A 44,749-nucleotide genomic window follows, 5' to 3' on the forward strand; every position below is an offset into this window, starting at 1 on the left:
CCTCAGGATGCATTGGCAGAAATCATTGCACGGACGGTGGGACGCGGCGGCACGGTGGTGGTTCCGGCTTTCGCGGTGGGCCGCGCTCAATCTCTTCTCTTCTACCTCGAGCAGCTCAAATCCGCCGGCCGGCTGGGCAATGTCCCGGTCTTCCTGGACAGCCCGATGGCAATCAATGCAAGCGACCTCCTCTGCCGCCACATCGGGGATCAAAGACTCTCGTCCGAACAGTGCAAGAAGGCATGCAGTATCGCTCACTACATCCGAGACGTAGAGGATTCCAAGGCACTTACCGTCAATCCAATGCCGAAGGTCATTATTTCGGCAAGCGGGATGGCCACTGGTGGTCGCGTGCTTCACCACTTGAAGCGATACGCTCCGGATCCCAGCAGCACGATCCTGTTCGCCGGTTACCAAGCCGCAGGAACGCGCGGCGCCGCGATGGTCAGTGGGGCGGAGAGCGTCAAGATTCATGGTGAGTACATTCCGGTGCGGGCACCGGTCGAAAATCTTTCCATGCTTTCAGCCCATGCCGATTCGGATGAGATCCTCAAATGGCTCGGCGGGTTTGAGCGCGCGCCGCGCATGACTTTCATCGTCCATGGCGAGCCCACGGCATCCGACGCCCTGCGGAAACGCATCGAGGAGGAACTCAAATGGCCATGCACCGTCCCGGAGCACGGCCAGAAGGTCAGCCTCACATGACCCGCTCGCTGGCCGCAACTCCGACGACCACCGCAACAGACCACTCGTTGCAAGCCCGTCGCCTGGGCGTTCACACCCAGGATCAGGCGATCGTATTCATGCGAACAGATTGCCACGTTTGCCGCTCGGAGGGCCTATCCGCCCGGTCGCAGGTCTCGGTGCGGTCAGACGATCAAGAGATCGTGGCGACGCTCTATCAGATCTCCACGGATGTCGTTCAGCTCAACGAAGTGGGCCTGTCCGAAGCCGCCTGGCACCGGCTCCAAGTCACCGATGGCGACCGCTTGACCGTACGACATGCGGATCCGGTTGAATCGCTCGCGGAGATGCGGCGGCGCATCTATGGTCACCGGCTGGACGATGGATCGCTCAGATCAATCGTCTCCGATATCGTAGCTGGTCGATACTCCGACGTGCATCTTTCCGCTTTTGTGACGGCTTGCGCCGCGCTTCCGCTCGATCACAACGAGACGATCGCACTGACACGAGTCATGTTCGAGGTTGGAGAGCGCTTGTCCTGGCCGGGCTCGCTCATTGTCGACAAGCATTCAGTCGGCGGACTTCCGGGAAACCGGACCACGCCGATTGTCGTCGCTATCGTCGCGGCGCACGGTCTGACGATGCCGAAGACGTCCTCTCGGGCTATCACATCACCGGCAGGAACCGCTGATGCAATGGAGACGCTTGCACCCGTCGACCTAGATCTCGCCGCGATTCGTCGTGTGGTCGAACGCGAATCCGGCTGTATCGTCTGGGGCGGCTCGGTCCGGCTCAGCCCCGCAGACGATGTCCTCATCCGGGTTGAGCGGGCCCTTGATCTCGATAGCGAAGGCCAACTGATCGCATCCGTGCTGTCGAAGAAAATCGCAGCCGGATCAACCCATGTGGTCCTCGATCTTCCAGTAGGACCGACGGCAAAGATCCGCAGCGCGGACACAGCCGCCACTCTGTCACAACGCTTGGTGGACGTCGCCGGCGCATTCGGATTGCAGGTCAGGGTAGTGCAGAGCGACGGATCGCAGCCTGTGGGGCAAGGCATTGGTCCGGCCCTTGAGGCCCGGGACGTGCTTGCCGTCCTCCAAGATTGCCCGGGCGCACCGGCCGATCTTCGGGATCGCGCCTGCACCCTCGCGGGTGCCCTTTTGGAGCTTGGCGGCGATGTTTTGTCAGGGACAGGCAGGTCGCTTGCAGGGCAGATCCTTGCCGATGGTCGCGCTTGGAGGAAATTTCAGAACATCTGCGAGGCACAGGGCGGAATGCGTATCCCTGCCGAGGCGGCGCATCAACATCCACTCCTGGTCGCTCGGTCCGGTCGGATCGTGCGGATCGACAATCGCAAGCTTGCCAAGCTGGCAAAACTCGCCGGTGCGCCAGATTCGAAGGCGGCTGGCGTGCATATGGAGTGCAAGCTCGGACACCAGGTGCAGGCCGGCCAGCCATTCTGCGTGGTGCATGCGGAGACCCGGGGAGAGCTGGAATATGCTCTCGACTATGCGGCGGCGCATCTCGATATCTTCGAGGTGAGCGCGGATGAGTAACCTCCTTCTGATGCCGATGCCTGGCAACGAGGAAATGACATCCAGGCTTGGCGCAGTGCTGGGCGCCGACGTTGGTATCCTCGAAACGCGTCGCTTCCCGGATGGCGAGGCCTATCTGCGGCTGAGGACGGACGTTTCCGGCCGGTCGCTGGCGATTGTCTGCACGCTTGACCGGCCTGATGAAAAGTTCCTCCCGCTCAGCTTTGCGGCTTCGACCGCCCGCGACTTGGGAGCGGCCCGGATCGGGCTGATCGCGCCGTATCTTGCTTATATGCGGCAGGACAAGAGGTTCAACGAAGGCGAAGCAATCACGTCGAAGTATTTCGCCGCGCTGGTCTCGCCGGAGTTCGACTGGCTCGTGACCGTCGATCCCCATCTCCATCGTTATTCCTCGCTTGGCGAAATCTATGCGATCCCAAGTCGGACTGTGCATGCCGGTCCGGCGCTGTCTGATTGGATCCAGCGCAATGTCACCCGGCCACTCGTGATCGGACCGGATATCGAAAGCGAACAATGGGTGCAAGCGGTCGCGCGCGCCGTCGGGTGCCCATATGCTGTCCTGCGCAAGGAAAGACTTGGTGATCGTGACGTCGTGATATCGCTTCCCGACCTCTCCGCGTGGAAAACTCGCATGCCGGTTCTAGTCGATGACATTGCGTCGTCAGCCCGCACGATGATCGAAGCCTGCAGGAAGTTGGTTTCTGCCGGCCTTCCGGCCCCGATCTGCATTGCCATCCATGCTCTCCTCGCCGACGACGCTTACAAGGAATTGGGAGACGTTGCGGCTCGAGTCGTCACGACGAATACGGTGGTACATGAGAGTAACGACATTGATTTGTGCGGTCTCATTGCGCCTGAGGCAAGAACATTGTCCGGATTGTAGCGAGACCTCCTCTGGCTGAGAACGTCATAAGGGACTTTCCTGAAGGAAATGCCTTTGGACGTCTTGCTCAGCCATATGTGGCCGATGGCGCTGATTGCAACTGGTACCCTCTCGCTGGGAGCATGGCTGTTCCGCAATCAGCTATCCTGATATCTGTGCGCTGCAAGGGATAAGGAACCAATACACGGTGCGGACCTGGCTGGCGAAGCATTGCCTCCAGGGGACTTACAGCCCGAACCGCCGGAGCTCGTTCCCCCCGGCAAAGCCGTATCCCTTTAACGCCATTTTACAGGGCCGGGCTTCTCTGGCAGGCTGTGACCGTTCGTCGCCTGTTCGCGCGGCCGGACGAATTTGGGGGCTACCTTGTCGGATGCAATGCAACTGCTGCTCGACCGCTGGCGAGCCGATCCGAACGGGACCTATCGGTCCTGGTTCCTTTGGGAAGAGCGCATCAAGAATTTTCGCTCGATCCGGCGCGGGCTTCAGGAAGTCGTGACTGAAATCGAGAACGGCACCTTCGGCAATGCATATCGAGGTTCCACGCTCGAGACGGTCGTTCACTCGATCGCTGAGCAGCGTCAGATCTTCAGAGGTGCCGACCATGCATTCCTCTGGAAGCCGAAGCTGCGTATACCCGACATTTACGAGCACGCCGACAACCAGCGTGCATTCGGTCGACTCCTTGACGTCTGCCTCTGCTGCGATGCCGATGAGCAAATCCTGGCAGCGATCCACGACATCGATGCAAAGAAGATCAAGGGCCTGGGACCCGCGGTCGCGAACCTCCTGTATTTCCTCCACCCGACGCTGGTTCCGCCTTTCAACACTGCTATCGTCAATGGCTATAACATCCTGACGGGTGCAAAAGTTAAGCTTGGCCGCTGGGACGAATTCCTGGCCATGCGCAAAGGGATCCTGGAACTCAACGCTCAGTATCGCAGTGTTCTCTCCAACGATCTCGGCGCCGTTGGCGGCCTGTTGTTCGACATCGGCAGCGGGCGCTATCCCGCGCCTCCACGGGAAGACGACAAAGCAGCCGTGCTGGCCTGGCAACAGGATTTGGCGCGCGTCCGGGAAGAGGCGTTCAAGGCGAACAAAATCATCACCGAAGCTCGCGCGAGCGATCATACGCACACCGAGATCCAAAGCTGGCTGCGGGACCTGGGAATTGCCCTCGGCTACGACGTGTGGGTGGCCGCGAACGACCGCGGCCGGCAACTGAACGGTGGCAAGCTGGGCGATGGTTGCCTGGACACCCTTCCCGCAATGGCGACGGGCGAAAGCAACGATGCTGTTCGCCTGATCGACGTCCTATGGCTGGACAAGGCCGCTGGTGGCATCGTCGCCGCATACGAGGTCGAGCATACAACGTCGATCTACTCCGGCATCGTGCGCATGTTAGACCTCGCCCTTGGAGACAAAGCGCATGCATTGGAAGGCCTCTTTCTCGTCGCCCCGGACGATCGCGAGGGAGAGGTGCGCGCGCAAGTCGCCCGGCCGGCTTTCCGCCGGATCACTGACCTCAAAGTGCTCTATCTGCCCTACGGTGAGTTGCGCACGCACCGAGAGGCGATCGCCCGGTTCGGCCATGGCATGAAACCAGTGCAGTCCATTGCACGCGTCCTGGCCTGAGGCCCGTCCCAAATGATTCGGTCTGCACGGCGGGTTTCAAGAGGCTTCAACCCGGTGGGGAATCAGCGGAAGTCCTGGTCGTATGTGAATTCGATTTCGGTCGGCGTCGTATCGCCCTTCTTGGTGACCGCGAGCAGTATGCGATAGGTTGCACCCGTTGGGAGTTCAAAGAAGTTGCCATAGGTGACGGTATCGGCAATCGCCATCGGTTCCAGAGCCTTTGACTGCGGTTCGCGGCCGGATCTGGTCACGGTCGCCGCCACTGTCGCATCGCTGATCCGGTCGCCAGTGGCGGCATCGAAGATCGCGACAAGCAAGTGATAGCTGGGCTGTCCCGACGCTCCCGCACCGTGCAAGTCGGCTTCGCCGTGGCTCCGGGCGACGCCGCGGGCGATCGCGGCGGGAACGACGCCGAAGTAGGCTGTGAGCCCCTGTGTCGTGACGGTTTGGCCGCTGTCTTGGGCGTGGGCCGACCCGATGCCCAAGAAGGCTCCGGCCAGAACAACCGCTACAAGCGAGACAACCTTCAACATTTCTTCATCCTCATACCCTTGCCGGACCCATCTGCCGAGACAGCCGCCGACCTCCTCACGCTTGAGCTGCAATCGCCGGTCTCTTTGTCCTCGCCTCAACCGGCACGAGCTGCCCCGCTACGCTCCTCAAATCGTCAGCAGACATCGTCTCTTTAATCAGCAATTCCGCGGCCGCGTTTTCGAGCAGCTTGCGGTTCGATTCCAGAACAGTGACGGCCTTCTCGAATGCAGTTTCGATGAGCCCTCGTACGGCGCTATCGATGGCAGTCGCAGTCTCCTCCCCGTAGTGCCGCGGGTGCCAGTCTCCACCGCCAGGCACTCCAAGTAGGGGCGCCGGCTCAGATTCATAAGAGACCTGCCCGAGTTTTGGATCCATGCCGAAGCGAACCACCATGCTGCGAGCAATCTCGCTTGCCTTGGCGAGATCGTCCGCCGCTCCGGTGGACACTTCCTCAAAGGCCAGGTTCTCCGCTGCACGTCCACCGAGCAGCACGGCCATGCGGTTCATCAACTCGGCACGGTCCACCAGAAAACGGTCCTCAATCGGCCGCTGAATGGTGTAGCCGAGGGCGGCAATCCCGCGCGGGATGATGGAGACCTTCTGGACCGGATCGACGCCGGGCAACGCCATCGCGACCAGCGCATGGCCCATCTCGTGATGCGCGACGACCGCGCGCTCATGAGGATTAAGGAGGCGATTGCGCTTCTCAAGTCCGGCGACGATCCTCTCGATGGCCTGGGTGAAGTCGTCCAAAGTCACACTGTCGGCACCACGGCGCGTGGCGAGGAGTGCCGCCTCGTTGACGAGATTTGCAAGATCGGCTCCCGAGAAACCCGGCGTCAGCGCCGCGATGTCATCGACCGGAATGCCGGAGGCGAGCTTGATCTTCTTAAGGTGCACACGAAGTATCTCGGATCGCCCCTTCTTGTCCGGACGGTCGACCAGAACCTGTCGGTCAAAACGCCCGGCGCGCAGCAGTGCCGGGTCGAGGATCTCCGGCCGGTTGGTGGCGGCAAGCAGCACGACACCGATCGATGTGTCGAAGCCGTCCAGCTCGCTTAGAAGCTGATTGAGCGTTTGCTCCTTTTCGTCATGGCCACCGCCACCGGGGATGAAGCTGCCGCGCGCCCGACCGAGTGCGTCCAGCTCGTCGATGAAAACGATTGCAGGCGCTTGTTTGCGCGCTTGCTCGAAGAGGTCGCGCACGCGTGCAGCTCCGACGCCCACGAACATCTCGACGAACTCCGAACCGGAGATGGAGAAGAAGGCGACGCCCGCTTCGCCGGCGACTGCACGCGCCAAGAGGGTCTTACCGGTACCGGGAGGACCGACCAGCAGTACGCCCTTCGGAACATGCGCGCCAAGCCGACCGTAACGCTGTGGGTCCTTGAGGAAGGAGACGACTTCCTTGAGTTCATCCTTCGCTTCATCGACCCCCGCCACATCGGCGAAGGTGGTCTTGATGTCGGTCTCAACGAAGACTTTTGCCTTGCTTTTGCCGATTGCCATCATGCCGCCCATGCCATGGCCGGACGCCATGGGGCGGACGAGGAACATCCACAGCAACAAAAACCCGAGTGTCGGCATCAGCCAGCCCAGGACCGATTGCCAAAGGCCAGGTCCGGCCTGCCCGGAAAAGCTCAAATTATCCTTCTGGAGCCTCTCCGCGAGCGCGGGTTCGACCCGATTGGTCAAGAAATGTTGCGGCTCATTCTCCTGGGCGTCCTTAATGGTGCCGCTAATGGTTGTCTGTCCGATGAGCAGGTCGGAGATCTTCCCCTCATCCGCCAGCTTTTGGAATTCGCTGTACGGAATCTCCTTGGTATGAGACGGCTGGTTGAGCCAACTCTGAATGAGCATGACCGCCAAGAACGCGGCGATGACGTACAAGAAGTTGATTTGATGCTCGCGCTTGATTTCCATGGTCCTTGTCCTAACAGAGAGGCGCCGTGATCTTCCTCGAAGGCCGATCTTACCGCGGCTCTAGCGCTGCCCCATCTGCCCGTCCTTCGCGCCGCCGGTAAGACGTCCCAGCCTGGGAATGAACGCCGGCACATCGCGCATGTAGGACTTGTAGGCCTCGCCGAATTCGGCAATCGACTCCCGCTCTTCAATGCGCGCGAGGCGCGAATACATGAAGACCAAGACCGGAAACATTGCCAGAGTCAGCAATGTCGGCCATTGCAGCAAGAAGCCGAACATCACCAGCACGAATCCGTCATACTGTGGGTGACGCACATAGGCGTAGGCTCCAGTGGTTGCCAGCATGTGGCGGTGCTGCGCGTTGTAGAGCACCTTCCACCCGGCCGAAATGAGCCAGAAGCCGCCGCCGATGAAGATGAAGCTCAGCAGATGGAAGGGTCCGAAATGCGGGTTGGCGCGCCAGCCGAACATCTCCTCGAGGAGGTGCCCAGCGTCATGGGAGAACCAATCGATGCCCGGATAGCGGCTTTGCAGCCAACCCGAGAGCAGATAGATCGTCAGCGGGAAGCCGTACATTTCGGTGAAGAGCGCCACGAGGAACGCGCTGAAGGCACTGAAGGAGCGCCAGTCGCGCTTTGTCTGCGGCCTGAAGAAGGTGAAAGCAAAGAAGATGAAGATGGCCGAGTTTACGACAACCAGCAGCCACAAGCCGTAAGCGGGAGCATTGTCATCCATGGAGATTCTCCAAATCGAGTTTGAGCCTCAATGCTGATGCGGCGGGCTGTTCTGGCGCTTGTCGGACCGCACTTCATCAGCGTCCCCGCCTCCGCCATGCCCCCCGTGACCGCCGTGCATGAAGATATGCAATAGCGGACATGCGAGGATCAGCAGGAGGGGCAAGTATCCAAGAAATGGAATGAGATGTGCCCGATGCTCCGCCACGAGATAGAACCCGCCGATCGCGAGGAACGCGATCAGCACGATGTTCGTGCGCGATGCAAAGAAGCCGTCTTTGTTACGATCGTGCTCAGTATGATCCATATCGACACTCCTTCAGCTTTCTGCTCGGGAAACACCGGCGAACTTAGGCTACCAGTATGGCAACGCGACGACTTTGACTCAGCGCAACCCGGCATCGTCGGCAATGCCTGCTCACCCCAGCTGATGCGATGGCACAAGAAGGCGCGGCAACCCGATGCTGGCCAACAGGCCTACCAAGACCACGACAGAGGTAAGTGTAAACGATGCATTGACGAAGACTTTGGCGTCGAAGAACAGGCCTCCGGCGGCCGATCCAATCGCCTGGCCAAGGCTCGCGACAGCCGTCTGCCACCCAAGCCGGGTACCTTGCATTTCGCCGGCGCCAAGCGAGATCCAGTAAGTGGCGATGGGCGAGAGGACCCCTGCACTGGCTGCCACCACGGCCACAGAGATGGCCATTGCGACGCCGGTTTCTGCGAGAGGCACCACCGCCAAGCTACTCGCCAGAATGGCAAGCGCTGGTGCAAAGAACCAACGCGTGAATTCTATCTTGATGAACGGTGAGAACACTAACGTCTGAACGACGAGCATCACCAAACTGCACTCCATGAACATGAGGCCGAGCTGCGAGATGTTCATGCCAAGGGTTTGCGTACCCAGCAGCGACAAGCCGACTTCAAAGGCTCCCACCGCCAGGGCTGTCACGAACGATACGGCGAGCAATCGCCAAAGGACGGTGCCATTGGAGGGAGGATTGAGCGCCGCCTGCCTATCGATCGCGCGCGGGACTCTTTCCGGCACTAGCTTCCAGATCGCAAGCGCAATCACGAGCGCAAGGGCTGCCGTGATATAAGAGGGCGCCTGCAACGGTATTCCCGTGCTTGGCCCCGGCGTGACTTCTCGGGCAATAAGCGAAGTTAAGCCGCCGAGCATGGGGCCGATCAAGAAGCCGGAAGCACCGGCAATGTTGACCATTGCGAACCGATGTGCGCGCCACTCTTTCGACGGTGCGTGATCGCCGATCAGGGCGTAGACGGCCGGCGTGATCGCTGACGCAAACAGCCCGTTGAGAAGACGCGAAAGATAGAGCAGTGCAAGCGTATCCGCGATGGAGAACAGTGCCAGGGTAGATGCGAACCCCAACAGACCAGCCAAGATCACGGACCGGCGACCATGCCGGTCCGCTGCGCGGCCCCACAGCGGCGCAAATAGAAAGAGCGCGAGCGTATAGGTTCCGGTGAGCATCCCGGTATGTCGCGATAAGCTCTCGCGATCCGATGTTCCAACAATCTGCGCAATCATGGGCGGCAGAACGGGCAGCAGGTAGCCATATCCGACCGTAATCACGAACATAGCCAACAGCAACGAAATCAGGCTCGACCATCGCAGTGGATGAACGATGCGTTCTTCAATAACGCCGTCACCGGGAACATATGCACCGGCTTGCGCTGGATTGTTGTTTCCGCTGACCCAGTTCGCATTGTGCTTTTGCACAAATCGAGAATCCGCGATCTTGACCGCTGCCATATGCGCACTCCGCAGTGAGACGCCGCTCAAGGCCAGTGTCCATGTGAACAGTCGCGCCACGACCGGCTAGATGTAGCGCGGTGTTAATATTTCGGAAGGCGGATACCGGAGAAATCCTGGCGCATCGCCCTCTCAGCTCAGTGGAGAATCACTCTTTCCGCCAGGCATCGCCAAGAACCACTGTCTTTCGATAAATCGAGGACAAGTGTAGGACGGGAACCTGGTTGAGCTAGACGTCACCGAGCGCAATGTCACCCGGTCAGGTGAGGCGAGGCGGCCGCTCGTCGGGAGATTTTTGTAGCCCGCCAGATTCTGAGAGATCTCTTGCACTGGTGTCGCTCAGCGAGAACATCGAAATCGGCGGCAAGTCGTCGGAGGAAATGAGGCTGACAGAGGGGCATGGACAGTTTGCGCCGCAACATGGAAAAGGCGCCTTGGACTGGCCGCAAGGTTGCGGCGCGGGAGCCTCGGTCGATGCCTCGTACATGACGCTTCGCGCGATTCCTTCGGCCGCTACGCTAACCCCGGGCTCGTTCGGAGCGGTGGCTTGAAATTCCACGCGGAGTTCGAGAGCTGAAGAGGCGGCGGACGGCTCGGCAAGCACGAGCCCGGCGATCAAGAACATCACCGCAGCAATCCGCGACGCAAAGTCTGCTCGTTCCATCCACATGGATCAGCACCACGAGTTTCGTCCAATAGCCATGAGGCCACGTGACGGAGCCTCTAACATTGATCCAAGTCAATGCTTGCCGGAATAGCCCATTGCTGACAGGGAAGCGCCCGTTCCTCAGGCTGCTATTCGATCAATCCGCGGGGCGAGCTATGGCTTCAGGCATGCCCGCTACAGTCGCGCAATATAGCTTGCTTCTCCTGCCAGGCCCGCACCCAGGTCGCATGCTACCGATGCGCCAGATATCGCAGTTCTCACCCCTTCCGGCTCAAATCGTATCGCGCTCTGGTGCGATCCGTCCAATGATGCCGGGGCTGGCCACCGCTCCAATCATCGCGACGATCAGCATTGTGCCGGTTTGCTCGACAAGCATATCCATCGCCATTGAGTCCGGATGGGGAACGAGGATCCTGAGGCCAATCCACACGGCGGCAGCCACGGCAATCCCGCCAAAGGCTCCAGCAATCGCCGGGCGAGCTGACGCGCTACGAGAGATTTGAAAGCCGAAGAGCACCAACAGTGGGACCGAAAGAACTATAGCGGACAGAACGCAATCGATGCTGGGTTCCAGCAGAAGACCTGAAAAGCCACTGGCTGCCCATTGCCGCACCGCCTCAGGCACGAGGACCACAGACCACGCCGCTGAAACGGGCAGCGTGAGCAACACGGCTCGTGATGATCGACCGGGCGCGCTTGTGACAAAGGCCGCGTACGCAGCCAAGAGCGATGTGAATGCCGCTGCGAGCAGGCTCGCAACCACAGCCGGACCGGAGGTGAACGCAACGGTGTTTCCGTGCCTGCCGAGAAGATCGGTCATCGCAAGCCCCAGCGTCACAACGACGCAGAAGCGCAACACTTTGCGCTCCGGAGACTCGATAGGTTCGACCGGCTGAGCTCTCTCCGTGAGCCGTGAAATCAGATCAGAGGTTTCCATCGCTCTCTCCGGATCGATATACTTTTGCCATTCGTCGGCTACGGGAGATTCGTTACTTGCGGCCTCTCGGAACGCCGCATGTGCATTGCCGCCGATCGGGTCGGGCGCTATGTTAACATTTGTATACTCTGGCAGCGGGACAAGTGGCGCTTCCCATCGTTCATCACGGGTCATGACCGGCAACCCCACCCAAGGACCGGCGCAGCACTAGAATGGGCGATACGGCCGCCTACTCACTCCTCTTCAGCTCATCCTTTCTCGCGGCGACGTTGGTGCCCGGCTCCTCCGAAGCAACCTTGGCCGCGCTGGTAGTATCGCGGCCGGCGGAAACATGGGCGCTCATGACCGTCGCCACCATTGGCAACACTCTCGGTTCCGCAGTCAATTGGATGTTGGGACGCTGGTTTGCAGAGCTTGCCACCCGCAAGTGGTTTCCGGCCTCCAGTATGGCGCTTCAAGCGGCCGTGGACAGATTTGGCCGATTCGGCAACTGGCTGCTTCTGTTCGCTTGGCTGCCGGTCATTGGAGATCCGATCACCGTGGCGGCTGGCGTCCTTCGCGTAGACTTCCGGCTGTTCATCGTCCTGGTCGCGGTCGGGAAAGCGGCCCGGTACCTCGTTGTGCTCTGGGGCGCCAGGGCGCTCATGCCATTCTTTTAGCGCAGGCCCGAAAATGGATATTTACCTTGTATCGGCGCGGATATCGGGGCAATGATTGATCATGGCCCGCCAGTCGTTCGCCACCGTGTTTGCGTTTGTTTTCAGCATCCTGGCTGTTCTCGGGACGGCGACCACGGCGCCTGTCGGCTCGGGTTACGCCAAGCACTCCGTTGAAGTCGCTGCCGCCCAATCCCAGGTTTCTGACTGCTCCGACAGCGAGCGCGGAGACCGTGGCCCCCCACGCTGCAGCTTGTGCGTCGCACTCTGTGGGGCGGCTTTCACCGCCATCCTGCCGGACGCGGCTTCGGTCGCCTCTCCCATCCGCAGCACAGCCAATCCGCTCGAGATCGAGCGCTTTTCAGATTGGCGCATCGCTCCAGACGATTCCCCTCCCCGCGCCTAGATCACGCGCCTTGCTACCCTGGAAGTCTTAGTCCCTTGACGGGCTGAGGCTGGCAAAGCCGCAAGCTCGGCTAACGGGTCCGCTATGCGGACGATGTAGCAAGCCCGCCGCAACACGATCGTCTGGCTCCGCAGAAGGAGGAAGTCGTAACCATTGTTCGAGTGCGAGGAAGAGAGTTTCCGTTGAAGAATCCAACGCTCGTCGCAGCAGGCGTCGTTGCTGCCGTTCTGGTCGCAATCGGCGGCTGGCAATTGGCCGAACGGGTTTCGCCGGCCGATCCAATCAATGCGGAGACGGTTGTGCGCGGCCAGAAGGTCTATGTCGCCAACTGCGCCTCCTGTCATGGAGATCGGCTGCAGGGACAGCCGAATTGGAAAGAACAAACGGCGGAGGGAGTCCTGCCGGCACCGCCGCACGATGCGACTGGGCATACATGGCATCACCCTGATCAGCAGCTGTTCAAGATCACGAAGCTCGGCGTCGCAGCCCTGGCAGCGAATTACAAGACGAACATGGTCGGTTTTGGCGATCGCCTGCCGGACCAGGAGATCTGGGACGTGATCGCATACATCAAGAGTACATGGCCGCCGGATATTCAGGAGCGCCAGCGCGCAACGACGAAGAGCGCCGCCGAACAGGGCCTCGGTCCGTCGGGCGCACAGTAGCTGAAGATGGCTGCTTCAACGCAAGGAGAGAGCGAGTGACCAGGAGACGACGGCCGATCTTCAGGAAGCAGGTTTCTGGACGACAGAAGGTCGTGCGGACGCTCATTGCCGTGATCCTGCTCACGCTGCTGCTGGGCGCGGGTGTCGGATTGGTGGCTTCTTGATCGGCTGCAAGCAACGGCAAACGGAGAAAGTACAATGGATGTACCCATGAACCCACACTCGGTGATCGGCCGATTGAGTCTCGGCGGCAGCCATCTCGTTCATCTCACCATGCGGATGTATGCAGTCGCTGCCGCGGTGGCGATCTTCACCTTTGCCGCGCTCGGGACGATCACCGCCCTCTGGCCGAACCCCTTTTTCATTCGGATGACCCCGGTCAGCGGAGCGGAAATCCCTGTTCTCGGCTTGCAGTCGCTGCTTTTCGGTCTCTACATCGCCTTGCCGAAGTCGTCCTGCGGCATCAAGTCAGTCGGTGCCGGCAGTCTCTTCACATTTCTGGGCGTGGCCTGCCCGATCTGCAACAAGCTCCTGGTCGCCCTCTTCGGAACTGGTCTGCTGCTGACCTACCTGGAACCGGCCCGCCTCTATCTCGGTCTCGCCGGGCTCGTCGTGACCGGTGCCGCGCTCCTGCTGAAGTCAGCCAATGTCGCGGTGGATGCAGGATTGGAGAAACCGGCGGGGGACTTGTCATGATTGCGGCCCTTCGGAGGCCAGCGCTCAAGGCCGGGGCACCGTTCGTCTTCATGTTGATATCACTGTCGCTCGCGGTGCCCGCCCAGGCGCGCTCGTATCCCAATATCTTTAACTCGAAGGAGATCGCCTCGGTCAACTGGACGGTCAAGATCGGTTCCGTCGTTCAATGGAATGCCATGCTGAAGCGCTGGCAGGGCGGTGCACCCTGCGAGAACAGCACCTGTACCGGTAAAGGCTGGGATCAGCTCGTAGCCAAGGTTCGAGCGGTGGGCAACCCGATGGCAATGATCAAGGAAGCCAATCGGCTAATGAATGATCCCGTCCAGCATCCCTATATCCTCGACATCGATAATTGGGGCAAGGACGAATATTGGGCGACGACCTTTCAGTTCCTCCGCAAGAGCGGCGACTGCGAAGACTATGCAATTGCCAAGTACATGCTGCTGAAGGCAGTCGGCTATCCAGTCGAGAACATGCGGATCGTGACAGTGCGGATTCGCAGCCTAGGCGGGCTCGGACATGCCGTGCTGGTCGTTTATGAGGGAAGCGGGGCCCTCGTACTCGACAACCGTGTGGCCTCGGTGATGGACGAAAAGCTCGTTCGATTGGAGTTTCAGCCCGCGCTTTCGATCAATGAGTTGTCCTGGTGGGTTCACCTGCCGGGGAAGTGAGACGATGGAGGTCTTTAGCCATGCGTAACAGCATTCCTGTCCGTTTCCTGGCGCTTGCGGCCCTTCTGGCCGTCCTCTCATCGCGCGCGGAGGCCGAGAGCGGCACGGCCGTCATATCCGACATTGGCTCTGTCAATTTGGACGAGTTCGTTCAAGAAGCTCAGTCGCCGGTGCCCGACTGGCTCGGCCCACTCGACTTCCCGCAGGTCCCGGTGCCGAGGGAGCAGGACGTCTTCCGCGACCCAGCCACACCCGTTCTCGGAAACCCGGATGGGGACGTCAACGTAGTCGAGTTCTTCGACTACCATTGCAGCTATTGCAAAAAGGTAGCGGCAGACCTCCGGGAGCTCATCCGCACGGATCCAGGGATTCGCCTGGTGATGAAAGAGTATCCCATCCTCGGCGAGGACTCCGTCACCGGCGCCAAGGCCGCGCTTGCCGCGGCGAAACAGGGCCGCTACCGCGAGATGCATGAGACGCTCATGGCGTATCGCGGGCAGTTCACACCGGCAGCGCTGGAGTCGCTAGCTGCTGACGCTCAGGTCGATCCCCAGCGCATGTTCAATGACATGCAGGGGCCGGATATCCAGGAACAGATTTCAAAAACCCTGCTTCAAGGACGAGGTTTGGGCTTCAGCGGTACGCCCGGATTCATCTTCGGCCGGATTCCGGTTCCTGGTGCGATCTCGCTCGACGACATGCGAAAGCTGGTTGCCGAGGCGCGACGCAAAGCTTGCGCATCGGCGCCGTGCTTGGGTTCCGCGTCGCAATTGGCAGGGGACGTCCTGCCAGTGGTCTCGCCTGACGATCATAAGCAATGAGACTCAGAGCATGCTTCGCGACGCCCTCCTCCGCCGGTCCCCTATGACCGCCGCCGCCGCAGCCCTTGTACAGCCCGCCGCAGCCCCTTCGCGCACTGCCTGGATCGACATGGCCCGTGGCATGGCGGAAGTGTCGGTGGTCACCTTCCACATCCTGCAAGCGATGAACAATGCCGGGCTGACGCCCAAGGGTTTGTTCGATTTCTGGACGCCGGTCGGCGACATGATACGCATGCCGCTGATGATGTTCGTCGCGGGTCTCTTCGTCGAATACTCGCTCCGGAAGGGGCCGAAGGCCTATTTCACCGGCAAGCTGCAGCGCGTGGTCTGGCCCTTTCTCGTTTGGGCGCATGTCTATTCGATCTATTGGTACATCAAGCCGTCGCCCTTCGATCAACGGACTTTAGGTGAGGTCCTGATGACCGTGATCACGCCGGGCTCGCATCTCTGGTTCCTGCAATCTCTGTTCATCTACTACGTCGCAGTATTCTTCCTGCTGAAGCGCGGGATCTGGGTCACCCTGGTAGTCTCCGCGCTGGTGCTTGCGGTCATCCCATTCTTCGAAGCGGAGGAGATCCGGCGCTTGTCCTATCTCTTCCTGTTCTTTGTTTTCGGCATCGGCTTCAATCGTATTCTGCGCACCAGGGGATTCCCGTTCGGGCCGATCGTCGGCGCCTCGCTGGTCGCGCTTGCCATTGTGCTGCCGGTGATGATCACCCGCGAGTTCGGCTTTTCGAAGTACTATCTGGTTGCGATTCCGGCGTCGATCGTCGGCGTTGGCGCCTGCTTGGCGATCTCAAGGTTGGCTGTGCATATCCCTGGCGTGAACTGGCTGCTGACTCTGTTCGGCACTTTCTCGCTGGAGATTTATAGCGCCCACGTGATCTTCTCGTCGTTCACACGACAGGTTCTGATGAAGCTGTTTCACTGGGAGTCGTTCTGGCCGATCTTTCTGCTCTGCACCGCGGCTGGTCTGTTCATGCCAATCGTGATGGCTCTGGCCCTGCGCCGGTTCGGTCTCGACGTGGTGTTCGAATGGCCGAAGCATCTGTTCCGCCGCGAACCGGCGGTCGAGCCGCAGAGCTTCTAAGGACTACGCGCGACGCGCCGGTTCAAAGTCCGGCGCGTCGCGCGGGGTTCATACGGCCGATCTTCGGCAGCTTTCCGCACGGAGGCGCGAGGCCTTCATCGGAACCGAGAATCGATGCATCCGAACCTCCCTACATCCCGTGTTCTTTCTGCCACTTCTCCATCTCGGCGATCTCCTCCTTCTGCGATTTGATTATCTGCTCCGCCATCTTCCGCAGCATGGGATCCTTGCCGTATTTGAGCTCGACTTCGGCCATGTCAACTGCACCTTGGTGATGTGGCATCATCATCATAACGAAATCCTTGTCCGGATCGCCCGTCGGCTTCATGGTCTTCATCTTGCTCATCATCTTGTGCTGGGCATCCATGAACGCCGCCGACGAATCCTGGGCTGCGGCCGGATTGATGCCGTTGATCGTCGATCCGCTGAATGCGACGAACAGTACGGCGGCGGCAATGCGTGAACGGAACTGCATGAAATTCTCCTGTGATTGCTCGGTTGGCGGGCGGCGCCAGAAAACCGCCGAACGCGGGCTCCTGGACCACACAGATTTCGCGTCAACGAACGAGCCAGGGAGGACGAGGACGACAATCAGGATTGCTGCACTCCATGAGCAGAGCCGAGTCGATACTCGGTCTATGCCGATCCATTTCGGCAAAGGCGCGGGGCACGGAGAAAATGGATAGGGTGCATGCCTCACAGCACCGCACCTGCGCGCTTGCGCAGCCGCCATAATTTTGCGAAGCGAATGTTACGTCGCCCGCAATTGCCTCACCCGGATGACGGTCCGCCCAACCGAGGGCGTGCGCGGAAGCCGGCGTCGGGACGGCGAATAGGACTAAAAATATCAGCAGCCGCAAAGACTTACGCATGGCCTCCTCAGGATCGGCATGATCTAAACCCGAGGCCGTGTCGACCGTTCCGCACCTGGTAATGATTACACCCGCGGATATCGGGCAGCAGGAGTCGCGACAACAGATGAACAGCCCCCAAGTGATGTCCTCGGGGGCTGCATCGCGTCAGTTCGTTCAGTCGATCAACTTCGTCTTGCTGACCATGCCGGCCTGATAGTGGCCTGGCATTTGGCACGCAAACTCGAGACTTCCCTTAATCGGTTTTGTGAAAGCCCAGATCAGTTCCTTGGTCTCGCCGGGTTGCAACGTGACGGCAGTCTTGTCGTTTTCGTGCTCCATATCCGGCATCTTTTCCATCATCAGAGCATGGGCGCGCTGGCTAGGTGAATCGCCGACGGAGAACTCGTGCGGCATCGCGCCCTTGTTCGTGACGACGAACTTCACCACATCGCCCTTCTTGATATTAAGCGGTTGGTGAAGGAATTTCATTTCGCCGTCGGCCTCGACTGCCTCAACCTTGATCGTCTGTGTCACCTTTTCAGCTTTGCCGGGCTCACCAAAATTGTAATGCCCACCTTCATGGGTACCCGTCGCGCCCGCCAATGTCGGGGCGACGACCACGGTGGTTGCAAGCATCAAAGCGGAAAGAGTCGTTTTCATGTTAGTTCCTTGTTCTGGTATTCAGCGAATTCGATTCAAAGCGACTTCTTCAGTTCATATGCGACCGTTCCTTCCGGATGTTCGTACCAACCGGGATCGGCATAGTCGCCCGGCGCAATGTCCTTTCTCACTTTCAACACCGTGAACATGCCTCCCATCTCGATAGGCCCGAATGGGCCTTCTCCGGTCATCATGGGGAGGGTGTTCGCCGGCAGTTCCATGCCCATGGCAGCCATGTCCTGCATTTCGGCCATGCCGTTTTCGCCCATCGGCATGTACATGTATTCCGGAAGCAGCTTGGCAACCTTCTTGCTCGCGTTCTTCTGGTCGACGCCGATCATGTTCGGCACCTCGTGACCCATCGGCCCCATCGTGTGGTGCGATTTGTGGCAATGGAACGCCCAGTCCCCCTCCACATCAGCGACGAATTCGATCGCCCGCATTGCGCCGACCGGCACATCGGTTGTCACCTCCGGCCATTGCGCGGATGCCGGCACCCATCCCCCATCCGTGCCAGTCACTTTGAACGAGTAGCCGTGCAGGTGGATCGGATGGTTGGTCATCGTGAGATTGCCGATCCGGATGCGGACCCGATCGCCCTTTCGGACGACTAAAGGATCAATGCCGGGAAACGCCCGGCTGTTGAAGGTCCACATGTTGAAGTCGGTCATCTCTGCGGTGTTGGGCACGAAGGTGCCGGGATCGATATCCCAGCTCGCCAGCAGGAAGCAGAAGTCGCGATCGACCCGATGCGCGCCGCTGCGCGGGTGGACGATGAACATGCCCATCATCCCCATCGCCATCTGCACCATCTCGTCGGAATGCGGGTGGTACATGAAGGTACCGCTCTGCCTGAGAGTGAACTCGTAGACATAGGTCTTGCCCTTGGGGATATGGGGCTGGGTCAGGCCGCCGACGCCGTCCATGCCGCTCGGCAGCAGGATGCCGTGCCAGTGGATTGTCGTATGCTCTGGCAGCTTGTTGGTGACGAAGATCCGAACCCGGTCTCCTTCCACCGCTTCGATGGTCGGCCCCGGTGAGGCGCCGTTATAGCCCCAGCAGTTCACCACCATCCCCGGTGCGAACTCGCGCCGCACCGGCTCGGCGACCAGGTGGAACTCCTTGACCCCATCATTCATCCGCCAGGGCAGCGAGCCACCATTCAAGGTGACGACCGGCGTGTAACGCCCCTCCGTGGGCGTGGGCGCGCGGGTAGAAGGGTCGGGAAAGCGCTCGGGCTCCGCCGGGGCCGCACTCACTTTGCCGGCAAAGCCGGCAAAGCCAGCACCGGCCGCAAGGGTCACGCCCGAGGCTGCGAAGAACTCTCTTCGGTTCATAATTCTCTCCTTAATTCTTCGGCAACGCTCCGCCGAGCGTCTGGGTAAGTTCTGCTTCGGCGATCCAATAGTCGCGCAGCGCTTCTACATAGTCGCGGCCGGCCTCGATCTCGCCTTGCGTGTCCGCGATCAGGTCGTAGACCCCGAGCAGCATGCCGTTGTATTCGAGCTGGGTTTCGCCAAGGATTGCCTGGGAGAGCGGCAGAACCGTCTCCTTCTGGTACTTGGCGAGGTCATAACGGGTCTGAAGTACCGCATAGTTCTCGCGTACTTCTGAGCGGACATCGACGGCGGTGTGCCAAAGCGCCCACCCATTCCGCTCCTGCAGCGCGTCGAAGCGCCGCTCGAGGGCATGCTCCTCGAGCCCGGAAAATTCCGGGCGCGTCGCGGGCAGATCGGGCAGTTTCAGGGGCGCGGCCCAATTCGCTTCGTCGCCCCAGAGTACAAGGAGACGGTTCAGGGCTTCCCGCGCCGCTATGGATTCGAGTTTTGCTTCGGCAAGACTCTTGACCACCTCGGCATGCGACATCTGCTGCAATGCCTGGGACCGGCGGTTAGTGGTGCCCGCCGCATATTGGGCGTTCGCCAGTTCTGCGGCGGCCTGAGTCGCGGTCGCCGCCTGCTCCAGCATCGCCTGGAGCTGGTGCGCGGCAACCGCCTCGAAATAGGCCTTGCGCACCACTTCGCCGGTTTCGAGGAAATCCTCTGTGACATCCAGGTAGGTGTCGGGAAATTCGCGCGGGCGAATCGTGTTCACCGATTTCATGAGCGCCAGCCTCGCCGCAGCCCAGTCAATTGCGGTGCGGTCCGGCTCTTTCTCCTGCTGCGCCTGTTCGGTCATTTCCGCGACCAGATCCTCGTCCCAGATCTGAGCAGCCTGATAATGTTGCTGCAGTTTCGGCGTGTTCAGCATCGCGATCTCGACCGCGGCACCGACGGTGAGCGGCTTTGCGACCAGGGCTTTCACGCGGCGCTGTGCGGCCTCCTGATAATCACTGAGGCCGCCGATTGGCTTGCGAGCGAGATAGTCGCTGCGCTCAAGCACCCTCCCGGTATCGGGAAAGTTCTCCAGCGTCGTGGCAGCACAACCCGCCGTGAGCAAAGCGGCGCCGGCGACCAGCGCCAGTCTCTTCTGTGTCTTCATCTTGGCTGTCTTTCTCAATGGGTCATGTTGCCGTGGTCCATGCCTCCATGGTCCATGTCTGGCATGGCCTCGGCTTCCGCCTTTTCCGCGGCAGGCGCTCCCGACGGGGCTGGTGCGTAGGAAGGTGACGCCACGTCGCGGGTCAACATCGGCACCGCGAGGGCGAAGGGATCGTCTGATTGAGCCGCGCGGTACACTGGATCTGTATCGCCGGGATGTGTGAGGGCGGCGCTGTCGTCGCTTTCCGCCCGGACAGGCTGTGTCCAGGCGAGCGTGATGGCGGCGCAGATAAGCGCCAACCTGAGGCTGTTCATGGAAGTTTCCTATTCCGGTCGCGCTGGAGATATGCCGCGCGAAAGCACGCGGCCTGATCTTCAGCACGATGAATGCAAATCGGCCCTGCCGAGAAATGCGTTCTCAGCGGGACGCGCGAATAGCTTGCAGGCTAGGAGGCTTTCGGAGGACGTAGATTGCTTGCTGTGTCGGCTGATTCGCCGACAGCCGCGGCGAGGCGGAACGCTGCCGTGCTCACGCTGGGCTCGTACAAGGCTTGTTCGGGGGCTGAAATGCATCCTGCGCACCCGCCGAAGCCGCCGTGGCAGAGGGAAGCTTCGCCCTTGGCGGAGCGATCCACTTCGCCTAGATCGATGGCGATTTCGCTCTCGGAATCCTGACCTGGATTCTCATGGCTATGCCCGGCTTCGTGCTCGCTTTGTGTGTCCGGATGGCAACCGCTATGCACGTCCGCCACCGCCGCGAACGACGCTGTCGCCAGAAAGGCAATAGCCAGAAGGAATCGGGACAGCCGAACCATCATCTTGCGGCAGAGCAGCTAGTCGTGTGTTCGGGCCGATCTATAGAGAGCGTCATGGTCGCCGCCTGCACATTCGACAGAGTCATGCCGAGAGCGAAGGCGACGCCAGGCAGAATAGTCAGGATCCGGCGCGTGGTCGGTTGCGTCATCACCTGATTTTGGCCGAGAAAGCGATCCGACTCAAGCGCGATCACGGATCTTTGAGGCCGCTTGGAACAGCCGGCATGTCGCTCACCCGACTGGGGTCGTGGTGACGCGAAGGACCGCCTCGGCAGCGGGATTAGCGAAGCCGTCCTGCGCCACGGTGACGACGCCGTGTCGGACCCCACCCTGGTTTGCGGCTTTCTGCCGCGGCACCTGGTCGGCACAGATGCCATGCCGCGGGTTAACTTCCATACTCGCATCATAGGGCCGGATGGCTGCTGTCAGATCACCGGAGACCGCTTTGCCCGCGGCACCGAACAGCGCCAAAACTGCCGCCCTCCAGTCCGTAGGACTTTGTCGTTCGAGATCGTCGTCGCAAAACGCCAGCCGGTCGCTTACGCAGTGACCAGTCTCATGACTCTGGGTCCTGCGACATTCCTGCGGTTGACGCTTCACGGTAAATGGCATAGGGGTCTACCCTATGCACACCAAGTCGAACAAAAACCAACTCTTGGCTCGCATCCGTCGCATTGCCGGCCAAGTTTCGGCGATCGAGAAGGCGATCGACACCGAAGCAGGATGTTCCGTGATCCTTCATCAGGTTGCGGGCGTCCGTGGCGCGGTTCTCGGGCTGATGGATGAGCTAATCGAGGACCACGTCCGTGAACATGTCGCAAAGTCCGGTTTATCCAGCGACCAGCGCGCCCGGGGTGCGGAAGAACTGATCGACGCCGTTCGACGGTACACGAAGTAGGTCCCAAGATGATCGTCCAACCCGGTTCTGAATCCCTGCATCACGAGCATCTCTTCCTGGGTCACGCTCACGATGCCAATGCCCGCCGCACCCTTTGGGTCGTCAGCCTGACCGCGGCAATGATGGTCGGCGAGATTTTCGCTGGCGTGATCTTTAATTCGATGGCACTGCTCGCCGATGGCGTCCACATGGCCACCCACGCAGGCGCTCTGGCCGTTGCCGCGATCGCCTATGCCTACGCTAGGCGACATGCGCGGAACCGGCTTTACAGCTTCGGTACCGGGAAGGTGGGCGATCTCGCCGGCTTCGCCTCGGCTGTCGCGCTGGGTCTGGTTGCGATTGGCATTGCGGTCGAATCTGTAGGGCGCCTCATGGATCCCCGTCCAGTTGCCTTTCTCGAGGCAACTGCGATCGCCGTCCTGGGACTCCTGGTGAACATCGCCAGCGCCTTGGTACTCGGACATGGCCACGAGCACCACCTTGATCACCCTCATCACAACGGCCGTGCTCATGAGCATCAGGACAACAACCTGCGCTCGGCCTATGTGCATGTCCTCGCGGACGCACTGACATCGGTTCTGGCGATTGCTGCCTTGCTGGGTGGCCGCTACTTGGGCTGGATCTGGCTCGATCCTGTAATTGGCCTGCTGGGCGCCATCGTCATCGCAGTCTGGTCTTGGGCCCTGATCCGGGATACCTCAGCCGTTCTTCTGGATGCTTCTGACTTTGAACTCGAGGCGGATATCCGCCAGCAAGTTGAGGGGCCCGGAGATGCCACAATCACCGACCTGCACCTCTGGCGGATCGGGCCCGCCGTCCATGCCGCAATCGTCAGCGTCACCGGCGCCGACCATGAGACGGTCCGAGAGCGCCTGGCCCCGGTCCATGAGATCGGTCACCTGACCGTTGAGGTACGGTAGCTTATAACGGAGATGTCTGCTCGCCGGCAGACCCCGCCGCCGTCCCTTGGGAATGCTCGTTCGAGCCAGCAGGATCGCAAGAACTGCCTGTCACCGATGACCGTCTGCTGCCGGATGAATACGAAGACGACAATGCCGAGGACGACGCTTGCGCCGTCGATCGTCCAGTTCCAGACCCTCTTCTTGTACATCATGCCCATCAGGAAAATTTCGAACACCATCATCGGCGCCATCATAAGTGCCGCCATGTAGACCTGGTTCAGACTCATGTACACGTTATCAATGGTGTCCACCATCGCATACGTTAGTATGTACATCGCGATGAACGAGAACACGGCCATGGCGCCGAGACGCCAGTAGTGTTGCGTTTCCATATCGCGTTCCTCTCAATCGGAGTGCAGCAGTCGATCAGGTTGGGGTTCATGCAAGAGAGCGGCGAATACCGGCTCTTGTCCGACATTCCTCACTTGGCGCTCTACAATGACGAACAGTTTTCAGCCGAATTTGTTGCGTTCTCTGCCCGCTGCGCGGCAAGGAACGGGATTTCTTGGCGGCTGGATGCGGCGCATAAGAAGCTGATTGCGTGGGGTTTGTCGCGTTGGAAGGAAGGACCCGAAAGACCGCGCTGGTGCAGATCGATGTAACCAGCTGTCTCCCTCATCCGGATTCATGTTCGGAGACTAGGCGATCATCTTCGACTATGCGGACGCATTTGGGTGGCCGCGCCATCCATCGACCTCACACGGCTAGGATATCATCCTTCGCCAGTTTCTGGAATGCGACACTGGCCGATCTCCAGAGCAGGGCAAAAATCGAAACCGAGATGCCGAACAGTCCAGCGTAAAAGCAGGGACGGCCCAATTGAGCGATAAGGAAACCCTCGCCGAACGCCACATCGAAGACACTGCCACAAATGGGACAGATGAGGGCGAAGACCGTGAACAGAATGCCGGCTCCAGCGAATCTAGCGCCTATGAATTTTTCCCGGAGCGCAAAGAAAAGCCCAAGCACCGCTGATTCCGCCCCGAGCAACCAGAGATCGGAACTGTCCATCTCGGCAGCACGAAGAGCCAGCGGAGTGGACCAAGCGCCTAGGATTGTGCCAAAGCCGACGAAGATCGCCGCAGCCAGTGCAATCCCGAGGAGATAATCACGTGGCTTGAGACTGAGAAGGTTGGCCAGCCCAAGCAAAGCATAGGTAATGAAATTCAGCGGACCGTCCACAACAAGCCTTTCCGCCAGATGCTCCAAGAATACAACCCGGCATCGTGCACCGCGACCGGCGCGTCGCAACAAGAGGGTATTATGCCACGACCTTCATGCATTCTCCACTGATGGACGCCATGAACCGTACAGGATCGTGTAACTGCGCCCATCTCATCAGCTGGTCCGCGAGCGCCGAATGCCAGGTCCCGTCGAATGCCCCTTCTTCATCTTTCCGATGTGGCCAACCGTGGCCCGCCTCTTTGCCGCAACCGTTCTAGCAGTTGGATCGGCCTCGGCCAGATCCTCGATGATTGGGCAGTCCGGCCGATCGTTGCCCTGGCAGTGAGCCACGAGATGCTCGAGAGTCTGCGACATGGCCTGGAGGTCGGCGATCCTGCCCTTGAGTTCCGCAATGTGCTGAAGCGCGACGGACTTTACATCCGCGCTTGCGCGGCTGCGGTCACGCCACAGCGCCAGCAGTTGCGTGATCTGTTCAACCGGGAAACCCAGGTCCCGGGCACGGCGGATGAAGCGCAGAGCATGCACGTCTGGCGCGCTGTAACTGCGGTACCCGGCCTCAGAGCGGACGGCCTTAGGAATGAGACCAGTCTGCTCGTAATACCGGATCATTTTGGCCGAAACCCCTGACGCCTTTGCCGCCTCTCCAATGTTCATGGCTGGCCCCGAGTAAACTTCAACTTGCTGGGTTGTCACTGTGCCGCAGCGTATGTCGCCTGCTGAGTATCATGCTCGGCCACGGACGCCGCTATGGCAAGCGGCGGCCGGAAACGCCTGAGCCGCAGGGCATTTCCCACCACGAAGACGCTCGACAAGGCCATCGCGCCGGCGGCGTAGACCGGCGACAGCAGCAGACCATAGACCGCGTAGAGCGCCCCCGCGGCAATCGGAATCAAGCTGGCATTGTAGGCGAAGGCCCAAAAGAGATTCTGCTTGATGTTGCGGATCGTCGCCTGACTGAGCGCGATCGCATTCGACACGCCGCGCAGGTCACCCGCCATCAGGATCACGCTGGCGGACTCGATCGCCACGTCCGTGCCCGTCCCGATCGCGATCCCGACATCGGCTTCGGCCAAGGCCGGCGCATCGTTGATTCCATCGCCGACGAAAGCCACTTTTCCGAATTTTTCCCGTAGGGCCTTGAGCGCCTCAACCTTGCCTTCCGGCAGAACCTCGGACTCAACTTCATCGATATGGAGAGTGCGGGCGATGGCGCGTGCCGTCTCGGCGTTGTCGCCGGTGATCATTGCGACCTTCAAGCCGAGCCGATGGAACGACTGGATCGCCTCCGGCGTGGTGGGCTTGATCGGGTCCGCCACCGCCATTACCGCCGCGAGCTTGCCATCGACGGCCGCATAGAGCGGGCTCTTGCCGTCCATCGCCAGTCGGGTGGTGGTGGGGCCGAGGTCCGCGACGTCGTAGCCCAGCTTTCTCATGTAGCGGTCGGCACCCACTTCGATCTTGCATCCTTCGACGCCCGCAGCGACGCCGAATCCCGGCACAACCTGAAACGCTTCCGCAGTGCCGATCTTCAGCTTGCGCTTCAAGGCTGCCTCCACGATCGCCTGCGCGATCGGATGCTCCGAGCGGCTCTCGACCGCGGCGACCAGGCGAAGAACCTTTTCCGCCGTGAAGCCGGCAAGCGGCACCAGGTTGGTGAGCTCAGGATGGCCCTTCGTCAATGTGCCGGTCTTATCCAAGGCAATGACCCGCGCTGCACGCAAAGCCTGGAGTGCGTCACCCTTGCGGAACAACACGCCCATTTCCGCCGCGCGGCCGGTGCCGACCATGATGGAAGTCGGCGTCGCCAGGCCCATCGCACAAGGGCACGCAATGATGAGAACCGCTACGGCGTTCACCAACGCAAAGCTGAGTGCCGGTTCCGGGCCGAACACCAGCCAGCTGACGAAGGTCACGGCCGCCATACCCATGACGACGGGCACGAAGACGTAAGTCACTTTGTCGACCAGCGCCTGGATCGGAAGCTTCGCGCCTTGGGCCTGTTCGACCATCCGGATGATCTGGGCAAGAACCGTATCGGCGCCAACCCTCGTCGCCCGTAAGGTAAACGAACCGGCCTTGTTGATCGTGCCGCCAACCACCGTCGCCCCCATGCCCTTCTGTACTGGAACGGGTTCTCCGGTGATCATTGATTGATCGACGTAGGACGTTCCCTCGATAACTTCGCCATCTACCGGAATCCGCTCGCCGGGACGAACCTGGACGAGGTCGCCGCTTCTAACTTCCGCGAGCGGAACCTCCACGCCCGCTCCGTCCCGCAGGACGCGGGCGGTCTTCGCCTGCAAGCCGACCAGATGTCGGATCGCCTCGGACGTCCGCCCCTTGGCGCGGGCTTCAAGCAGGCGACCCAGCAGGATCAGCGTGACGATGACAGCGGCGGCTTCATAGTAGACGTTGCGCGTGCCCATGGGCAGAACGCCGGGCGCGAACGTAGCGATGACGGAATAGCCCCACGCCGCGCCAGCACCCAGCGCGACCAGCGAATTCATATCCGGGGCGCCACGCAGCAATGCCGGCAGGCCTTTTTGAAAGAAGCGAAGCCCCGGCCCGAACAGGACGATTGTGGCGAGAAAGAACTGGAGGTACCAGCTCTCCGCGTGACCGATCACCCGCATGACCCAGGCCTCGACCTGCGGCAGCACGTGCGAACCCATCTCCAGCAAGAAGACCGGCAATGTTAAAATGAGAGCGATGAGGAAGGCGCGACGAAGCGACCTCAACTCGCGATCGCGTCGCTCGACGTCAAGGTCGGCGGTGGTGCCGGCGGGCATCAGCGCAGTCGCTTCGTAGCCTGTAGCACTCACCGCTGCCACGAGGTCGGCCGTCGAGACGGCGCCGGAAACAACCCAAACCTGGGCGCGCTCGGTTGCCAGATTGACGTCTGCCTTCAGCACGCCTCTAAAGCGGGAAAGGGCCTTCTCGACCCGTCCGACGCAAGACGCGCAGGTCATGCCCTCGACCCGGAGCTCAATCATTTCCTGTCCGACGGAATAGCCGACATCCTCGACGGCACGGATGATCGAGCTCAGATCGGGACGGCCCGCGAAGACGACATCCGCCCGCTCGGTGGCCAGGTTGACGGAGGCAGTGCTTATTCCGGGGAGAACCTTGAGCGCCTTTTCCACGCGGCCGACGCATGAGGCGCAGGTCATCCCCTCGACTCGCACCGAGAAAGCGTGGTCGGACATCGGGGCACTCGTTGGTTGCTGCGAGACAGCCGGCGGGTTCATTGCGTCAATTTTCCCTGGTTTCGCTTGGCCCATAGATAGGGGTTCCAATGATGGGAAGGTCAAGGGGTCGGACCGACAAATTCCGGGGTTGACCTTCCCACGATGGGAAGCCCCATCTAGCTTGGCAGCGAACCAGAGGAGGAATACATGCTTCGCTTCAATATCCCGAATATGACCTGCGGCGGCTGCGCCAGATCCGTAACCAAGGCCGTGCATAACGTGGACGCCAAGGCCAGGATTGAGGCCGATCCAGCGGCGCGCGAGGTCCGAATCGAGAGCTCGGCTGATCAGCACACCTTGCTTTCTGCCCTGGCTGCTGCCGGCTTCCCGGCGGAACGCAAGCCGGACACTGCTGCCTGAATAGGCTCTGTTTCTAAACCCAACGGACGCTCAGGCCCGGCGTCAGATCTCCGAACAGGAGACGCCGGGCCTCACCGGGTATTCTTGATCATGATCGACCCCGCATCCCGCCGGATCCGGCGCTTCCGCTCAAGCGCGGCGAGGGCTCGGTAGAACGCTTCCCGAGTCAGTCCGAGCTCGGCTGCGAAATCCTGCAGTGCGCCCTCGACCATCACCCTGCCCTGTCGATCCGCCTCAAGCTCCAGAAAGTGCAAAATCCGCTCCGCGGCGGAGCGGATGTTCCTGAGCTCGATCCGCTGGCGCGCGCGATGAAGCTGCCGCGCCATGACAGCGACCAAAGCTCGACCGGATCCGGCCACAGGCCGTGGCGGCAGGCGCCTTCAGCCCCGACGTGGTCGAGCGGTTCGGGCGCGTCATGCGCGAGAACATCACGGCCAGCGAAACGCCCTTCCGGAAGGCGTACATCCGCTCCGTGGTCGATCGGATCGAAGTGGGCGACGGCCTGATTCGCATTGTCGGAGATGTCGCCACCATCGGCCGAGCCGTGGCCGACAAGCAAACCGGCTTCCCCGGTGTTCGTGGTTTTGAACGGAATTGGCGTCCCCAACGGGATTCGAACCCGTGTCTACACCGTGAAAGGGTGTTGTCCTAGGCCTCTAGACGATGGGGACGCAAGAGTGCCGCGGGGGTGTTAAGTTCCCGGGGTGACGCGCCTTTTATAGGCTGCAGGCCTCGAAATCAACCTTCCGATTTCCGCGCCAGTCGGCGCTTTCGCGCCGGCCCGGCATCGGCCATAATCCTCGCCCTCAAGCGGCTGAATTCTCAGCCGATTTCTCCGCATAACCTTCTGAAAACACGAGGTCTTTCCATGTCGATCAAGCGCATTGGCGATCACGGCAATCTGTGCGACGCGGTGGTCCATAACGGGCTCGCCTATCTCGCCGGCCATGTGGCCGACGATCCGGTCTCGGCTTCGGTCTATGAGCAGACCAAGAACATCCTGAAGCAGATCGACGAGACCCTGGCCCAGTGCGGCTCCGACAAGTCGAAGATCCTGAAGGCCAATATCTGGCTCTCCGACATCTCGACCTTCGCCGAGATGAACAAGGCCTGGGCGGAATGGGTCTCCAAGGGCAACGCCCCGGCGCGCGCCACCGTGGAATCCAAGCTCGCCGACCCGAAATACAAGGTCGAGATCATGCTGACCGCGGCGATCTGATCGCCGATCTCTCGCGGCCTCTCCGCCGCCGCTGCGGCGGAGAGGATTACCCTTAGGCCTATTTCCCTTAGGTCCAATCAACGCGGATCCCAGCTCTCCCTATAATTTCCCTGCCGTCCGTCGCATGGCAGGGAGGTCTGATGTGACTTGGCGTCGCACCGCGCTGTTCGCGGCCTTCACCTTCGCTGTCCTGATCGCGAGCGCGGTCTTGCGCCCGGCGCAAGCGCAATTCGCCGACATGCAGGAACCGGCCACCGTTGCCACCGCCGATGCCGCCGGCGGCGACGCGGCGGCGATCATGCTCTCGCCCGAGGAGCTCCACGCGCTGGTGGCGCCGGTCGCCTTCTATCCCGACGACCTGCTGGCGATCGTGCTGCCGGCCGCGACCCAGCCCCTGCAGGTGGTCGAAGCGGCGCGCTTCCTCGAGAAGCAGAAGGCCAGCAAGGAGCTGCAGCCGAACGAGAACTGGGATCCCGCGGTCCTGGCCCTGCTAAACTATCCCGAGGTCATCAAGCTGATGAACGACGACCTCGACTGGACCCAGCGGCTCGGCAACGCGGTCATGGACCAGCAGGAGGGTGTGCTGGAGGCGATCCAGGCGGCGCGCGCCGAGGCGACCGCCGCCGGCGCCCTCAAGTCGGACGACAAGCAGACGGTGGTGACCGAGAGCGAGACCATCATCATCCAGCCGGCGGATCCCGAGATCATCTATGTGCCGACCTATGATCCGGCGCCGGTGGTCGAGCATCACTATACGAACTACCCGCCGCCGGTCTATTCGACGCCCTATCCCTATTACTACGCACCGGGCGCGGCCTTCGTGACCGGCATGTTCGTCGGCGCCGCCTTCTCCTACGCCTTCGACTGGAACAACAACAACATTGACATCGATTGCTGCGACGGCGGCGGCAACACCAACAACATCAATATCGGCAACGGCAACACCAACATCGACCGCGACAAGCTGCAGAACAAGTTCAACGGCGACCGCAACCCGAAGGCCAAGGGCGGCAACGGCATGAAATGGTCGCCGCAGAAGGCGCGCACCAAGTCCACCGCGACCCGGCCGGCCAACGCCAAGCCGCGGCCCAATTCCGCCGGCATCGCCAATCAGCTGGGCGGTGGCGGGGCCGGGCCGAAGAAGATGACGCCGCCCAAGGCCAAGCCCTCGGCCCAGACCCGGCAGCAGAGCAACCGCGGCAACCAGAGCCTCGGCGCCAACAAGCAGCAGCGGCAGCAGCAGTTCAAGCAGCCGTCGAAGCCGAAGCCGTCGCAGATGCAGCAGCGGCGCCAGCAGCAGAAATACAACAGCATGCAGACCAAGCCGAGGAAGGGCTCGTTCTCGACCATGCCCTCACAGCAGCGGGCACGGCAGCAGAGCAATCGCGGCACCAGCAGCATCGGCGGAGTCAAAGGACCGAGCCGGAGCCGGAGCGGCGGCGGCCGGCGCTGAAGGCGCGGGCCTGGCAGCAAGGAGAGGATCGATGGATCGAATCATGCGACGCGGCGGCAAGCTTGCAGCAGGGATCTTGAGCGGAATGCTATTCGGCCTCGCCTGCCCCGGCCTGGCCGCGGCCAAGGACGCGAAGGTCTTCGCGACGCCGGAAGCGGCGGCGGCGGGCATGATCGCCGCGCTGGAAGCGGGCTCCCGCGACGCGATCACCGACCTGCTCGGCGATGCGCAGCAGGAGCAGCTGTTCACCGACGACGAGGCCGCGGAGCGCGAGAACCGCAAGCAGGCGCTGGCGGCGGCGAAGGAGAAGATGAGTCTCCGCAACGACGGCGAGAAGACCCGCACCATGCTGATCGGCAATCAGGAATGGCCGGTGCCCTTCCCGATCGTGCAAGGCGACAAGGGCTGGAGCTTCGATGCCGAGGAAGGCATCTACGAGCTACTGGCGCGGCGGATCGGCGCCGACGAACTCGCCGCGATCGGCGCGCTGCATGCTTTGGTCGCGGCGCAGCAGGATTACCAGTCGGTCGACCAGGACGGCGACGAGGTGCTGGAATATTCGCAGAAGCTGGTGAGCACGCCCGGCAAGCATGACGGGCTCTACTGGGAGACCGACGCCAACTCCAACGCACCGGCCAGCCCGCTGACGGCCTTCGTGACCGCGCAGGGCGGCTATCTGGAAGGCCGCGACCAAGGCGATCCGGTGCGCGGCTATCATTTCCGCGTTCTGACACGTCAAGGCGAAGGCGCACCCGGCGGGCGCTACGACTATGTGATCAACGGCAACATGATCGCCGGCTTCGGCGCGATCGCCGCGCCGTCGGAATACGGCGTCACCGGCATCATGACCTTCATTGTCAATCAGCAGGGCAAGATCTATCAGAAGGATCTCGGCGAGGACACCGACCTCGCCGCGGCGGCGCTGCAGAGCTACGACCTCGACGCCACCTGGACCCTGACCAAGGACAAGGGCGAGACCGAGCAATGATGCGGCCGCCGGCGTAACCGGCGGCCGCGCGCTTCTCTGTTACTGGGTCACCTTCGAGACCGTGACCTTGTCGCCGATGCGCTCGATGCGCAGCACCGACTGCGTCTCGCCCATCGCGAGCGGCACCGAGATCTCCTGAGCCTGGCCGGGCTGCAAGACGCTCTGCAGGCGGACCACCGCATGCTGCTCGGCATCGGTGTCGGCTGCGGCGACGGTGTCCACGGTGGTCACGACCCGGGCGCCTTCCGGATGATCGGTCCAGTAGATGACCGCCTTGGCGTTGCCACCGAGCTCGGTGGTGATCGCCTGGCCGGCGCCGACGGTCTTGGCCGAACCGGCCCAGAGCGGCTGCGCCAGGGCGACCGCACCCGCCACCAGGATGGTGCCGAGGGCTGAAATCCGGATCATCGAAGTCATGTTTCTCTCCACTTCCCACTTTGGGCCTGCCACCTGTGGCATGCCGCAATGCAGCAAAGATTGTTGCGTATGCGAAGGAAGTAAAGAGAGATTAACAAATGACGTGATAAGGCGCACAGTTGCAGCGCGCTGCGCTGACGCATTTCACGATTGATATCAACCAGTTGTCGGAGGTTGTGGCGGGCTGCCGCAGGCGTCGGCCGGGGCCCGTCCGAGCCCGACTATTCGACTCGGGCGACGTCCTCGATGGTCATCTGGACCCGTTCCTGGCCCTGCCAGCTGTCCAGCCGCAGGTGGCCGGCGACATGCAGCGGCCCGGCATTCCGGCCCTGCAGCAGCAGGCGGCCGAGGTCGTTTTCCACCGTGCGGAAGGCGATCGCCTTGAGCCGCGCGCCGTCGCTGCCCTCGAGCACGCAGCGCACGTGCTTCTCGCCGGCGAGGTCGGCGAACACCACCCGCACATTGGCGAGCGCGAAGCGCGGCTCGGCGTTGCCGGAGCCATAGGGGGCGAGCCGGTCCAGCATCTGCGCGAAAGCGGGCGCGGCGCCGCGCGCCTGCAGGCTGCCGTCGAGGTCGAGCACCGCGCGCGGCGGCACGCCGGCCAGGTGATCGCCGATCCGCGCGTCGATGAAGTCCTTGAGCTGATCGAGCTTGTCGGCCGCGACCTCGAAGCCGGCCGCCATGGCATGGCCGCCGCCCTTCGCGATGATGCCGCTCTCGCGCGCGGCGATGACCGCATTGCCGAGATGGAAACCGTTGGCCGAGCGGCCCGAGCCCTTGCCGACGCCGTTCTCCAAGGCGACCACGCAGACCGGCCGCTCATAGCGCTCGCGCAGCCGCCCGGCGACGATGCCGATGACGCCGCCATGCCAGCCCTCGGCGGCGACGAAAATGAGATGCGGGCGCTTGGCCGCTTCCGCATCGGCGAGGCGGCAGGCTTCTTCGAGAACCTTGGCCTCGATGTCGCGGCGCTCGGCGTTGTGGGCTTCCAGCTCCTGCGCCAGCGCCATCGCTTCGCTGAAATCGTCGGTCGAGAGCAGCCGCGCGCCGAGATCGGAGCGCCCGACCCGGCCGCCAGCGTTGATCCGCGGCCCGAGCAGAAAACCGAGATGATACGCGCTTGGCCGTTCCTTGATGCCGGCGGTTTCGCTAAGCGCGCGCAGGCCCGGATTGCGGCGCTGCGCCAATACCTTGAGCCCCTGCGCCACCAGCGCGCGGTTGACGCCGGTCAGCGGCACCACGTCGCAGACCGTGCCGAGCGCCACCAGGTCCAGCCATTGCATCATGTCCGGCTCGGGACGGGTCGCGTTGTACCAGCCCCTGGCGCGCAAAGTGCGGTTGACCGCGACCGCGACCAGGAAGGCGACGCCGATCGCCGCCATCTGGCCGTGGCCCGCGGTCTCGTCGAGCCGGTTCGGGTTGACGATCGCCGAAGCCATCGGCAGATGCGGCTCGGCAACATGGTGATCGACCACGACCACGTCGAGCCCGGCCTCCTTCGCCGCCTGCAGCGGCGCGAAGGCGGTGACGCCGCAATCGACGGTGATGACCAGGCGCGCGCCCTCGCTCTTCAGCTTCAGCAGCGCCGGCGCATTGGGGCCGTAGCCTTCGGCGCCGCGATCGGGCACATAGAGCCGCACCGGCGGCGCGCCGACCGCACGCAGGAAGCGCGAGAGCAGCGCGGCCGAGGTCGCGCCGTCGACGTCGTAGTCGCCGAAGATCGCGATCTTCTCGCCGTTCTCGATCGCGGCGCCGATGCGCTGGGCGGCGGCATCCATGTCGCGGAAGCGCGATGGATCGGGCAGCAGGTCGCGCAGGCGCGGGGTGAGGAAGCTCTCCGCCGTGTCCAAGGTCTGGCCGCGCGCGGCGAGCAGACGCCCGACCGGCTCCGGCACCTGCAGTCTCTGGGAAATCGCCAGCGCCATCCGCTCATCGGTGGCGCGCTGACGCCAGAACTTGCCGGTGACCGAGCGCGCGACACCCCAAAACGGCGTCGGGTCTTCGGTTTCGGCAGGGCGAGTCGCGGCGAGGTTCATCGGGGGATTATAGCATGTGCGCTGGATCGGCCAGCGCGTAGCTCCAGGGGCATCACGGCTGCACGTGCCCCCCTCCTAACCTCCCCCCTAAAGGGGGGAGGAACGCGATCGTGCCGTCGCGCCGTTCTTCTCCTTCTCCCTTAAGGGGGAAGCCCGGGATGCGGGTGCGTGCTCTAATACGCCCCGCGCTGCTCGTAGGGCATCTTCAGGTCCCAGTTATGGGTGGCTTCGATCACCCGGACGGTGCCGGTCTTCGAGCGCATCACGATCGAATGGGTGCTGGCGCGGGTGGTGCCGCGGCGGACACCTTTCAGCATCGCGCCGTCAGTCACACCCGTCGCGGCGAACATCACGTCGCCCTTGGCGAGGTCGAGCATCGAGTATTTGCGATTGAGATCGGTGACGCCCCATTTCTTGGCGCGCGCCTTCTCGTCGTCGTTGCGGAACAGCAGCCGGCCCTGCATCTGGCCGCCGATGCAGCGCAAGGCCGCCGCCGCCAAGACACCTTCCGGCGCACCGCCGCTGCCCACATACATATCGACGCCGCTGTCCTTCTGCGCGGTCGCGATCACGCCGGAGACGTCGCCGTCGGAGATCAGCATGATGCGCGAGCCGGCGCTGCGCACCGCGGCGATCAGCTCGGTGTGGCGCGGCCGATCGAGGATGCAGACCACCAGATCGCGGATGTCCATCTGCTTCGCCTTGGCGAGGTTCTTCAGGTTGACCTCGGGCTTGTTGTCGATATCGACCACGCCCTCGGGAAGATCCGGGCCGACCGCGATCTTGTCCATGTAGACGTCGGGCGCATTCAGGAAGCCGCCCTCCTCCGCCATCGCCACGACGGCCAGCGCGTTATGCCCGCCCTTGGCGGTTATGGTGGTGCCTTCGAGCGGGTCCAGCGCGATATCGACCTTCGGCCCGCCGGCGCCGACCTTCTCGCCGATATAGAGCATCGGCGCCTCGTCGCGCTCGCCCTCGCCGATCACCACGGTGCCGTCGATGTTGAGCGAGTTCAGCGCCGTTCGCATCGCATCGACCGCGGCCTGGTCGGCCGCCTTCTCGTCGCCACGGCCCATCAGCCGCGAGGCGGCGAGCGCCGCCGCTTCGGTGACGCGCACCACTTCCAGCGCCAGGTTGCGATCCATGATCTTGGGCCTTCCGATAGCTGATTTAAGAGAGTTGTTCGATCGACATCACATGCGGCGGCTCGACCACCGCCGAAACCTTGCCGAGCTTCTCGACCACGCGCGTGACCTGCGCCTGGCTGGTTTCATGGGTGGTGAAGACGACCGGCACGCGGTCGCCGGGCGAGCGCGAACGCTGGATCATGCTCTCCAGCGAGACGTTCTCGTCGCGCATGATCGCCGCGACCTCGGCGATGACGCCCGGCCGGTCGACCACCATCATGCGGAGATAGAAGGGCCCGACATGGCTGCCTTCCGGCGCCGCCGGGATCTTCTTCAGGGTCTCGGCCGGCGCCGAGAAGGCCGGCAGGATGCGGCCCCGCGCGATATCCATGAGGTCGCTGACCACCGCCGAAGCGGTCGGGCCCTGGCCGGCGCCGCGGCCGATCGCGACATTCTGGCCGACGAAATTGCCCTGGGTGACGACGGCGTTGTAGACGCCGTCCACCTTGGCGATGAGTGCGTTTTGCGGAACCATGCAGGCATGAACGCGCTGCTCGATGCCGCGTTCCGTCAAGCGCGACAGGCCGAGCAACTTAATCCGATAACCGAGCTCGGTCGCATACTCGATGTCCATGGCCGAGACATTGCGGATGCCAGAAATCCGGATCCCGGCGAAATCCACCTCGCAACCGAAGGCGACCGCGGTCAGGATCGAGAGCTTGTGCGCGGCATCGATGCCATCGACGTCGAAGCTGGGATCCGCCTCGGCATAGCCCAGCTGCTGCGCCTCGCCGAGCACGTCGGCGAACTCGCGGCCGGTCTCGCGCATCTGGGTCAGGATGTAGTTACAGGTGCCGTTGAGGATGCCGTAGACATGCTCGATGCGGTTGGCGGCGAGACCTTCGCGCATCGACTTGATGATCGGGATGCCGCCGGCGACCGCGGCCTCGTAAGCGAGAGCGAGGCCGGCCTGCTCGGCGCTCCGCGCCAGCGCGGTGCCGTGTGCGGAGAGCAGCGCCTTGTTGGCGGTGACCACGTGCTTCTTGTTGGCGATCGCCTTTTCGATCAGCGCCTTCGCGGGACCGCTCGCGCCGCCGATCACCTCGACGACGACGTCGACCTTCGGATGGTCGGCGAGCGCGACCGGATCGTCGCACCAGTCATACTTGGAGAGATCGACGTCGCGGTTCTTGCGCCGGTCGCGCGCCGAGACCGCCGTGACCTCGATCGGCCAGGGGCAGTGCTGCAACAGGATGTCGCGGTTCTCTTCGAGCAGGCGGACGACACCGACACCGACAGTGCCGAGGCCGGCGATACCAACGCGCAAAGCGCGTCCCGACGCGTTTTCAACAGCCATAGGTCAAGCGTTACGAAAGGTGGTTACAGGAATGAATCAATTTTGGGACAGATAGACTTCTGCCCGGCGGTTGCCGGCTTCGCCGGCCGGCGTGCTTTCCGCATAGAGAGTCTGGTCGTCGCCGGCGGCGGCCACCTGCACCAGGATCGGCTGCACCCCGTATTCGACCAGCGCCCGCGCGACCGCGGTCGCGCGCTGCATCGACATCTCGTGGTTCACCTGCTGCTGCTCCAGCGCTTCCATATTGCCGGTGCGGGCGCTGGCATGACCGATGATCCGCAGCACGCCGCCCTGGATCTGCTGCAGCTGGGCGACCTGCTGCAGCACCTGGCGGTCGGCGGCGGAAAGACGCGAGGAGCCGTTGCCGAAATAGACATAGCCGACCGCCTGGCCGACGCCCGCGATGCTGCCCGAAGGCGCATAGCCGCGGACCGGCGCGACACCGCCCATCATCGGCTGCTGATACGTGGTCGGCGCGCTCGCCTGCAGGCCGTTCAGCACCGAGTAATCGACCGAGACGCCATCGCCGCTCGGGGCCGGCGTCATCGGCGCGTCGCTGCTGCCCGCCAGCGGCATCGCCGCAATGCCGGACGGCGCGGTGGTAGTCGGACCGGTCGGGGCCGAGGCGGTGCCGCCATCACGCGACAGCGAACCCGGCTCGAGATGCAGCGGACCGCTCGGCTCGAACGGCTGCGAGCCGGCTTGCGGGGTGCCGACCTGCGCGACCTGGGTGGTCGGCGCCGGTGCGGGTGTCGGCGGCGGCGTCGGAGCATCGACGACCGGGGATGGCGTCGCCGGCTCCGGGGTTGTCACCGTGGTGGTATCCGACTGCTCGGGCGCTTGCGGCTGGAGATCGGCCTGTGCGGTCGCCGGGCCTTCCGCGACCGGCGGCTCCGGACGGGCGGCGCTCTGGGTCGGCATGGTCAGGGTTTCGTCGGTGTGCTGGGAGTTGCCGCTGTCCGAGCCCAGCCCTTCCTGGGCCTGGTCGAGATTGACGATGCTCGGCGTCGGCGCCTCGTTGGGCACGCTGTTGATGTCGGGGACCGTCGGCTGCTCGCCGTTCATGGTCTCGCCCTCGCCGGGCGCCGGGGTCGCGGTCGAGCTGGGAGCCTGGGCCTGTTCAGAGGGCGATGGCGGGGTCGGCTCCTCATCGAACCAGGAGCAGCCTGCTATCACCAGCAGCGCCGTCGCCGGCAGCCAGCGGCCGAACGGCGCGAGGTTGATGCCCTCGGCCTTCGCTTTCAGCTGCAGCGCCTTGGATTTGCACATGTCCAACATCAGACCTGATCTCCCCACTTCCCCCGCCGAGAACCCGGTGCCGCGACATGGCCGCGCACACAGAATCTGTAACCGAAGGGCTTTTATCTCTTTAACTCATTAGACTATAAGAAACAATTGGCGTTGTCTCCGCCACGAGTGTGGTTCCCCACGGAGCGGACCCCGCCTGGGTGTATCCCATTGTTAATAATCAGGAACCGGGTGGAAATCTATGTCTGACAGCAGCCCTGGCGCCACGACCGGCAAAGGTCCCAATCAAGAGCCGGGCAACGGCAACGGTTCCGATCCGATGGAGCTGGCGCGGGCGATGGCCGGTATCGCCGAGCAGTCGCAGCGCCTGGTCGCCGACTTCGTGGCCCGGAACCAGGAGCGGCTGAACGATCCCGACCCGCTCAATGTCGGCCGTGCCTTCTACGAGATGACCACCCGGCTGATGGCCGACCCCTCGAAGCTGATCCAGGCGCAGATGTCGCTCTGGCAGGATTACATGAATCTCTGGCAGACCACCGCCCGGCGGATGATGGGCCAGGAAGCCGAGCCGGTGATCGCCCCGGCCAAGGACGACCGCCGCTTCAAGGACTCGGCCTGGCAGGACAACCAGCTGTTCGACTACATCAAGCAGTCCTACCTGCTAACCGCGCGCTGGATGCGCAACACGGTCGAGCAGGTCGAGGGCCTGGACGACAAGACCGCGCAGAAGGTCGATTTCTACACCCGGCAATTCGTCGATGCGATGGCGCCCTCGAATTTCGTGATGACCAACCCGGAAGTCCTGCGCGCCACCATCGAGAGCCGCGGCGAGAACCTGGTGAAGGGCCTGGAGAATCTCCTCGGCGATCTCGAGCGCGGCAAGGGCAAGCTCGCGATCAGCATGACCAACTACGAGGCCTTCGAGGTCGGCAAGAACATCGCCGTGACCCCGGGCAAGGTCGTGTTCCAGAACGACCTGCTGCAGCTGATCCAATACTCGCCGACCACCGCGAAGGTGGCGAAGCGGCCGCTGCTGGTGATCCCGCCCTGGATCAACAAGTATTACATCCTGGACCTGAAGCCGCAGAACTCCTTCGTCAAATGGGCGGTGGAGCAAGGTCTCACCGTCTTCATCGTCTCCTGGGTCAACCCGGATGAGAAGCTGGCGCAGAAGAGCTTCAGCGACTACATGCTCGAAGGCATCGTCGCGTCCCTGGACGCGATCGAGAAGGCGACCGGCGAGAAGAGTACCAATGTGATCGGCTATTGCCTGGGCGGCACGCTGCTCGCCTCCACCCTCGCCTATCTCGCGGCGAAGAAGCAGTCGAGCCGAATCGCCAGCGCCACCTTCTTCACCGCCATGGTGGATTTCAGCGAAGCCGGCGAGCTCAGCGTCTTCATCGACGAGGAGCAGCTCGACGCGCTCGAGGCCAAGATGAACGAGCGCGGCTATCTCGAAGGCTCGGAGATGGCGACCACCTTCAACATGCTGCGCGCAAACGACCTGATCTGGTCCTTCGTCATCAACAATTATCTGCTCGGCAAGGAGCCCTTCCCGTTCGACCTCCTGTACTGGAACTCGGATTCCACGCGGATGCCGGCGGCGATGCACAGCTTCTATCTCCGCAACATGTACCAGCGGAACCTGCTCTCGCAGCCGGGCGGCATCGAGCTCGACGGCGTGCCGATCGATTTGACCACGGTGAAGACCCCGGCCTTCATCCTCTCGACCCGCGAGGACCATATTGCGCCCTGGAAGTCGACCTACGCCGCGACCCAGCTCTATGCCGGGCCGGTCAAGTTCACCCTCGCCGCTTCGGGCCATATCGCCGGCGTGGTGAACCCGCCGGCTGCCAACAAATACGGCCACTGGGTCGGCAAGGAGAAGACCGGCAAGGACTACGCCCAGGATCCGGAAGCCTGGCTGGCCAAGGCCGAGAACCGCCCCGGCTCCTGGTGGCCGGAATGGCGGGCATGGCTGAAGCAGTTTGACGACGGTGAAGTCGATGCGCGCAAGCCCGGCGACGGGAAGCTGAAGGCGATCGAGGACGCGCCGGGGTCCTATGTGCTGATGAAGGCGCAGTAGGCGCGTCATGCGCGGGCTTGACCCGCGCAATTCTGGCCCACGGAGAAAGATCGCCGGGTCAAGCCCGGCGATGACGATTCGGGCGCTAAGTTGACGCGGAACCGTCAAGGAACATTCGCCGCCGGCATGCGTTCATACCGCAACGCAGCAGTTCCCGGTTAGTTTTCATGAACATCGTCGCAGTCGATTTCGCCGGCCGACAAAGCGCCGCCCCGGCTCTGCACCCGACACATGACGAATGTCGGGCGTTGTTGCAGCTAGGCGACGATCTGGCCGCGCGCATGCCGCAGGCGGAGAACGTGCTGAGTTCGTGGCGCTCGGCCGTCGGCGCGCTGGAGAATGCGGATCTCGCGCCGGTCGCGTTCGAGGCAGAGCTCGATCGCCTGGCGCTGGCGTTGCGGCGGATCTGCCTCGGCCTCGCCCATCAGGCATCGGACCGCGCGCTCCGCTCGCCGCGCGACCGCGATGTGACGTCGATGCCCGACGGCGAGGCGATCGATTTCGGCTACGAGCGCAGCATCGAGCCGGCCGCGCTCGAAGCGCGCCTCGCCGCTTATGCGCCGGCGCCGGCCGGCTGGCAGGCGGACCATTTCCTGTTCTCCAGCGGCCAGGCGGCGATGAACTGCCTGCTGCTGGCCCTGGCGCCGCGCGGCGCCAACCCGGCAAACCCGCCGCGCATCCGGCATCTCGGCGGGTATTTCGAGACCGAAGAGCTGCTGGCGATGATGAACAGCCACGGCATGATCCGCGAGCTCTCGATGGAGGGCGACGACCATGCCGACGTCCTGATCCTGGAGCCGGTCTATTTCGACCGCGACGCCAATGTGCATCGCCTCGATATGACGGCGGCGCTGCAGCGGCATTGCGCCACCGCCGAGGGCTGTCCTTCGCTCGTCATCGTGGACAGCACCCTAGTCGGTCCCTGCTTCGACCTCGACCCGCTGCTGCCGCAGCAGCTCACCTGCTCCGAGGCCGGGCATCTGCTGGTGCGGATGAGCTCCGGACTCAAGCTCGACCAGGCCGGGCTCGAGCTTGCCAACGTCGGCCTGGTCAGCCTCTATCGCCGCGAGGGCCAAGCCTTCGCGATCGATCCCGCCGAGAAGCTGAAGAAGGCGCGGACCCTCACCGGCGCCGGGCTCGGCTTCGATGCGCTGGGCGCCCTGCAGGCGCCCTGGTTCCTCGACCGCGAGCACGCCCGCGGCTATGCCGAGGCCGTGTTCGAGAACAACGCCCTGCTGGCGCAGCGCTTGAGCGAGGTGGACGGGCTGTTCTCCCAGGTCTCGCACCCGAGCCTCGGCAGTGACAGCGGCGCCGCGGCGCCCTTCGTCCTCATCCAACTCGAAGATGATGCACCGGAGAATTACCGCAAGTTCGAGCAGGTGCTCTCGCGGGAGTCAAAGGACCGGGATCTCCGCTTCGATAAGGGCGGCAGTTTCGGCTTTCGCGGCCACCGCTACGAGGCAATCCTGCCCCAGGCCGGCGAGATCACGCCGTTCCTGCGGGTGGCGATGGGCGCACGGGCCGGCTGGTCGCGCGATGGGATCATCGATCTCTTGTGCGAGATCGGCGCGGCGAAGTCGCTGGACGCTTTCTAACTACATCAGCCGTTGCGCGGCCCATTTGTGGAAGCAGTGGGTCGGCACGTCCATGACCGGCGAGAAGACGCCGCCGTCGAAGGCCGGCGAGGCGCGGCCGCGCTGCATGCGCTCGACCACGCCCACATCCTCGGCGAAAACCGTCTTCCAGGCGCGGAGGTTGGCCGAGCGGATCTGGGCATAGGTGTCATCCAGCGCCTGGTCGCCGACATAGTAGAGTTCCAGGTGCTCCAGCGTCCGGTCGACGCCGACCGGCTCCAGGCGCACGCAGAAGAAGTGATCCTGGTGGACGCCGAGCAGCACGTTCGGGAACAGGGCGGCGTATTCCGCGCCGCCGCGGAACTGGCTCGGCAGACCGGGGAAGTTCGGCAGTTCCTCGCCGGACTCGGTCAGTTGCGGCCGGTAGACGCGGCTGCCCTGCCCGGCGAAGGAATCCCATTCGTTGATGTTGTAGTGATCCTCGAGCTTCGAATAGGAGTTCAGGGCCGGATGGACCCAGGGCAGATGGTAAGCCTCGCAGTAATTCTCGACCGCGAGCTTCCAGTTGCAGTTCACGTCGAAGGTCGATGACGAGTCCGCGCCGGAATGCCGGATCAGGCTCTGGTCGAACATCGACCAGCGCTCGGCGAGCGGCGCGATATAAGCTGAAAAATCCGGCGCTTGGCCGCTGACATTCACGAAGACCATGTCGAACCAGACGGCGGTCCGCACGGCGCGCAGGCCATGCTGCGATTTGTCGAAGCCGTCGCAGCGGTTGACGTTCGGCCCGCCGATGAAGGGCGTCGCTTTTAGTTTACCTTCAAGGTCATAGGCCCAGGAGTGATAGGGGCAGCGCAAGACCGCGCCGACATGGCAAGGCTCGGTGACGAGCTGGGCGCCGCGATGGCTGCAGACATTGTGGAAGACCCGGATCTCGCCCTTGGTGTCGCGCACCAGGACCAGCGGCAGGCCGAGCAGGCTGAGGGGCAGCACGTCGCCGGGCTTGGCCACGTCTTTGCCGAAGCCGATGCAGGCCCAGCCGGCCTCGTAGAGCCGTGCCCGCTCGAAAGCCAGGAAGTCGGGATCGGTGTAACAGGCGTTGGGCAGCGCCTTGGCGGCGGCGGTCTCGGCGAGGACGGCGGTCAACCGGTTGCGGAAGGCCGGCGCGGTGAAGGCTGAGAGGTCGCCCATGCTGTTCTGCCTCACGTCAGGTCGTTGGGTGGGGTCGAGTTTCGCCGCGGTCCGGTCGGCCGTCTCCCCGAGCCGCGACGTCAGGATGGCGCGCCGAGATAAGGCCGGCGGGCGACATAGTCCTCCAGGACCAGGAAATGCGTCACCAGTTCGCCGTCGTCGGAAAGCGGGCAGATCACCCATTCGTAGCTGGTGGCGCCGACCCGCATCAGGGTGTCGTCGGTGCGCCCGAGGACCGGGGCGCGAGTCTCCACCACGCGGCGGTAGAGGCCGAGCGTGCGCTCGACATCCGCGCTCTCGGGGTAGATTTCGGTCACCCACTTGCCCCCGAGCTCCATCCCGATCGCAGCCGCCACCTCGGTGCCGGCGATCCGGTAGAACAGGCGATCGGGATCGCGGTGCCATTCCGCGACCAGGATGTTCTTCAGCAAGGTCCAGATCATGGTCGGATCGATCTCCTGCCGGCGCGGCATCAGCCGCCGGCCGCGGATCTCGTTCCAATAGTCCAGCAGCCGCGCCACCTTCTCGGACCGGCTTTCCTCCAGTGCGATGAAGTTGTAGCGCCCGGCCTTCTGGCTGCCGGGCGACTGAGGCTGTTCCGATGCCAAACTGCGCAGTCCCCCACGGCCGGAATGGCGCACATCCGGCGCCGTTCTCGCGGCAAAGAGGATAATGCAGCCCGGCGGGACCCGCCACAGCGGCGACAGCCCGGCCGGGCAATTCAGCCGTCAGACCGGTTTCTCGCCGAGCCCGGGGATGTCGCCGAGCTTGTCCTCGAACTGGTGCACCCAATGGACCGTGCGCGGGAATGCCCAGGCCGGATCCGCCGCCGGCCGGCGCGGCGCGCTCAGCCATTCGAGTAGTCTTTTTCCGTCATCGCCCTTGGCGTCCCGCCGGAACCTCTGGTAGCCGTCCACGACCGCCGCCGCGCGATCGCCCGGCACATGCGCTTCAATCGCCGCGCGAATATGGTCGAGGTTGCGCTCCGCGAAATGCGCCGCCTTGAGATCGGCGGCGATCGCCTTCTCCTCATCCGGTGAGACGATGCCCGCATGGCGAAGGTCGCGCAGAGTATAGCGGATGCTGATCATCGGCTCCGAGAGCGGCATGTAGTCCAGCGCATCGATCGCATGGGTGACGCAGACCTCGTCGTCGTCGGCGATCGAGGCCCGGCGGTAGAGCCGGTAGATATTGCCGATCCCGCGCATGCCATAGGGCGCAAGTTCGGCCGCGCGCAGCGCCCCGGTGCTGGCGGCGCCCACCACCTCGGCGCCCTGGGCGATCACGAACATGATCTCCTTGTGCCAGACCGACGGCGTGTTGCCGAAGAAGCCGTCGATGATGCCGATCCTTCGATAGCCGTGCTCGAAGGCGCGGAAGACGGAGCCGAGCGCCGCCGGGGGGAGGAAGTCGATTTGCGGATAAGCCTTCTTGGGCACGCGAGTCGGACCGACAAAGACACAAGACTCGTTCACGACCGCTCCCCGGACATTGGTTTTTCGCAATCTGCCACGCTCCCGCCGATGGCACGAGCCAGAATCCACCTTGCGCGTTCCAGTGGCATGACACCTGCGAAGGGTCCCGATGCCTAGGGTTAAGACGGCAGATCCTGCCGATGGAGGGGATCGTCGAAGCTGCTGGGAGCACGTTGCTAACGCGGGAATCAATCCCCACGAACGGTACTTAATCCTGACGCAACTTCGCCGCGCATTAGGGAAGACCCGTATTGCGATGCGTTGTGGCTCAAGTTAAGGTTAAGCGTGCGTTAAGCTTAACTACGTGCGTTTACAAAGCGTTAATGTTGGAGGGTGGGAATATGCGTTCATTAGAAGAACTTCTGCACTCGCGGCAGAAAGCTGGCATTGCGATCCATCGGGCCCTGCAGGGCCTCGGTGCTTCGGCGGCGCGTGACGACGATGAGCGCGCTGCGGTTTCTGTCTTCGCCCGTGACGACGATGAGCGCGCTGCGCTCTCCGTTTTCGCCCGCGACGACGACGAACGCGCGGCGGTCTCCGTGTTCGCCCGTGACGACGACGAGCGCGCCGCGGTTTCCGTGTTCGCCCGTGACGACGACGAGCGCGCGGCGGTCTCCGTGTTCGCCCGCGACGACGACGAGCGTGCAGCGGTCTCCGTCTTCGCCCGCGACGACGACGAGCGCGCGGCGGTTGCCGTGTTCGCCCGCGACGACGACGAGCGCGCGGCGGTTTCCGTGTTCGCCCGTGACGACGACGAGCGCGCGGCGGTCTCCGTCTTCGCCCG

General features: G+C 62.8%; 45 protein-coding genes and 1 tRNA gene (1 of these 46 only partly in view). 19 read left to right on the top strand and 27 right to left on the bottom strand.

Translation table 11 applies throughout. The features are described from left to right. From ACH2CY_RS20575 to ACH2CY_RS20590, 4 genes are all read left to right on the top strand, one after another. A protein-coding gene (locus ACH2CY_RS20575) for an MBL fold metallo-hydrolase RNA specificity domain-containing protein (protein WP_395021328.1) crosses the window boundary here: on the top strand, positions 1–705 show its 3' portion. It extends 660 nt beyond the left edge of the window; the window shows 705 of its 1,365 coding nt (coding positions 661–1,365); its start codon lies off the left edge, out of view; it ends in the stop codon at positions 703–705. After that, a complete protein-coding gene (locus ACH2CY_RS20580; protein ID WP_395021329.1) occupies positions 702–2,243 on the top strand; it encodes a thymidine phosphorylase family protein in 1,542 nt (513 codons plus the stop codon). Before ACH2CY_RS20575 ends, ACH2CY_RS20580 begins: the two co-directional genes overlap by 4 nt. Next, positions 2,236–3,126 (top strand): ribose-phosphate pyrophosphokinase, encoded by an 891-nt coding sequence (locus tag ACH2CY_RS20585; protein ID WP_395021331.1) that lies wholly within the window; start codon positions 2,236–2,238, stop codon positions 3,124–3,126. The genes ACH2CY_RS20580 and ACH2CY_RS20585 overlap by 8 nt, the downstream gene beginning before the upstream one ends. A 375-nt stretch (positions 3,127–3,501) precedes the next feature. After that, on the top strand, positions 3,502–4,758 hold the full coding sequence (locus ACH2CY_RS20590; protein WP_395021332.1) for a type II restriction endonuclease: 1,257 nt from the start codon (positions 3,502–3,504) through the stop codon (positions 4,756–4,758). A 62-nt stretch (positions 4,759–4,820) separates the two neighbouring features. Here the strand turns inward: ACH2CY_RS20590 and ACH2CY_RS20595 are convergent, their stop codons facing one another. The 6 genes from ACH2CY_RS20595 to ACH2CY_RS20620 all read right to left on the bottom strand — a co-directional run bounded on the left by ACH2CY_RS20595 (position 4,821) and on the right by ACH2CY_RS20620 (position 11,501). Continuing rightward, the gene (locus ACH2CY_RS20595; protein ID WP_395021334.1) at positions 4,821–5,363 is read right to left on the bottom strand and encodes a hypothetical protein; all 543 of its coding nucleotides are present in this window, start codon (positions 5,361–5,363) and stop codon (positions 4,821–4,823) included. Next, a complete protein-coding gene (gene ftsH, locus ACH2CY_RS20600) occupies positions 5,347–7,209 on the bottom strand; it encodes an ATP-dependent zinc metalloprotease FtsH (protein WP_395021394.1) in 1,863 nt (620 codons plus the stop codon). Before ftsH ends, ACH2CY_RS20595 begins: the two co-directional genes overlap by 17 nt. Positions 7,210–7,275: 66 nt before the next feature. After that, positions 7,276–7,950, bottom strand: coding sequence for a methyltransferase family protein (locus tag ACH2CY_RS20605; protein ID WP_395021336.1), 675 nt, complete (start codon positions 7,948–7,950; stop codon positions 7,276–7,278). A gap of 27 nt (positions 7,951–7,977) precedes the next feature. Beyond that, positions 7,978–8,256, bottom strand: coding sequence for a DUF2933 domain-containing protein (locus tag ACH2CY_RS20610; protein WP_395021338.1), 279 nt, complete (start codon positions 8,254–8,256; stop codon positions 7,978–7,980). A gap of 111 nt (positions 8,257–8,367) precedes the next feature. Then, the gene (locus tag ACH2CY_RS20615) at positions 8,368–9,723 is read right to left on the bottom strand and encodes an MFS transporter (RefSeq protein ID WP_395021339.1); all 1,356 of its coding nucleotides are present in this window, start codon (positions 9,721–9,723) and stop codon (positions 8,368–8,370) included. A 938-nt stretch (positions 9,724–10,661) separates the two neighbouring features. Beyond that, on the bottom strand, positions 10,662–11,501 hold the full coding sequence (locus tag ACH2CY_RS20620; RefSeq protein WP_395021340.1) for an NrsF family protein: 840 nt from the start codon (positions 11,499–11,501) through the stop codon (positions 10,662–10,664). Between the two features lie 38 nt (positions 11,502–11,539). Here ACH2CY_RS20620 and ACH2CY_RS20625 point away from each other — a divergent pair, with 38 nt between their 5' ends. The 7 genes from ACH2CY_RS20625 (at position 11,540) to ACH2CY_RS20655 (ending at position 16,332) form a co-directional block, all read left to right on the top strand. After that, positions 11,540–11,986: a YqaA family protein gene (locus ACH2CY_RS20625; RefSeq protein WP_395021342.1), complete on the top strand. Its 447-nt coding sequence runs from the start codon at positions 11,540–11,542 to the stop codon at positions 11,984–11,986. A 55-nt stretch (positions 11,987–12,041) separates the two neighbouring features. Further along, positions 12,042–12,389, top strand: a complete 348-nt coding sequence (locus tag ACH2CY_RS20630) for a hypothetical protein (RefSeq protein ID WP_395021343.1) — start codon at positions 12,042–12,044, stop codon at positions 12,387–12,389. Between the two features lie 182 nt (positions 12,390–12,571). Further along, the gene (locus ACH2CY_RS20635) at positions 12,572–13,054 is read left to right on the top strand and encodes a c-type cytochrome (protein WP_395021345.1); all 483 of its coding nucleotides are present in this window, start codon (positions 12,572–12,574) and stop codon (positions 13,052–13,054) included. A gap of 237 nt (positions 13,055–13,291) precedes the next feature. Further along, entirely contained in the window at positions 13,292–13,750 is a 459-nt protein-coding gene (locus ACH2CY_RS20640; RefSeq protein ID WP_395021346.1) for a hypothetical protein, read from the top strand. Next, the gene (locus tag ACH2CY_RS20645; protein ID WP_395021348.1) at positions 13,747–14,421 is read left to right on the top strand and encodes a transglutaminase-like cysteine peptidase; all 675 of its coding nucleotides are present in this window, start codon (positions 13,747–13,749) and stop codon (positions 14,419–14,421) included. Before ACH2CY_RS20640 ends, ACH2CY_RS20645 begins: the two co-directional genes overlap by 4 nt. Positions 14,422–14,441: 20 nt before the next feature. Continuing rightward, positions 14,442–15,242, top strand: coding sequence for a DsbA family protein (locus tag ACH2CY_RS20650; protein WP_395021349.1), 801 nt, complete (start codon positions 14,442–14,444; stop codon positions 15,240–15,242). 109 nt (positions 15,243–15,351) lie between these two features. Next, complete coding sequence (locus ACH2CY_RS20655) at positions 15,352–16,332, top strand: acyltransferase family protein (protein WP_395021351.1); 981 nt, start codon at positions 15,352–15,354, stop codon at positions 16,330–16,332. 130 nt (positions 16,333–16,462) lie between these two features. Here ACH2CY_RS20655 and ACH2CY_RS20660 read toward each other — a convergent pair whose 3' ends face one another. The 6 genes from ACH2CY_RS20660 to ACH2CY_RS20685 form a co-directional block, all read right to left on the bottom strand. Continuing rightward, positions 16,463–16,807 (bottom strand): DUF305 domain-containing protein, encoded by a 345-nt coding sequence (locus ACH2CY_RS20660; protein WP_395021352.1) that lies wholly within the window; start codon positions 16,805–16,807, stop codon positions 16,463–16,465. A 553-nt stretch (positions 16,808–17,360) separates the two neighbouring features. Further along, a complete protein-coding gene (locus ACH2CY_RS20665; protein WP_395021354.1) occupies positions 17,361–17,846 on the bottom strand; it encodes a plastocyanin/azurin family copper-binding protein in 486 nt (161 codons plus the stop codon). A 35-nt stretch (positions 17,847–17,881) separates the two neighbouring features. After that, positions 17,882–19,183, bottom strand: a complete 1,302-nt coding sequence (locus ACH2CY_RS20670) for a multicopper oxidase family protein (RefSeq protein ID WP_395021356.1) — start codon at positions 19,181–19,183, stop codon at positions 17,882–17,884. Between the two features lie 10 nt (positions 19,184–19,193). After that, positions 19,194–20,327, bottom strand: coding sequence for a hypothetical protein (locus ACH2CY_RS20675; RefSeq protein WP_395021357.1), 1,134 nt, complete (start codon positions 20,325–20,327; stop codon positions 19,194–19,196). Positions 20,328–20,341: 14 nt separating this feature from the next. After that, positions 20,342–20,641, bottom strand: coding sequence for a hypothetical protein (locus tag ACH2CY_RS20680; RefSeq protein ID WP_395021358.1), 300 nt, complete (start codon positions 20,639–20,641; stop codon positions 20,342–20,344). A gap of 731 nt (positions 20,642–21,372) precedes the next feature. Further along, entirely contained in the window at positions 21,373–21,537 is a 165-nt protein-coding gene (locus ACH2CY_RS20685; protein WP_395021359.1) for a hypothetical protein, read from the bottom strand. Positions 21,538–21,766: 229 nt separating this feature from the next. Between ACH2CY_RS20685 and ACH2CY_RS20690 the strand changes: the two genes are divergently transcribed. Together ACH2CY_RS20690 and dmeF are read left to right on the top strand one after the other, a co-directional pair. Beyond that, positions 21,767–22,039 carry a metal/formaldehyde-sensitive transcriptional repressor gene (locus tag ACH2CY_RS20690; RefSeq protein ID WP_395021360.1) on the top strand — a complete coding sequence of 91 codons (273 nt, stop codon included), beginning with the start codon at positions 21,767–21,769 and terminating at the stop codon, positions 22,037–22,039. Positions 22,040–22,047: 8 nt separating this feature from the next. Continuing rightward, the gene (gene dmeF / locus ACH2CY_RS20695) at positions 22,048–22,959 is read left to right on the top strand and encodes a CDF family Co(II)/Ni(II) efflux transporter DmeF (protein ID WP_395021362.1); all 912 of its coding nucleotides are present in this window, start codon (positions 22,048–22,050) and stop codon (positions 22,957–22,959) included. On the opposite strand, the gene ACH2CY_RS20700 is transcribed toward dmeF, so the two are convergent. The 4 genes from ACH2CY_RS20700 to ACH2CY_RS20715 all read right to left on the bottom strand — a co-directional run bounded on the left by ACH2CY_RS20700 (position 22,935) and on the right by ACH2CY_RS20715 (position 27,392). Next, positions 22,935–23,333, bottom strand: a complete 399-nt coding sequence (locus tag ACH2CY_RS20700) for a hypothetical protein (RefSeq protein ID WP_395021363.1) — start codon at positions 23,331–23,333, stop codon at positions 22,935–22,937. The genes dmeF and ACH2CY_RS20700 overlap by 25 nt on opposite strands. A 364-nt stretch (positions 23,334–23,697) precedes the next feature. Further along, entirely contained in the window at positions 23,698–24,210 is a 513-nt protein-coding gene (locus ACH2CY_RS20705; RefSeq protein ID WP_395021366.1) for a hypothetical protein, read from the bottom strand. Between the two features lie 129 nt (positions 24,211–24,339). Next, positions 24,340–24,840 (bottom strand): Cu(I)-responsive transcriptional regulator, encoded by a 501-nt coding sequence (gene cueR, locus ACH2CY_RS20710; RefSeq protein ID WP_395021367.1) that lies wholly within the window; start codon positions 24,838–24,840, stop codon positions 24,340–24,342. A 35-nt stretch (positions 24,841–24,875) separates the two neighbouring features. After that, complete coding sequence (locus ACH2CY_RS20715) at positions 24,876–27,392, bottom strand: heavy metal translocating P-type ATPase (protein ID WP_395021368.1); 2,517 nt, start codon at positions 27,390–27,392, stop codon at positions 24,876–24,878. Positions 27,393–27,581: 189 nt separating this feature from the next. On the opposite strand from ACH2CY_RS20715, the gene ACH2CY_RS20720 reads away from it, so the two are divergent. After that, positions 27,582–27,794, top strand: coding sequence for a heavy-metal-associated domain-containing protein (locus ACH2CY_RS20720; RefSeq protein WP_395021369.1), 213 nt, complete (start codon positions 27,582–27,584; stop codon positions 27,792–27,794). A 71-nt stretch (positions 27,795–27,865) separates the two neighbouring features. Here ACH2CY_RS20720 and ACH2CY_RS20725 read toward each other — a convergent pair whose 3' ends face one another. Next, positions 27,866–28,120 (bottom strand): helix-turn-helix domain-containing protein, encoded by a 255-nt coding sequence (locus ACH2CY_RS20725; RefSeq protein ID WP_395021370.1) that lies wholly within the window; start codon positions 28,118–28,120, stop codon positions 27,866–27,868. 269 nt (positions 28,121–28,389) lie between these two features. Next, positions 28,390–28,465: transfer RNA gene (locus ACH2CY_RS20730), tRNA-Glu, on the bottom strand. A gap of 197 nt (positions 28,466–28,662) precedes the next feature. Here ACH2CY_RS20730 and ACH2CY_RS20735 point away from each other — a divergent pair. The 3 genes from ACH2CY_RS20735 to ACH2CY_RS20745 all read left to right on the top strand — a co-directional run bounded on the left by ACH2CY_RS20735 (position 28,663) and on the right by ACH2CY_RS20745 (position 31,454). Further along, complete coding sequence (locus tag ACH2CY_RS20735; protein WP_395021372.1) at positions 28,663–29,013, top strand: RidA family protein; 351 nt, start codon at positions 28,663–28,665, stop codon at positions 29,011–29,013. Positions 29,014–29,155: 142 nt separating this feature from the next. After that, on the top strand, positions 29,156–30,466 hold the full coding sequence (locus ACH2CY_RS20740) for a DUF3300 domain-containing protein (RefSeq protein WP_395021374.1): 1,311 nt from the start codon (positions 29,156–29,158) through the stop codon (positions 30,464–30,466). Positions 30,467–30,497: 31 nt separating this feature from the next. Continuing rightward, entirely contained in the window at positions 30,498–31,454 is a 957-nt protein-coding gene (locus ACH2CY_RS20745) for a DUF2950 family protein (RefSeq protein WP_395021376.1), read from the top strand. Between the two features lie 39 nt (positions 31,455–31,493). Here ACH2CY_RS20745 and ACH2CY_RS20750 read toward each other — a convergent pair whose 3' ends face one another. The 5 genes from ACH2CY_RS20750 to ACH2CY_RS20770 all read right to left on the bottom strand — a co-directional run bounded on the left by ACH2CY_RS20750 (position 31,494) and on the right by ACH2CY_RS20770 (position 37,669). Beyond that, positions 31,494–31,871, bottom strand: coding sequence for a hypothetical protein (locus ACH2CY_RS20750; RefSeq protein ID WP_395021377.1), 378 nt, complete (start codon positions 31,869–31,871; stop codon positions 31,494–31,496). Positions 31,872–32,092: 221 nt separating this feature from the next. After that, complete coding sequence (recJ, locus tag ACH2CY_RS20755) at positions 32,093–33,907, bottom strand: single-stranded-DNA-specific exonuclease RecJ (RefSeq protein WP_395021378.1); 1,815 nt, start codon at positions 33,905–33,907, stop codon at positions 32,093–32,095. Positions 33,908–34,080: 173 nt separating this feature from the next. Next, a complete protein-coding gene (glpX, locus tag ACH2CY_RS20760) occupies positions 34,081–35,052 on the bottom strand; it encodes a class II fructose-bisphosphatase (protein WP_395021380.1) in 972 nt (323 codons plus the stop codon). A 25-nt stretch (positions 35,053–35,077) separates the two neighbouring features. Then, positions 35,078–36,391 carry a homoserine dehydrogenase gene (locus ACH2CY_RS20765; RefSeq protein ID WP_395021381.1) on the bottom strand — a complete coding sequence of 438 codons (1,314 nt, stop codon included), beginning with the start codon at positions 36,389–36,391 and terminating at the stop codon, positions 35,078–35,080. Between the two features lie 36 nt (positions 36,392–36,427). Continuing rightward, positions 36,428–37,669, bottom strand: coding sequence for an OmpA family protein (locus ACH2CY_RS20770; protein WP_395021382.1), 1,242 nt, complete (start codon positions 37,667–37,669; stop codon positions 36,428–36,430). 211 nt (positions 37,670–37,880) lie between these two features. Here ACH2CY_RS20770 and ACH2CY_RS20775 point away from each other — a divergent pair, with 211 nt between their 5' ends. Together ACH2CY_RS20775 and ACH2CY_RS20780 are read left to right on the top strand one after the other, a co-directional pair. Continuing rightward, complete coding sequence (locus tag ACH2CY_RS20775; protein ID WP_395021383.1) at positions 37,881–39,725, top strand: PHA/PHB synthase family protein; 1,845 nt, start codon at positions 37,881–37,883, stop codon at positions 39,723–39,725. Between the two features lie 167 nt (positions 39,726–39,892). Beyond that, positions 39,893–41,320, top strand: a complete 1,428-nt coding sequence (locus ACH2CY_RS20780; protein WP_395021385.1) for a hypothetical protein — start codon at positions 39,893–39,895, stop codon at positions 41,318–41,320. Here ACH2CY_RS20780 and ACH2CY_RS20785 read toward each other — a convergent pair whose 3' ends face one another. The 4 genes from ACH2CY_RS20785 to ACH2CY_RS20800 form a co-directional block, all read right to left on the bottom strand. After that, entirely contained in the window at positions 41,321–42,490 is a 1,170-nt protein-coding gene (locus ACH2CY_RS20785; protein WP_395021387.1) for an aromatic ring-hydroxylating dioxygenase subunit alpha, read from the bottom strand. Positions 42,491–42,570: 80 nt separating this feature from the next. Next, the gene (locus ACH2CY_RS20790; protein ID WP_395021389.1) at positions 42,571–43,098 is read right to left on the bottom strand and encodes a PAS domain-containing protein; all 528 of its coding nucleotides are present in this window, start codon (positions 43,096–43,098) and stop codon (positions 42,571–42,573) included. Between the two features lie 120 nt (positions 43,099–43,218). Next, a complete protein-coding gene (locus tag ACH2CY_RS20795) occupies positions 43,219–43,965 on the bottom strand; it encodes a TfuA-like protein (RefSeq protein WP_395021391.1) in 747 nt (248 codons plus the stop codon). 350 nt (positions 43,966–44,315) lie between these two features. Continuing rightward, positions 44,316–44,749 (bottom strand): hypothetical protein (locus ACH2CY_RS20800; RefSeq protein WP_395021393.1); only part of this gene is annotated, 434 nt, incomplete at its 5' end.

This window comes from Dongia sp. (assembly GCF_041905885.1).
Lineage (GTDB): Bacteria > Pseudomonadota > Alphaproteobacteria > Dongiales > Dongiaceae > Dongia.

Coding starts and splice junctions, on each gene's coding strand:
- ACH2CY_RS20580 (WP_395021329.1), top strand. CDS start 702: ATGACCCGCTCGCTGGCCGCAACTCCGACGACCACCGCAACAGACCAC.
- ACH2CY_RS20585 (WP_395021331.1), top strand. CDS start 2,236: ATGAGTAACCTCCTTCTGATGCCGATGCCTGGCAACGAGGAAATGACA.
- ACH2CY_RS20590 (WP_395021332.1), top strand. CDS start 3,502: ATGCAACTGCTGCTCGACCGCTGGCGAGCCGATCCGAACGGGACCTAT.
- ACH2CY_RS20605 (WP_395021336.1), bottom strand. CDS start 7,950: ATGGATGACAATGCTCCCGCTTACGGCTTGTGGCTGCTGGTTGTCGTA.
- ACH2CY_RS20610 (WP_395021338.1), bottom strand. CDS start 8,256: ATGGATCATACTGAGCACGATCGTAACAAAGACGGCTTCTTTGCATCG.
- ACH2CY_RS20615 (WP_395021339.1), bottom strand. CDS start 9,723: ATGGCAGCGGTCAAGATCGCGGATTCTCGATTTGTGCAAAAGCACAAT.
- ACH2CY_RS20620 (WP_395021340.1), bottom strand. CDS start 11,501: ATGACCCGTGATGAACGATGGGAAGCGCCACTTGTCCCGCTGCCAGAG.
- ACH2CY_RS20625 (WP_395021342.1), top strand. CDS start 11,540: ATGGGCGATACGGCCGCCTACTCACTCCTCTTCAGCTCATCCTTTCTC.
- ACH2CY_RS20645 (WP_395021348.1), top strand. CDS start 13,747: ATGATTGCGGCCCTTCGGAGGCCAGCGCTCAAGGCCGGGGCACCGTTC.
- ACH2CY_RS20650 (WP_395021349.1), top strand. CDS start 14,442: ATGCGTAACAGCATTCCTGTCCGTTTCCTGGCGCTTGCGGCCCTTCTG.
- ACH2CY_RS20655 (WP_395021351.1), top strand. CDS start 15,352: ATGGCCCGTGGCATGGCGGAAGTGTCGGTGGTCACCTTCCACATCCTG.
- ACH2CY_RS20660 (WP_395021352.1), bottom strand. CDS start 16,807: ATGCAGTTCCGTTCACGCATTGCCGCCGCCGTACTGTTCGTCGCATTC.
- ACH2CY_RS20665 (WP_395021354.1), bottom strand. CDS start 17,846: ATGAAAACGACTCTTTCCGCTTTGATGCTTGCAACCACCGTGGTCGTC.
- ACH2CY_RS20670 (WP_395021356.1), bottom strand. CDS start 19,183: ATGAACCGAAGAGAGTTCTTCGCAGCCTCGGGCGTGACCCTTGCGGCC.
- ACH2CY_RS20675 (WP_395021357.1), bottom strand. CDS start 20,327: ATGAAGACACAGAAGAGACTGGCGCTGGTCGCCGGCGCCGCTTTGCTC.
- ACH2CY_RS20680 (WP_395021358.1), bottom strand. CDS start 20,641: ATGAACAGCCTCAGGTTGGCGCTTATCTGCGCCGCCATCACGCTCGCC.
- ACH2CY_RS20685 (WP_395021359.1), bottom strand. CDS start 21,537: ATGGAAGTTAACCCGCGGCATGGCATCTGTGCCGACCAGGTGCCGCGG.
- ACH2CY_RS20690 (WP_395021360.1), top strand. CDS start 21,767: ATGCACACCAAGTCGAACAAAAACCAACTCTTGGCTCGCATCCGTCGC.
- dmeF (WP_395021362.1), top strand. CDS start 22,048: ATGATCGTCCAACCCGGTTCTGAATCCCTGCATCACGAGCATCTCTTC.
- ACH2CY_RS20700 (WP_395021363.1), bottom strand. CDS start 23,333: ATGGAAACGCAACACTACTGGCGTCTCGGCGCCATGGCCGTGTTCTCG.
- cueR (WP_395021367.1), bottom strand. CDS start 24,840: ATGAACATTGGAGAGGCGGCAAAGGCGTCAGGGGTTTCGGCCAAAATG.
- ACH2CY_RS20715 (WP_395021368.1), bottom strand. CDS start 27,392: ATGTCCGACCACGCTTTCTCGGTGCGAGTCGAGGGGATGACCTGCGCC.
- ACH2CY_RS20720 (WP_395021369.1), top strand. CDS start 27,582: ATGCTTCGCTTCAATATCCCGAATATGACCTGCGGCGGCTGCGCCAGA.
- ACH2CY_RS20725 (WP_395021370.1), bottom strand. CDS start 28,120: ATGGCGCGGCAGCTTCATCGCGCGCGCCAGCGGATCGAGCTCAGGAAC.
- ACH2CY_RS20735 (WP_395021372.1), top strand. CDS start 28,663: ATGTCGATCAAGCGCATTGGCGATCACGGCAATCTGTGCGACGCGGTG.
- ACH2CY_RS20745 (WP_395021376.1), top strand. CDS start 30,498: ATGGATCGAATCATGCGACGCGGCGGCAAGCTTGCAGCAGGGATCTTG.
- ACH2CY_RS20750 (WP_395021377.1), bottom strand. CDS start 31,871: ATGACTTCGATGATCCGGATTTCAGCCCTCGGCACCATCCTGGTGGCG.
- recJ (WP_395021378.1), bottom strand. CDS start 33,907: ATGAACCTCGCCGCGACTCGCCCTGCCGAAACCGAAGACCCGACGCCG.
- glpX (WP_395021380.1), bottom strand. CDS start 35,052: ATGGATCGCAACCTGGCGCTGGAAGTGGTGCGCGTCACCGAAGCGGCG.
- ACH2CY_RS20765 (WP_395021381.1), bottom strand. CDS start 36,391: ATGGCTGTTGAAAACGCGTCGGGACGCGCTTTGCGCGTTGGTATCGCC.
- ACH2CY_RS20770 (WP_395021382.1), bottom strand. CDS start 37,669: ATGTTGGACATGTGCAAATCCAAGGCGCTGCAGCTGAAAGCGAAGGCC.
- ACH2CY_RS20775 (WP_395021383.1), top strand. CDS start 37,881: ATGTCTGACAGCAGCCCTGGCGCCACGACCGGCAAAGGTCCCAATCAA.
- ACH2CY_RS20780 (WP_395021385.1), top strand. CDS start 39,893: ATGAACATCGTCGCAGTCGATTTCGCCGGCCGACAAAGCGCCGCCCCG.
- ACH2CY_RS20785 (WP_395021387.1), bottom strand. CDS start 42,490: ATGGGCGACCTCTCAGCCTTCACCGCGCCGGCCTTCCGCAACCGGTTG.